The 57,671-nt window shown below is 61.0% G+C and carries 39 protein-coding genes (2 of these 39 only partly in view); 8 read left to right on the forward strand and 31 right to left on the reverse strand.

Translation table 11 applies throughout. The features are described 5' to 3' along the window. The 3 genes in view from nadC to NQ519_RS02505 are tightly spaced (at most 10 nt apart) and all read left to right on the forward strand, a layout consistent with a single transcriptional unit that may run on beyond the window. Positions 1 to 248, forward strand: partial view of a carboxylating nicotinate-nucleotide diphosphorylase gene (gene nadC / locus NQ519_RS02495; RefSeq protein WP_019149640.1) — the final stretch only. 607 nt of this gene lie to the left of the window's left edge; 248 of the gene's 855 nt are visible here — the last part of the coding sequence; the start codon falls outside the window, past its left edge; it ends in the stop codon at positions 246 to 248. Between the two features lie 10 nt (positions 249 to 258). After that, positions 259 to 2,169: an LTA synthase family protein gene (locus NQ519_RS02500; RefSeq protein ID WP_019149639.1), complete on the forward strand. Its 1,911-nt coding sequence runs from the start codon at positions 259 to 261 to the stop codon at positions 2,167 to 2,169. Continuing rightward, positions 2,162 to 3,547 (forward strand): GNAT family N-acetyltransferase, encoded by a 1,386-nt coding sequence (locus NQ519_RS02505; protein ID WP_019149638.1) that lies wholly within the window; start codon positions 2,162 to 2,164, stop codon positions 3,545 to 3,547. Before NQ519_RS02500 ends, NQ519_RS02505 begins: the two co-directional genes overlap by 8 nt. 14 nt (positions 3,548 to 3,561) lie before the next feature. Here the strand turns inward: NQ519_RS02505 and folD are convergent, their stop codons facing one another. The 23 genes from folD to NQ519_RS02620 all read right to left on the reverse strand — a co-directional run bounded on the left by folD (position 3,562) and on the right by NQ519_RS02620 (position 32,315). Continuing rightward, positions 3,562 to 4,422 (reverse strand): bifunctional methylenetetrahydrofolate dehydrogenase/methenyltetrahydrofolate cyclohydrolase FolD, encoded by an 861-nt coding sequence (folD, locus tag NQ519_RS02510; protein WP_019149637.1) that lies wholly within the window; start codon positions 4,420 to 4,422, stop codon positions 3,562 to 3,564. Further along, complete coding sequence (locus NQ519_RS02515; RefSeq protein WP_019149636.1) at positions 4,406 to 4,876, reverse strand: hypothetical protein; 471 nt, start codon at positions 4,874 to 4,876, stop codon at positions 4,406 to 4,408. Before NQ519_RS02515 ends, folD begins: the two co-directional genes overlap by 17 nt. After that, positions 4,876 to 6,123, reverse strand: coding sequence for a phosphoribosylamine--glycine ligase (purD, locus tag NQ519_RS02520; RefSeq protein WP_019149635.1), 1,248 nt, complete (start codon positions 6,121 to 6,123; stop codon positions 4,876 to 4,878). Before purD ends, NQ519_RS02515 begins: the two co-directional genes overlap by 1 nt. 105 nt (positions 6,124 to 6,228) lie before the next feature. Further along, positions 6,229 to 7,758 (reverse strand): bifunctional phosphoribosylaminoimidazolecarboxamide formyltransferase/IMP cyclohydrolase, encoded by a 1,530-nt coding sequence (gene purH / locus NQ519_RS02525; protein ID WP_019149634.1) that lies wholly within the window; start codon positions 7,756 to 7,758, stop codon positions 6,229 to 6,231. Next, complete coding sequence (purN, locus tag NQ519_RS02530) at positions 7,758 to 8,318, reverse strand: phosphoribosylglycinamide formyltransferase (RefSeq protein ID WP_019149633.1); 561 nt, start codon at positions 8,316 to 8,318, stop codon at positions 7,758 to 7,760. Before purN ends, purH begins: the two co-directional genes overlap by 1 nt. 4 nt (positions 8,319 to 8,322) lie before the next feature. Further along, on the reverse strand, positions 8,323 to 9,348 hold the full coding sequence (purM, locus tag NQ519_RS02535; protein WP_019149632.1) for a phosphoribosylformylglycinamidine cyclo-ligase: 1,026 nt from the start codon (positions 9,346 to 9,348) through the stop codon (positions 8,323 to 8,325). Between the two features lie 179 nt (positions 9,349 to 9,527). Next, complete coding sequence (gene purF, locus NQ519_RS02540; RefSeq protein ID WP_019149631.1) at positions 9,528 to 10,946, reverse strand: amidophosphoribosyltransferase; 1,419 nt, start codon at positions 10,944 to 10,946, stop codon at positions 9,528 to 9,530. A gap of 1 nt (position 10,947) precedes the next feature. Next, positions 10,948 to 11,664 (reverse strand): phosphoribosylaminoimidazolesuccinocarboxamide synthase, encoded by a 717-nt coding sequence (gene purC / locus NQ519_RS02545; protein ID WP_019149630.1) that lies wholly within the window; start codon positions 11,662 to 11,664, stop codon positions 10,948 to 10,950. Positions 11,665 to 11,695: 31 nt separating this feature from the next. Next, positions 11,696 to 15,403 (reverse strand): phosphoribosylformylglycinamidine synthase, encoded by a 3,708-nt coding sequence (locus NQ519_RS02550; RefSeq protein ID WP_026076313.1) that lies wholly within the window; start codon positions 15,401 to 15,403, stop codon positions 11,696 to 11,698. Between the two features lie 18 nt (positions 15,404 to 15,421). Then, a complete protein-coding gene (gene purK, locus NQ519_RS02555; protein WP_019149628.1) occupies positions 15,422 to 16,510 on the reverse strand; it encodes a 5-(carboxyamino)imidazole ribonucleotide synthase in 1,089 nt (362 codons plus the stop codon). Continuing rightward, positions 16,510 to 16,977 (reverse strand): 5-(carboxyamino)imidazole ribonucleotide mutase, encoded by a 468-nt coding sequence (gene purE, locus NQ519_RS02560; RefSeq protein WP_010263014.1) that lies wholly within the window; start codon positions 16,975 to 16,977, stop codon positions 16,510 to 16,512. Before purE ends, purK begins: the two co-directional genes overlap by 1 nt. 450 nt (positions 16,978 to 17,427) lie before the next feature. Next, positions 17,428 to 18,519, reverse strand: a complete 1,092-nt coding sequence (gene pyrB / locus NQ519_RS02565; protein ID WP_026076312.1) for an aspartate carbamoyltransferase — start codon at positions 18,517 to 18,519, stop codon at positions 17,428 to 17,430. Positions 18,520 to 18,527: 8 nt separating this feature from the next. Further along, the gene (pyrE, locus tag NQ519_RS02570; RefSeq protein WP_026076311.1) at positions 18,528 to 19,160 is read right to left on the reverse strand and encodes an orotate phosphoribosyltransferase; all 633 of its coding nucleotides are present in this window, start codon (positions 19,158 to 19,160) and stop codon (positions 18,528 to 18,530) included. A 26-nt stretch (positions 19,161 to 19,186) separates the two neighbouring features. Beyond that, positions 19,187 to 19,447, reverse strand: coding sequence for a thioredoxin family protein (locus tag NQ519_RS02575; protein ID WP_019149625.1), 261 nt, complete (start codon positions 19,445 to 19,447; stop codon positions 19,187 to 19,189). A gap of 29 nt (positions 19,448 to 19,476) precedes the next feature. After that, positions 19,477 to 20,181, reverse strand: coding sequence for an orotidine-5'-phosphate decarboxylase (pyrF, locus tag NQ519_RS02580; protein WP_019149624.1), 705 nt, complete (start codon positions 20,179 to 20,181; stop codon positions 19,477 to 19,479). A gap of 129 nt (positions 20,182 to 20,310) precedes the next feature. Continuing rightward, positions 20,311 to 21,219 (reverse strand): dihydroorotate dehydrogenase, encoded by a 909-nt coding sequence (locus NQ519_RS02585; protein WP_019149623.1) that lies wholly within the window; start codon positions 21,217 to 21,219, stop codon positions 20,311 to 20,313. Continuing rightward, positions 21,213 to 21,953 carry a dihydroorotate dehydrogenase electron transfer subunit gene (locus NQ519_RS02590; RefSeq protein ID WP_019149622.1) on the reverse strand — a complete coding sequence of 247 codons (741 nt, stop codon included), beginning with the start codon at positions 21,951 to 21,953 and terminating at the stop codon, positions 21,213 to 21,215. Before NQ519_RS02590 ends, NQ519_RS02585 begins: the two co-directional genes overlap by 7 nt. A gap of 367 nt (positions 21,954 to 22,320) precedes the next feature. Continuing rightward, a complete protein-coding gene (gene carB / locus NQ519_RS02595) occupies positions 22,321 to 25,503 on the reverse strand; it encodes a carbamoyl-phosphate synthase large subunit (RefSeq protein WP_026076310.1) in 3,183 nt (1,060 codons plus the stop codon). After that, positions 25,496 to 26,587 carry a glutamine-hydrolyzing carbamoyl-phosphate synthase small subunit gene (carA, locus tag NQ519_RS02600; RefSeq protein ID WP_026076309.1) on the reverse strand — a complete coding sequence of 364 codons (1,092 nt, stop codon included), beginning with the start codon at positions 26,585 to 26,587 and terminating at the stop codon, positions 25,496 to 25,498. Before carA ends, carB begins: the two co-directional genes overlap by 8 nt. Before the next feature lie 196 nt (positions 26,588 to 26,783). Next, entirely contained in the window at positions 26,784 to 28,055 is a 1,272-nt protein-coding gene (locus NQ519_RS02605; RefSeq protein WP_019149619.1) for a dihydroorotase, read from the reverse strand. A 403-nt stretch (positions 28,056 to 28,458) separates the two neighbouring features. Then, on the reverse strand, positions 28,459 to 29,232 hold the full coding sequence (locus tag NQ519_RS02610) for a DeoR/GlpR family DNA-binding transcription regulator (protein WP_019149618.1): 774 nt from the start codon (positions 29,230 to 29,232) through the stop codon (positions 28,459 to 28,461). Between the two features lie 138 nt (positions 29,233 to 29,370). Next, on the reverse strand, positions 29,371 to 30,819 hold the full coding sequence (locus NQ519_RS02615) for an MFS transporter (protein WP_019149617.1): 1,449 nt from the start codon (positions 30,817 to 30,819) through the stop codon (positions 29,371 to 29,373). Between the two features lie 149 nt (positions 30,820 to 30,968). Next, positions 30,969 to 32,315, reverse strand: coding sequence for a sn-glycerol-1-phosphate dehydrogenase (locus NQ519_RS02620; protein WP_019149616.1), 1,347 nt, complete (start codon positions 32,313 to 32,315; stop codon positions 30,969 to 30,971). Positions 32,316 to 32,531: 216 nt separating this feature from the next. On the opposite strand from NQ519_RS02620, the gene NQ519_RS02625 reads away from it, so the two are divergent. Both NQ519_RS02625 and NQ519_RS02630 read left to right on the forward strand, forming a co-directional pair. After that, a complete protein-coding gene (locus NQ519_RS02625) occupies positions 32,532 to 33,710 on the forward strand; it encodes a purple acid phosphatase family protein (protein ID WP_019149615.1) in 1,179 nt (392 codons plus the stop codon). Positions 33,711 to 33,715: 5 nt separating this feature from the next. Then, the gene (locus NQ519_RS02630) at positions 33,716 to 34,579 is read left to right on the forward strand and encodes an HAD-IIA family hydrolase (RefSeq protein ID WP_019149614.1); all 864 of its coding nucleotides are present in this window, start codon (positions 33,716 to 33,718) and stop codon (positions 34,577 to 34,579) included. A gap of 458 nt (positions 34,580 to 35,037) precedes the next feature. Here NQ519_RS02630 and NQ519_RS02635 read toward each other — a convergent pair whose 3' ends face one another. The 8 genes from NQ519_RS02635 to NQ519_RS02670 form a co-directional block, all read right to left on the reverse strand. Beyond that, entirely contained in the window at positions 35,038 to 35,247 is a 210-nt protein-coding gene (locus NQ519_RS02635) for an OmpA family protein (protein ID WP_026076308.1), read from the reverse strand. Between the two features lie 5 nt (positions 35,248 to 35,252). Continuing rightward, entirely contained in the window at positions 35,253 to 35,609 is a 357-nt protein-coding gene (locus NQ519_RS02640; RefSeq protein ID WP_222704970.1) for a hypothetical protein, read from the reverse strand. 157 nt (positions 35,610 to 35,766) lie between these two features. Next, positions 35,767 to 38,835 (reverse strand): TonB-dependent receptor, encoded by a 3,069-nt coding sequence (locus NQ519_RS02645; protein WP_019149613.1) that lies wholly within the window; start codon positions 38,833 to 38,835, stop codon positions 35,767 to 35,769. A gap of 31 nt (positions 38,836 to 38,866) precedes the next feature. Continuing rightward, positions 38,867 to 42,703: a glycosyl hydrolase family 28 protein gene (locus NQ519_RS02650; RefSeq protein ID WP_019149612.1), complete on the reverse strand. Its 3,837-nt coding sequence runs from the start codon at positions 42,701 to 42,703 to the stop codon at positions 38,867 to 38,869. Positions 42,704 to 42,710: 7 nt separating this feature from the next. Then, on the reverse strand, positions 42,711 to 44,342 hold the full coding sequence (locus tag NQ519_RS02655; protein ID WP_052308421.1) for a sulfatase-like hydrolase/transferase: 1,632 nt from the start codon (positions 44,340 to 44,342) through the stop codon (positions 42,711 to 42,713). Continuing rightward, entirely contained in the window at positions 44,339 to 45,937 is a 1,599-nt protein-coding gene (locus NQ519_RS02660; protein ID WP_026076305.1) for an arylsulfatase, read from the reverse strand. Before NQ519_RS02660 ends, NQ519_RS02655 begins: the two co-directional genes overlap by 4 nt. Positions 45,938 to 45,961: 24 nt before the next feature. Next, positions 45,962 to 47,500, reverse strand: coding sequence for a sulfatase family protein (locus tag NQ519_RS02665; RefSeq protein WP_019149609.1), 1,539 nt, complete (start codon positions 47,498 to 47,500; stop codon positions 45,962 to 45,964). After that, positions 47,497 to 50,619 (reverse strand): glycoside hydrolase family 2 protein, encoded by a 3,123-nt coding sequence (locus NQ519_RS02670; protein WP_026076304.1) that lies wholly within the window; start codon positions 50,617 to 50,619, stop codon positions 47,497 to 47,499. The genes NQ519_RS02665 and NQ519_RS02670 overlap by 4 nt, the downstream gene beginning before the upstream one ends. 287 nt (positions 50,620 to 50,906) lie before the next feature. Between NQ519_RS02670 and NQ519_RS02675 the strand changes: the two genes are divergently transcribed. The 3 genes from NQ519_RS02675 to NQ519_RS02685 all read left to right on the forward strand — a co-directional run. Further along, a complete protein-coding gene (locus NQ519_RS02675; protein WP_019149607.1) occupies positions 50,907 to 54,959 on the forward strand; it encodes a hybrid sensor histidine kinase/response regulator transcription factor in 4,053 nt (1,350 codons plus the stop codon). 149 nt (positions 54,960 to 55,108) lie between these two features. After that, on the forward strand, positions 55,109 to 57,034 hold the full coding sequence (locus NQ519_RS02680) for a heparinase II/III domain-containing protein (RefSeq protein ID WP_019149606.1): 1,926 nt from the start codon (positions 55,109 to 55,111) through the stop codon (positions 57,032 to 57,034). Positions 57,035 to 57,056: 22 nt separating this feature from the next. Continuing rightward, on the forward strand, positions 57,057 to 57,671 hold the 5' portion of the coding sequence (locus tag NQ519_RS02685) for a glycoside hydrolase family 88/105 protein (protein ID WP_026076303.1). 471 nt of this gene lie beyond the right edge of the window; 615 of the gene's 1,086 nt are visible here — the first part of the coding sequence; the start codon lies at positions 57,057 to 57,059; its stop codon lies beyond the right edge, outside the window.

The following is a 57,671-nucleotide window of genomic DNA, read 5'->3' on the forward strand; positions in this document are numbered from 1 at the left end:
CGCTGGAGGACATCGACGAGGTGTTCGCCGCGGGAGGCGTCGATCGCATCATGTTCGACAACTTCACCCCCGAGATGACCCGCAAGGCGGTCGAGAAGGTCGCCGGACGCTGCGAAACCGAGTCGAGCGGCGGCATCACCCTCGAAACGATGCGCGACTATGCCGAGTGCGGCGTCGATTTCATCTCGGTGGGCGCGCTGACGCACCAGATCAAGTCGCTCGACATGTCGCTCAAAGCCTGCGAATAACCCGTTCCGGATGAAACGTCTGCTCCATACCCCGTTGGCGCTGCTCGTGTGGCGCATCGTGCTGCTCTACGCGGTGCTGATGCTCTGCCGCACGGCGTTCTACCTCTACAACGCCGCCGTGCTCGGCCCCCTGACGTGGGCCGAGGCGTGGCCGCTGCTGGCCGGAGCGCTGAAATTCGACACCGCCTCGGTCGTCTACGCCGACGGGGTGTTCATCCTGCTGTCGCTGCTGCCCCTGCCCCTGCGCGAACGGCGCTGGTACCGGGCCGTGCTGTTCTGGTACTACGTCGCGGTCAACGCCGTGCTGGTCGTGGCGACGAACCTCGCCGACACGGTCTATTTCCGCTACACGCAGAAGCGTTTCACGGCCGACGAAATCTTCTTCGCCGACAACGACAACTCGTTGCAGCTGGTCGGGAAATTCATGGCCGAGAACTGGTATCTGGTGCTTCTGTGGATCGCCCTGACCGCCCTGCTGGCGTGGGGCTACCGCCGCAGGGTGCGGGAAGAGAGCATTTTCAGCCGCGGATGGGCCTATTACATCGGCAACACGGTGATCTTCGCGGCGGCCGCGGGGCTGAGCGTCGCCGGGATGCGCGGCGGCATGACCCGCATGACGCGCCCGATCACCCTGTCGAACGCCACGCTCTACACCGCCGACAGCGGCAAGGCCAACCTCATCCTGAGCAATCCGTTCTGCATCCTGCGCACCATCGGCAGCGCGGGGAGCGTCAAATACAAGAAACACTTCGCCCCGGAGGAGCTGGCGCGGCGCTTCACGCCCGTGCACCAGCCTGCGGACAGCGCGGCCGTGAACCTCGCGGGCCGCAACGTCGTGGTCTTCATCATGGAGAGCATGTCGGCCGAACACTCGGCCTACCTCTGTCCGGAGGTCTACGCCGACCGGGAGGTGAAAGGATTCACGCCCTTCCTCGACTCGCTGATGCAGAACGGACTGGTGTTCAAACGGATGTATGCCAACGGCACGCGGTCGATCCAGGCCATGCCCTCGGTGTTGGGCAGTATTCCGTCGTTCCGCACGCCTTTCGTGCTGATGGCCCAGTCGCTGGGCGAGAGCCGCCAACTGCCCGCCATGCTGGCGGACAAGGGGTATGCGACGCTCTTCTTCTGCGGTTCGGAACACGGCTCGATGGGATTCGGCGCCTACGCCCGTTCGGCGGGCGTCGAGCGGCTGGTGAGCCGCGAGGACTACGAAGCCCGCCACGGCACGGGGGATTTCGACGGGTACTGGGGAATCTGGGACGAACCGTTCCTGCAATTCATGGGCGAGGAGCTCGCGGCTACGCCTGAACCCTTCTTCGCCACGCTGTTCACCCTCTCGTCGCACCATCCGTTCGTCGTACCCGAGCAGTACGCCGCCACGCTGCCCGACGGATACACCCGGATTCACAAGGGCGTAGCCTACGACGATCAGGCGTTCCGCCGCTTCTTCCACCGCTTCGGCGGCGAGGAGTGGTTCCGCCGCACGATCTTCGTATTCGTCGCCGACCACGTTTCGTCGGAGAAATTCGCCGAAAAAACGCGCTCCTACCCGGGGAACATGCACATCGTGGGATTCATCCACACCCCCGACGGCGCCCTGCAAGGCGAGGTGCGGGAGGTCACGCAGCAGCTGGACATCATGCCCACGGTGCTGGGCCTCACGGGCAACACGGAACCCTACTTCGCCTTCGGACGCGACGTGCTGAACGAGCCGCAGCGGCCCCGCTGGTCGGTGTCGTACGACGGGAAATTCCGCGCGCTGACGGACGACGGAGCCGTCGTGCTCGACGATTCGGGCTCCGAGGTGCAGGAGTGCCCGACGACGCCCGCCGCCGACAGCCTGACGCAGTCGTTCCGGGCGCTGATCCAGCAATATTACAGCCATATCGAACGCAAGAGTTACACCCCCAATGATTGAATTCAAACCCGTGCGCCTCGAGGACCGGGCGGTCATCGAGCGCTATACCATGCCGTCGGGCATCTGCAACTGCGACCTCGCCTTCGCCAACATGTACTGCTGGCAGGAGGTGTTCCACAGCGCGTGGGCCGAGATCGACGGATTCCTCGTCATCCGCTTCCAGATCGACGGCGGCGAGCGCATCGGCTACATGCAGCCCGTCGGAACGGGCGACCTGGGAGCCATCATCCCCAGCCTGCGCGAGGACGCCCACGCCCACGGACAGCGGCTGCGGATCATCGGACTGACGGACGAGGGCCGCGAAACGATCGCCCGGGTGCACCCCTGCCGCTTCGCCTTCGAATCGGACCGCGCGCTGGAAGATTACGTCTACAACGCCGACGACCTGCGCAACCTCGCCGGACGCCGCTACCAGCCCAAGCGCAACCACATCAACCGTTTCGAGGCCGAATACCCCGACTATCGCTACGAGGAGCTGACACCCGACCGTTTCGAAGCCTGCATGGCCCTCGAACGCACCTGGCGGCGGGAACACGAGGGGCACACCTCGGAGCTGTGCGCCGAACAGCGGGCCATGCAGCGGGCCTTCAGGCATTTCGGGGAACTGGGACTGATCGGCGGCTGCATCTACGTCGGCGACCGGCTGGCGGCCTTCACCTACGGCTCGGCGGTCAACGACCACACCTTCGACACCCATGTCGAAAAAGCCGACACGGAGTTCGACGGCGCCTTCACGATCATCAACAAGCTCTTCGCCCAGCACCTCCCCGAGCGTTTCACGCTCATCAACCGCGAGGAAGACCTCGGACTGGAGGGCCTGCGGCACGCCAAACTCTCCTACCACCCGGCATTCCTCCAGCACAAGTTCACGGCGATCTGCCTGCACCCCGACGAGCTGGCCTGCAAGGATCTGTGGTTGAAATCTTTCGGCGACGAAGAGCAGTTCGCCGACTCGTTCATCATGCGTTACTATTCGCGGGAACGGATGCTGACGGCAGAGGTCGAAGGCCGCACGGCGGCGATGCTCCACCTCGTGCCGTTCGACACGGAGCTGGGGCGCACGACCTATATCTACGCCGTGGCGACGGACCCCGCATTCCGGGGCCGCGGGCTGGCGTCGCAACTGATGCGCGAAGCGATGCAGGCGATCGCGGAGCGCGGCAACGACGCGGCGTTCCTCATCCCGACGCCTGGCCAGGAGTGGCTGCACGGATTTTACGGCCGTTTCGGATTCGACGGGGCCGTGCCGACGGAGTTCGTCACCCCGGACGGGTTCGACTTCGGGACGGGCGACACGGCGACCGACCTGGCGATGGTCTGGCGGCGCGACCCGTCGGCCCCGCTGCCCGGGAAACTGACGGCGACCTACCGCAAATAAAAAAGAACCGGAGCTTAACTCCGGTTCTTTTTATTTAAGAAGCACTCGATCGTGTTCTCCATCAGGCAGCAGATCGTCATCGGCCCGACACCGCCCGGAACGGGGGTGATGACCGAAGCCTTGGGCTCGACGGCCGCGAAATCGACATCGCCGCACAACTTGCCCGTCTCCGGGTCGCGGTTGACACCCACGTCAATCACCACGGTGCCCTCGGAGACCATGTCGGCGGTGACGAATTTCGGACGCCCGATGGCCACCACCAGAATCTCCGCCCCGCGCGTCACTTCAGCCAGGTCGCGCGTGCGGCTGTGGGCCATCGTCACCGTGGCATTCGCGTCGAGCAGCAGCTTCGAGACGGGAAGCCCCACGATATTGCTGCGGCCGATCACCACGGTGCGCTTGCCGGCGATCTCCACCCCGGCGGTCCGCAGCATCTTGAGGATGCCTTTCGGGGTGCAGGGAAGCGTGCAGGGCTGTTTCTGCCACAGCGCCGCGACGTTCAGGGGGTGGAAGCCGTCAACGTCCTTCGACTTGTCGATGGCGGCGATCACCTTGTCCTCGTCGATGTGCTTGGGCAGGGGCAGCTGGACCAGAATGCCGTCCACCTCGTCGTCGAGGTTCAGCGCCGCGATGATGTCCAGCAATTCGGCCTCGGTGACCGACTCCGGCTTGCGGATCGTGGTGTTGCGGATGCCCACCTCGGCCGAAGCCTTGGCCTTGCCCGTCACATAGCTCACGCTGCCGGGGTCCTCGCCCACGAGGATCACCACCAGATGGGGCACACGTCCGTATTTCGCGGGGAAGGTCTTCACCTCGTCCGCCATTTCGAGTTTCAGTTTCGCTGAGAGTTCTTTTCCGCTAATGATTTTTGCCATATATCGCTCGTATTATCTTTTCGAAAGGTATATAAAAATGCAGGGTGCAGAATCCGACAAGCCACAATCCGCCCATACTCAAGGCTTGATTGGGAACTGCGAGCGTCGGTCCCTCTTCGATGCAGAGATCCTCCGCACCGATATGGAACGACGAAGCGCACATTGCCAATCCGGCCAGAATCCCGCAGGGAGCCAGCCACCACTTCCGGCGCCACCGGTCATTCAACCGGTAGACGAACCGCAAAGGCAACCCCACGATCCCCAGCACGCCGACCGTCACGACGGTCAGCAACAGCATCCACGCCGTATTGAGCGCGAAAGCAAACGCTCCCTCCACGCCGCTCCAATCCCACCAGACCGTCACAGCGAGATTCAGCGCGGTAATCAGCCCCACGACCAGCGGAAACTGATAAACGACGTGCCACTCGCGGCGGACAAGGCTCGGAAGAGGCATCAATCGTCGAGAGCCCAGTGACCGATGTCGGTGCGGTGGAACAGATTGTCACAGTCGATGCGGGCTACGTCGGCCAGCGCATTCTTCCGCGCCTCGGCCAGATCGCGGCCCGTGCCCACGACAAACAGCACACGGCCCCCGTTGGTGAGAATCCGTCCGCCGTCGGCCTTGGTGCCCATGTGGTAAACGGTCCCCCCGACGCGGTCGAGGCCCTCGATCTCGTGTCCCTTTTCGTAGTCGCCCGGATAGCCTTTCGAGGCCAGCACGATGCCCAGCGCCGCGAAGTCGTGCCACTCCAACTGCGTGTCGCGGCCCTCGGCCACGGCGCAGAAGATGTCAACGATGTCGCTCTTCAGACGCGGCAGCACCACTTCGGTCTCGGGATCGCCGAAACGGGCGTTGAACTCGATGACCTCGATGCCCCGTGCGGTCTTCATCAGCCCGCCGTAAAGCACCCCTTCGAAAGGACACCCCTCGGCGACCATCGCGTCGGCAACGGGCTGCATGATCCGCTCCAGGGCGTACCGTTCGTCCTCGGCCGTGATGAACGGCAGGGGCGAATAGGCGCCCATACCGCCCGTATTGGGACCTTCGTCGCCGTCGTAGGCCCGCTTGTGGTCCTGCGCCAGCACCATCGGCCACACCTGGTGTCCCGAAACGAAGCACATGAACGAAAACTCGGGGCCTTCGAGGTAATCCTCGACGACCACCTTGCCCTCGCCGAACTTGTCGTCGAGCAGCATGTCCCGCAGCGCCGCTTCGGCCTCGGCCATCGTCCGGGCGATCACCACGCCCTTGCCGGCGGCCAGTCCGTCGTATTTCAGCACCGCGGGCAGGGGACGCCCCTGCACGTAGGCCAACGCCCCGGCGTAGTCGGTGAACGCGCGGAACCCCGCCGTCGGAACGCCGTATTTGGCCATCAGCTCCTTGGCGAACTCCTTCGAGGACTCGATGCGCGCCGCGGCCTTCGTGGGGCCGAAGATGCGCAGTCCGGCCGCCTTGAAGCAATCGACGACTCCCGCCGCCAACGCCACCTCGGGTCCCACGACCGTAAGTCCGACGCCCTGCTCCGCGGCGAAATCGCGCAGGCGCTCCACCTCGGTCTCGCGGATCGACACGCACTCGGCCTGCCGGGCGATGCCCGCGTTGCCGGGAGCGCAGTAGATCTTTTCGACCTGCGGCGAGCGCGTCAGCGCATCGACAATGGCGTGTTCGCGGCCGCCGGAACCTATTACCAAAACTTTCATACGGTGAAAATTGAAAGGTTAAAAGTGAAAAGTTAAACATAGAAAATGGGAAAACAAAAGGCAAAAAGCGAAAAGCCCCAAAACTTTTCACTTTTCAATTTTCACCTAATGCTTAAAATGCCTCTCGCCGGTGAACACCATCGCAATGCCTTTCTCGTCGGCCTTGCGGATCGAATCTTCGTCGCGGACCGATCCGCCGGGCTGCACGATCGCCGTCACGCCGTATTCGGCGGCCAGCGTCACGCAGTCGTCGAAGGGGAAGAAACCGTCCGATGCCAGCACCAGACCCTCGGTGACGCCTGCGGCATGCGCCTGTTTCAGGGCGATCTCCGCCGAGCCGATGCGGTTCATCTGCCCGGCGCCGACGCCCAGCGTCCGGCCGTCCTTCACCGCCACGATGGCGTTCGACTTCACGTGCTTGACGATGTGCCAGCCGAAGTTCAGGTCCGCCATCTGCTCCGGGGCGGGCTTCGCCTTCGTCACGCACATATCCGCCGTCACGGCCTTCGTCGCCACGTCGAGGTCCTGCACCAGCAGACCGCCGTTGACGCTCACATACTGTTTGGGATCGACGGCGCCCTTCTCCATGTTGACTTCGAGCAGACGCAGGTTCTTTTTCGTCGTGAGCACTTCGAGAGCGCCTTCGTCGAATTTCGGGGCCATGATGATTTCGAGGAAGATCGGCTTCATCAGCTCGGCGGCCTCCTTCGTCACCGTGCGGTTCGTGGCCACGATACCGCCGAAGATCGACACCTTGTCGGCCTCGTAAGCCTTGGTCCACGCCTCCACGACATCCTTGCCCGTAGCCGCGCCGCAGGGATTCATGTGTTTCAGACCCACGCAGAACGGCTCGTCGAACTCGCGCACGATGCACAGCGCGGCGTTGGCGTCCTGAATATTATTGTACGACAACTCCTTGCCATTGAGCTGCTTGGCGAACGCCAGCGAGTAGGGAACCTTCTTTTCCTCACGGTAGAATTTCGCCGATTGGTGGGGGTTCTCGCCGTAGCGCAGCGACTGCACGAGGTCGAACTCGAGGAACAGCTTTTCATTCAGACCCGCCTGAGCGCGCATGTAGGTGGCGATCATCGCATCGTATTCGGCGGTGTGCGTGTAGGCTTTCGCCGAGAGTTTCAGGCGCGTGGCCTTTTCGGTATTGCCGCCGGCCCCGATCTCGGCGAGGATCTGCGCATAGTCCGCGGGGTCGCACACGACCGTCACGTCGGCCCAGTTCTTGGCCGCCGAACGCAGCATCGAAGGACCGCCGATGTCGATGTTCTCGATGGCGTCCTCCATCTTCACGCCGGGCTTCTCGATCGTCTGACGGAACGGATAGAGGTTCACGCAGACCATGTCGATGAACTCGATATGATTGTCTTTCAAGGCTTTCAGGTGCTCCGGGTCGTCGCGGCGGGCCAGCAGGCCGCCGTGCACGTTCGGGTGCAGGGTCTTCACACGGCCGTCGCAGATCTCGGGAAATCCCGTAACGTCGCTGATGTTGATCACCTCCACGCCGCTGTCGGCCAGCAGCTTCATCGTGCCGCCCGTGGCGATCACCTCCCAGCCAAGGGCCTGCAGCCCCTTGGCGAACTCCACGACACCGGTTTTGTCGCTTACGCTTATTAATGCTCGCATTATTCGATCAGTTTTTTAATAGTTTCAATGTATAACGGATATTCCACGGCGTGAATCATCGGTTCCAGCTCCTCGATGTCGCTGCCCTCGTAGGGGAAGGCCCGCTGGGCGATGATACGACCGCCGTCGAGTTCGGAATCGACATAATGGATCGTCACGCCGAAGACCTTGACGCCGTATTCCAGCGCCTGTTCGATGGCATGCGCCCCCCGGAAGGCCGGCAGCAGCGACGGATGGATATTGATGATCCGTCCCCCGTAGGCCCCCAGCAGTTCGTCGCCGATGATGCGCATGTAGCCCGCCAGGCAGACCAGTTCCACACCCGCGGCATCCAGCCGTGCGACGATCTCCCGTTCGTATGCGGCCTTCGAAGCATACTCTTTCGGGGCGAATACGAATGCCTCGACCCCGTGCTCCGCGGCCCTCTCGACCACCTTCGCACCGGGCTTGTCGCAGACCATCAGCACCACTTCGGCATCCAGTACGCCCTGCTCGCAGGCCCGGACGATGGCTTCGAAATTGGTGCCGCTGCCGCTGGCGAAAACCGCAAGGCGCCGCATCGCGCTATCGGATGACGACACCCTCGGTGTCGGTTACGCGTCCGATGACCGAAGCCCGCTCGCCCTGCTTCGTGAGGATGTCGATGGCCTTCTGCGCCTCGCCCGCGTCGAGGGCGATGACCATGCCGATACCCATGTTGAAGATGTTGAACATCTCACGGTGAGCCACCCGGCCGTACTTTTCGAGGAAGCGGAACACGGGCAGAATCTCCCACGTCCCCTCCTCGATCTCGATGCCCTGCCCCTCGTGCAGGATACGGGGGATGTTCTCGTCGAAACCGCCGCCCGTGATGTGGCTGATGCCGTGCACGTCGCAGTTGCGGATCACCTCCAACACCTGCTTCACGTAGATTTTCGTCGGCGTGAGCAGCACCTCGCCGAGCAGCTTGTTCGACAGCTCGGGATAGGATTCGCGCAGGTTCAGGCAGTTGTCCGCGACGATCTTGCGCACGAGGCTGAAGCCGTTGGAGTGCACGCCGCTCGAAGCGATGCCCACGAGCACGTCGCCCGCCTTGACCTTCGAGCCGTCGATCAACTGCGACTTCTCCACGACGCCCACCGTGAATCCGGCGATGTCGTACTCGCCCTCGGCGTACATGCCCGGCATCTCGGCGGTCTCGCCGCCCACCAGCGCACAACCGGCCTGCCGGCAGCCGTCGGCGACACCGGCGACGATGGCCTCGACCTTCTGGGGTTCGTTGCGGCCCACGGCCACGTAGTCGAGGAACTCCAGCGGCTCGGCGCCCTGCGCCAGCACGTCGTTGACGCACATGGCCACGGCGTCGATGCCGATCGTATCGTGCTTGTCCATCTCGAAGGCCAGCTTGAGCTTGGTGCCCACGCCGTCGGTGCCGCTTACGAGCACCGGCTCCTTCACATTCAGGGCCGAGAGGTCGAACATCCCGCCGAAAGCGCCGATGTTGCCCATCACACCCGGACGCGAGGTCGAAGCCACATGCTTCTTGATGCGCCGCACCACTTCATACCCGGCTTCGAGATTCACGCCGGCCTTTTCATAACTTTGAGCCATAGTAATATATGGTTTAAAATAATTTAAATTCCCTGTTTTTATCCCCATTCTCCGGGCCCGTCATTGCGAGGCATCGCCAGATGCCGTGGCAATCCGGGAAAAATGCCGTAACGTCACAACACCGGTTCAGATTGCCGCGTCGGACCTGCGTCCTCCTCGCAATGACCGCTTCGCGTCCCCTAACATTTTACATCTTTGTTGGCCTCCTCGGGCGACTGGTACAGCGCCGTGGGATAGCGTCCCGTGAAGCAGGCCATGCAAAGCTCCTTGCAGCCGCCGGCCTCCAGCAACGACGCGGGCGAGAGGAATACCAGCGAATCGGCGCCGATCTCCCTGCACACGCCCTCGGGATTCTTGCGGGCCGAGATCAGTTCGTCATAGGTCGAGGTGTCCACGCCGTAGAAACAGGGGCTGATCATCGGAGGGCTGGCGATGCGCACGTGCACCTCGGTGGCTCCCGCCTCCTTGAGCATCGTGACGATGCGCCGCGAAGTCGTGCCGCGCACGATCGAGTCATCGACCAGCACCACGCGCTTGCCCCTGACGATCGAACGCACGGCCGAGAGTTTCATCCGCACACCCTTCTCGCGCAACTCCTGAGTCGGCTGGATGAAGGTGCGGCCGATATACTTGTTCTTAATAAGTCCCATTTCATAGGGCAGGCCGCTCGCCTCGGCATAACCCATCGCGGCGCTGAGGCTCGAATCGGGCACGCCGACCACGATGTCCGCCTCGGCGGGCGCCTCCTTGTAGAGCAGGCGTCCCGACTCCTTGCGGTAGGCGTGGACGTTGCGGCCGTCGATGTCGCTGTCCGGACGGGCGAAGTAGATGTACTCCATCGCACACATCTCATGACGCTTGTACATCGAGTAGTCGCGGCTGCGGATGCCCTGCCTGTCGATCGTCACGATCTCGCCCGGCTCCACGTCGCGCACGAACTCCGCACCCAGCACGTCGAAAGCGCAGGTCTCGCTCGACACCACCCAGCCGTCGCCCAGCCGTCCGATCGCCAGCGGACGCAATCCGTACTTGTCGCGGCAGGCGTAGATGCGGTTGGCCGTCATGATGAGGAACGCGAAGGCCCCTTCGAGCATGTTCAGCGCGTCGATGATCGAGAAGATGCGCGGCCGGTCGTGGTAGCGCGTCTCCTTCTTGATCAGGTGGGCCAGGATCTCGCTGTCGGAGGTCGATTGGAACAGGCTGCCTTTGTTTTCGAGGTGGCGGCGCAGCAGCTCCGAATTGACGATGTTGCCGTTGTGCGCCAGCGCGAAATCGCCCGTGTTGTGACGGAAAAGGAACGGCTGGACGTTCTCAACGCCGCCGCCGCCGGCCGTGGTGTAACGCACGTGGCCGATGGCCATCGAACCTTTCAGGGTCGCCAGCTTCTCTTCGTTGAAAACCTCGGTCACCAGTCCCTCGCCCTTGATGCGGCGGAAAGCGCCGTTCTCATCCACCGAGACGATGCCGGCACCCTCCTGCCCGCGGTGTTGCAGGGCGTGGAGGCCGTAGTAAGTCAGCGACGCGGCGTCCGGCACCCCGTAGATGCCGAACACCCCGCACTCCTCGTGCAATTCGCGGTCGCGGATCACTTCCATCATCTTAGGCGGTAATTTTTTTCAGACGTGCCAGAATCTCTTCGTAAGCCTCGCGGACCTTGCCCAGATCGCGGCGGAAACGGTCCTTGTCGAGTTTCTCGTTGGTCGTGGCGTCCCACAGGCGGCAGGTGTCGGGCGACACCTCGTCAGCCAGCACGATCTCGCCGTCGAGCGTCTTGCCGAACTCGATCTTGAAGTCCACCAACTTGATGTTCATCTTCAGGAACAGCCCTTTCAGCACCTCGTTGATCTTGGCCGTCATGGCGTACATCTCGTTCAGCTCCTCGTAGGTGGCGGCGCCGAGCGCCACGGCGTGATGGTCGTTGATCAGCGGGTCGCCCAGCTCGTCCTTCTTGTAGCAGATGTCGAAAATGACGTTCGAAGGCTGCGTGCCCTCCTCGATGCCGAGGCGCTGGGCCATCGAACCGGCGATGACGTTGCGCACGATCACCTCCAGCGGAATGATCGTCACCTTGCGGCAGATCTGGTCGCGGTCGTTGATCGTCTCGACGTAGTGGGTTTTGACGCCCGCCTTCTGGAGCTCCTTGAAAATAATCGTCGAAATGGCATTGTTCAGCACGCCCTTTCCCTCGATCGTGGCCTTCTTGATGTTGTTGAAAGCCGTAGCCGCATCCTTGTAGTGGATGATGATCTTATCGGGATCGTCGGTGCGGAAAACCTGTTTTGCCTTGCCCTCGTAGAGCATTTCGAGCTGTTTCATGGTGTGTTTGGTGTTTTGAGTTTATATTGTATTACTTTTTCCGGAAATAAGCAACGGCGTTGCCGAACAGCGACTGTTCCTTCTCGCCGGCGATGTTCTTGAACAGATTCGGTTCGTAACGCTCCGTGTGGCCCATCTTGCCCAGAATCTGTCCGTTGCGCGAGACGAGGCCCTCGATGGCGTACTGCGAACCGTTGGGATTGAACGGCGCCTCGGCCGTCGGGTTGCCCGCAGCGTCGGCGTACTGGAAGGCCACCTGCCCGTTGGCGAAGAGCTCTTCGGCCAGTTCCTCGCTCACCACGAACTTGCCCTCGCCGTGGCTGACGGCGATCGAATGCAGGTCGCCCAGCTGGAATCCCGCGAGCCACGGCGACGCCGTCGTGGCGACGCGCGTCGTGACGATCTGCGAGATGTGGCGGTTGATGTCGTTGCGGAAGAGCGTCGGCGAATCCTTGGTCACCATGCCCAAACGTCCGTAGGGCAGCAGTCCCGATTTCACCAGCGCCTGGAAACCGTTGCAGATGCCGAGAATCAGTCCGCCGCGGTCGATCAGCGCGTGGATCTCCTCACGAATATCCTTGTTGTTCAACACGTTCACAATGAACTTCGCGCTTCCGTCGGGTTCGTCGCCCGACGAGAAGCCGCCGCTCAGCACGAAGATATGCGCCCGGCGGATATGCTCCTTCATCTCGGCGATCGAACGCAGGATGTCGTCGCCGCCGATGTTGCACAGCACGCTCATCTCGACCTCGGCGCCCGCCTTGCGAAACGCCTTGGCGGTGTCGTAGTCGCAGTTCGTGCCGGGGAACACCGGAATGTAGACCAACGGATGCTCCACCGCCTCGCCCGGATAAACGAACGTCTTCGGAGCGGGTGCGGAGGTCATCACCGTCGCGGTGTTCCGGCCCTTGTCCGGGTAGACCGCCGCAAATTTCTCCGTATTGGCCTTATAAAGTTCGTCGAGCGGCATTCTGACTCCGTTGACCGTCAGCGCCTCGTCGGCGACGGTGAAGCCCAGCAGCTCGGCGTGCGGATATTCCAACGTGCCCTCGCACTCGACGAGAATCGAACCGTAGGCGTATTCGTAGAGCTTCGCCTCGTCCATCGTCACTTCGGCGCCGATGCCGTTGCCGAAAGCCATCTTGGCCAGACCCTCTCCGACGCCGCCGAAACCGACGGACCACGCCGAGAGAATCTTTCCGGCCTCGATCTGCGAGCTGACGAACGTGAAATTCTCCTTCAGCTGCGCCGTGTCGGGCATCCGGCTCTCCAGCGGCGTATGGCGAACGAGGTAGATGCGGTGTCCGGCGCCTTTGAGGTCGGTCGAGATGACCGTCCGCGCATCGACCGTGGTGATGCCGAAAGCCATCAGCATCGGCGGCACGTCGATCTCCTGGAAAGTTCCCGACATCGAGTCCTTGCCTCCGATCGAGGGAAGCCCCAGCTCGACCTGCATCTTCAGGGCGCCCAGCAGCGCGCTCAGCGGTTTGCCCCACGACTCGGGATTCTTGGTCATGCGCTCGAAATACTCCTGGTAGGAGTAGCGCATCCGGTCATACCGCGCACCGGCGGCCACGACCTTCGCGGCAGCCTCCACGACGGCATAAGCCGCCCCGTGGTAGGGGCTCCACGAAGCCAGATAGGGGTTGTAACCGAAGGCCATGACGCTGGCCGTGTCGGTATATCCGTCGGTCGGGAGCTTCTGCACCGAGACCTGCGTCTCGCTGCGCTGCGTGCGGCCGCCGAAGGGCATCAGCACCGTGGAACGGCCGATCGTCGAGTCGAACATCTCGATCAGCCCCCGCTGCGAGAGGACGTTATTGTCTTTCAGATTATTGGCGAAACGCTCGGCGAGCGTCTCCCCCGCCACCTCGCGGAGGAAAGGATCGCGGTTCTCGACCTTGCCGATCTTCGCCTCGGCGTAGTGCTTCGCGCCGGCGCTGTCGATGAATTCGCGGCTGAGGTCCACGACCTTCCGGTCGCCGTTGAACATCCGCATCCGCGCCGTGTCCGTCACGTCGGCCACGTGCACCGCCTCGATGTTCTCCTCGCGGCAGTAGCCCATGAACTCCTCCATGTCCTTGGCCTCGATGACCACCGACATGCGCTCCTGCGACTCGCTGATAGCCAGCTCCGTAGAGTTCAGACCGCTGTACTTGGTCTTCACGCGGTCGAGGTAGATATCCAGTCCGTCGGCCAGCTCGCCGATGGCGACGCTGACGCCGCCGGCGCCGAAGTCGTTCGATTTCTTGATGAGCCGCGTCACCTCGGGACGGCGGAACAGCCGTTCGAGCTTGCGTTCCTCGGGGGCGTTGCCCTTCTGCACCTCGCTGCCGCACGTTTCGAGCGACTTGGCGTTGTGCTCCTTCGACGAACCCGTGGCCCCGCCGATGCCGTCGCGGCCCGTGCGGCCGCCGAACATGATGATCCTGTCGCCCGGGGCGGGACGCTCGCGGCGCACGTTCGCGGCCTTCACGGCACCCACCACGGCCCCCACCTCGAGGCGCTTGGCCACGTAGTCGTCGTGGTAAATCTCCCGCACGTGGGTCGTGGCCAGACCGATCTGGTTGCCGTAGCTCGAATAACCGGCCGCGGCCTTCTTCGAAATGACGCTCTGGGGCAGTTTGCCCGGAAGAGTCTCGGAAACAGGCAGGTAGATATTTCCGGCACCCGTCACGCGCATCGCCTGGTAGACGTAGCTGCGGCCCGACAGCGGGTCGCGGATGGCGCCGCCCAGACAGGTCGAAGCCCCGCCGAAAGGTTCGATCTCCGTGGGGTGGTTGTGGGTTTCGTTCTTGAATTGCAGGAGCCATTTCTCGGTCTGCCCATCGACATCCACGTCAATATAGACCGAGCAGGCGTTGTTCTCCTCCGAAACTTCCATGTCGTCCAACAGCCCCTTCTGCTTCAGGTAGCGGGCGCCGATCGTCGCCATGTCCATCAGGCAGAGGCTCTTGTGCTCGCGGCCCAGTTCGCGGCGGATGCGCAGGTAAAGCGCCAGCGAATCTTCGATCTCCTCCTTGACGAACGATTCCTCGACGGTGATGCCCTCCAGCTCGGTCGTGAAGGTCGTGTGGCGGCAATGGTCGCTCCAATAGGTGTCGAGGATGCGCAGTTCGGTTTCATAGGGATCGCGGCCCTCGGCGCGGAAGTATTTCACCACCTCGCGCAGGTCGTCGTCGTTCATCGCCAGCCCCATCTTCTTGCAGTAGGGCTCCAATTCGGAATCCGTCATTTCCCGGAAACCGTCGAGCACCTCCACGGGCTTCACCTCGGCCTGCTCCATGTCGTTCAGCACCGCGAGGTTCTTCTCGCGCGACTCCACGGCATTGATGTAGTAATGGCGGATTTTGGCCAGCTCGGCGTCGGTCGCCTTGTCGTCGAACAGCAGCAGTTTCGACGAACGGATGTTGACCTGCGCCTGCGGGTCGATCAGCCGCACGCAATCGACGGCCGACGCGGCGCGCTGGTCGAACTGTCCGGGCAGATACTCCACGGCGATATATTTGCGTCCCGCGAGGTCGCAGGCATCGGTCACGGAGTCGGTCACCACCTCGCCGAAAACCGAATAACGGCTCTTTTCCAGCAGCTCCGGCGTGAAGCCGAACAGGTCGTAGACGTTCAGCAGGCGCACTTCGCCCAATGCGAGATTCAGGTTTGCGTTCAGCTCGCGGCGCAGGCTCTCGGCCTCGACCTGGAAGCGGGGTAATTTCTCGACAAAAATACGGTAATTCTTCATTATCTTTTTCATTCCTTTTTACACAAATCTTGCGGCCCAGTCGCGTTCATACTCCCCGGCGGTCATCCCGACGAACGTGATGTGGCCCATCTTGCGTTTGGGCCGGCACTCCGTCTTGCCGTAAAGATGCACGTAAACGCCCGGCAGGTTCTCCGCAGCGACCTTTTCGGCCGCCCCGAGGTCCTGTCCGAGGATGTTCTTCATCACCGTGGGCGCCACCGGCCGCGGTTCCTGCAAGGGCTCCCCGACGAGATAGCGCACCAGCTCGCGGAACTGGTTCGTGGTCGAACCCTCGATGGTGTAGTGTCCCGAATTGTGGGGCCGCGGAGCCATCTCGTTGAAATAGATCTCACCGCCCCGGATGAAATACTCGATGGCCAGAATCCCCCGGTAGCCGCAGTCGCGCATGAAGCGTTCGCTCTCGGCTTTCATCCGTTCCAACACCTGCGGATCGGTCTCGGCAGGCACGATGCAGAGGTCGAGGATTCCGTCGCGGTGGATGTTGCGCCCCACCGGAAAGCTCACCACCCGTTCGGCGTCGGCGACCATCACGATGCTGGCCTCGAAGTCGAAACGCACGAACTCCTCCAGGATGCAGGGCACCGCCAGCAGCGGCAGGGCCCGTTCGATGTCGGCCTCGGTCTTCAGCACCAGCTGTCCGTGTCCGTCGTACCCCAACGTGCGGGTTTTCAGCACGGCGGGCAGTCCCAGTTCCTTCACGGCGGCCCGCAGCGACGCTTCGTCGTCCACGGCGGCGAAACCGGGCGTGCGAAGCCCGTGGTCGCGGGCGTTGGTCTTCTCGCGCAGGCGGTCCTGCGAATCGTACAGGGGTTTGTAACCCTGCGGGATGTTGTATTTCTCGCACAGCGGGATCAGAATCTCTCCCGGCACGTTCTCGAATTCGTAGGTCACCGCGTCGCTGCGGCGGCACAGCTCCTCGAGCGCCGCGGCATCGTCGTAGGCCGCCACGATATGATCGTCGCAGACCCTGAACGCCGGAGCGTCCGGCGCCGGGTCGAGGCTTATGGTGCGCACGCCCAACTCCCGCGCCTGCTCCGCGATCATCAGCCCCAGCTGGCCGCCCCCGATAATGCCCACCGTCTTCATTACAACTCGGCTTTGAGTACGTCGGCGGTCTGTTTGGCGCGGAAAGCGTCGAGTTTCGCGGCCAGCCCGGCATCCTGCAACGCGAGGATCGACACGGCGATCAGCGCGGCGTTCTTCGCCCCGTTGATGGCCGTCGTGGCCACGGGAACGCCCGCGGGCATCTGCACGATCGACAGCAGCGAGTCCAGTCCGTTCAGGGCCCGCGACTTCACGGGAACGCCCACCACGGGCAGCGGGGTCATCGAGGCCACCATGCCCGGCAGGTGCGCGGCGCCTCCGGCCCCGGCGATGATCACGCCGATGCCGCGTTCGCGGGCCGTCTTGGCGTATTCGCACAGCAGATCGGGCGTACGGTGGGCGCTGACCACCCGTTTCTCGAAATCCACGCCGAACGCCTCGAGCGTCGAAACCGCCTCGGACATCACCTCGTAATCGCTCACAGAGCCCATAATCACGCCTACTTTCATATAAATTCGTTTTAATTCAATCGTTCAAAACCCGCCTCTCAGACGGAGGAAGCGCAAAACCCGCCCCAGAAACCCGACAACCGGCCATCGCCCCTAAAACCCGCCTCTTAGGCGGGCGCCCCTGAAACCCGTCTCTTAGGCGGGCGGCTCTTAGACGGGAAACCGCCACGACATTCCTGCCGTGGCGGTCTTGTATCTATCCGAGCAGTCCACGAGCAGGCATCTGCTGCTTCGGGGAGTGTGCGGGCTGCATTTGCCGACACGCCGACGAATGGAAGACAGCGGCCTGCCCCTGTCGTTTCTTTCGTTCGCGCTGGTCGATATTGCAAATGGGAATCATCGGAATTAACCTAAACTGTCGTTAAAACAACGTTACAAAAGTAACGCTTTCCGGCGGACTTTCAAAATTCCCGGACAGATTCTATCGACAATTTATCCACATTCGCGGCATCACTCCTGCCGGGCCTTCGCCTCGCAGTAGGCGCAGCGGCAGGTCCCGTCGGACTGGCGGCGGAAAAGCCGGTCCACATCCTCCGTGGCGGAGATGCAGCGGCGGTTCGTGCACTCGTACTCGTTCACGATGTACTCCTCGCCGAAAACCGGGGTCCGCTCGAAGGGCTTGTTCTCGTCGGCCCAGCGCAGCAGCGTGTAGATCAGCGCCATGCGCACGAACTTGCCGTTCTCGACCTGCCGGAAATAGGCCGCGCGAGGATCGTTGTCCACGGCCCGCGTGATCTCGTTGACGCGCGGCAGCGGGTGAAGGATGATCATATCCTTCTTGGCCGTCGTCAGCTTGCCGGGATCGAGCACGAAGCTGTTCTTCACGCGGTCGAACTCCTCCTCGTCGAGGAAGCGCTCCTTCTGCACGCGCGTCATGTAGAGGATGTCCAGCTCGGGCATCACCTCCTCCATCGTGCGCACCTCGCGGAATTCGAGTTTCGAATTGGCGCTCATCTCGTGCAGCATGTAGTCCGGAAGGCGCAGCTCCTCGGGCGAAATGAGGATCACCTTGATCCCCGAATAACGCGACAGGGCCTTGATGAGCGAATGCACCGTGCGGCCGAATTTCAGGTCGCCGCAGAAACCGATGGTCATGTTGTCGAAACGCCCCTTCTCGCGCTTGATCGTCAGCAGGTCCGTGAGGGTCTGCGTCGGGTGCGAATGGCTGCCGTCGCCGGCGTTGATGACCGGAACGCCCGCATACTGCGAAGCCACGAGCGGCGCCCCCTCCTTGAAGTGGCGCATGGCGATGATGTCCGCGAAACAGCGGATCACGCGCACGGTGTCGGCCACGGTCTCGCCCTTGGAGACCGACGAGGAGTTGGCGTCGGAGAAGCCGATGACCTGCCCGCCCAGTTCGAGCATCGCCGCCGTGAAACTCAGCCGCGTGCGGGTCGAAGGTTCGTAGAACAGCGTGGCCAGCTTCTTGCCCTTGCACGACTCGCTGTACTTGGCGCGGTTGGCGATGATGTCCTCCGCCAGGGCTACGATCTGCTCGGTCTCCCGGACCGTGAGGTCGGTAGGATCAATCAAATGTCTCATAATCCGGATTATTTATTCATCCAGCTCTCGTCCGACGGATTATCGCGGAATTTCAGCAGCCGCGCCTTGTCCCCGGGTTCGATATACCCCTCCTCGGCGGCCACCTCCACGAGTGCGTCGAGGTTCGAAAGGCTGTAATTCACGACGTTCGCCTCCTTCATGCGGTCGAGGCCCTTCTTCATCCCGTAGGTGAAGATCGAAGCCACGCCCAGCACCTCGGCGCCCGCCTCGCGCAGGGCGTTCACCACCTCGATGCACGAACCGCCCGTCGAGATGAGGTCCTCGATCACCACGACCTTCTGACCCTTTTCCAATTTGCCCTCGATCTGGTTGCCGCGTCCGTGGTCTTTCGACCCCGAGCGCACGTAGCCCATCGGCAGGTCGAGGATCGTGGCCGTGATGGCCGCATGGGCGATGCCGGCCGTCGAGGTCCCCATCAGCACCTCGGCTTCGGGGAATTTCGTGCGGACGATCTCGGCCAGCCCCGCCTCGACGTGTCCGCGGACGACGGGGGCCGTGAGCGTCAGCCGGTTGTCGCAGTAGATCGGGCTTTTGATACCGCTCGCCCAGGTAAAAGGCTGTTCGGGGCGCAGGAACACCGCGCCGATCGACAGCAAGTCTTTTGCGATTGATTTCTCCATTTTTATCGTGTTTTCCGTTTTTCGGGTTATTCGAGGGCCCGCCGCAAAATCTTCTCCACCTCCTCGGGATAGATGCCGCCCTCGTGGACCTTCACGCCGTCCACATAGAACGTCGGCACATAGTAGTAGTCGAACGCGTCGGCCACGTCGGGCCGCTCCGACTCTTCGATCATCTCGATCTCCACGGCGGCCAGCTCCGGGTGGGCGGCCTTCGCCTCTTCGATATAGCGCAGCGCCTTCTTGCAGAAGGGGCACGTGCGCAGGTAGAAAAGTTTTACAGGTTTCATATTCTCCTCGTTCCTATAAGTTTTGTCCGTTATCCGACGAACTCGGCCACGCACCGGCGGTAAGCCGCCACGGGGTTCTCCGCAGCCGTGATCGGGCGTCCCACGACGATGAAGTCGGAGCCGATCTCCCGGGCACGGGCAGGGGTCGTGACGCGCACCTGGTCCGCTACGTCCCCGTCTGCAAATCGCACGCCGGGCGTGATCGTGAGGAACCCTGCGCCGCACGCCTCGTGCACCATGCCGGCCTCCAGCGGCGAGCAGACCACGCCGTCCAGCCCGGCTTCGCGGGTGTTCTGCGCATATTTCACGATCGTGTCGTTGATCGAAGCGTCGATCAGCAACTCGCGGCGCATGCGCTCCTCGCTCGTCGAGGTCAGCTGCGTCACAGCGATCAGCAGCGGCCGCGTGCCGTCGGCACGGGTGAGCCCTTCGAGGGCGGCCTTCATCATCTCGATCGTACCCGCCGCATGGACGTTGCACATGTCCACGTCCAGCCGCGACAGCACGGCCATCGCCTTCTTGACGGTGTTGGGAATGTCGTGGAGCTTCAGATCGAGGAAGATCTTGTGCCCCCGGCGCTTGATCTCGCGCACGATCGAGGGTCCCTCGGCGTAGAAGAGCTCCATGCCGATTTTCAGAAACGGTTTGCGTTCCTCGTCTTTGAAAAGGTCGAGGAAGCGGAAAGTGTCCTCTGCCGACTTGAAGTCGCAGGCTATGATTACATCGCGTTGCATATTTTTCTTAATTCTGCATCGTATCAGCGTATGGCAGGTTCGGGGCTTCGTAAAGCCGGCAAAGCAGGAGCATACTCGACGTATGCGACTGCCGAAGCCGGCGAGGAAAGTGCCGAAGATGCCATGCGATCATACGATGCCGATTATGTCTGACAATTTTTCAATTCCCAGCCGCTCCATCTCGCCGGGCAGGGCCTCGACGATCTCTTTCGAAGCGTAGGGATTCACCAGGTTGGCGGCCCCGACCTGCACGGCCGTGGCCCCGGCCATCATCATCTCGATCACGTCGCGGGCCGTCGTGACGCCGCCGCATCCCATGACGGGAATCCGGCACGCTTTGGCGACCTGATAAACCATCCGCACGGCCACGGGGAAGACCGCGGCGCCCGAGAATCCGCCCATCGTGTTGGCGATGACCGGACGGCGGCGGGCAATGTCGATGCGCATGCCCAGCAGGGTGTTTATCAGGCAGATGCCGTCGGCCCCCGCCTCCTCGCACGCCCGGGCGATCGAAACGATGTCCGTGACGTTGGGCGAGAGCTTGATGAACACGGGCTTCGTCGTCACCGCCTTCACGGCGCGCGTCACCTCGGCGGCGGCATCCGGGCAGGTGCCGAACGACATACCGCCGTGCCGCACGTTGGGGCACGAGACGTTGACCTCGATCAGTCCGACCTGCTCCTGCTTGTCGATCCGCTCGCAGCAGTAGGCGTACTCCTCGACCGAGAATCCCGAGATATTGGCGATGACGGGTTTCCGGAAAAAGGTTTTCAGCCGCGGCAGTTCCTCGCGGATCACGGCGTCGATACCGGGGTTCTGCAACCCCACGGCGTTGATCATCCCGGCTTCGCACTCGGCGATGCGGGGCGTGGGGTTGCCGAAGCGCGGCTCCCGCGTGGTGCCTTTGAACGAGAACGATCCGAGGACGTTGATGTCGTAGAACTCCCGGAATTCGTTGCCGTAGCCGAAAGTTCCGCTGGCCGGAACGACCGGATTGTCCAGCCTCAGGCCGCACAGTTCAACCGATGTGTCTACCATATGATCTCTCCTTTCTCCAATACCGGCCCCTCCTTGCAGATGCGCTTGTTGCCGTATTTGGTTTTGCACGAACAGCCCATGCAGGCGCCGAATCCGCACCCCATGCGCTCCTCGAACGACAGCTGCCCGTCGCACTCCGTGGCGCTGTACAGCGCATGGAGCATCGGCAGCGGGCCGCAGGCGTAAAAGTAATCGAAATCCAGTCCCCGTTCGGCGATGGCCGTGGTGACGAACCCTTCGACACCCCGCGAACCATCGACCGTCGAGACGGTGACCTCGCATCCCAGCGCGCGGAACTCCTCCTCGTAGAAGACCTCCGCGGCGGTGTTGAAACCCAGCACCACCTGTACCGGTTTGCCTTCGGCCAGGAGCCGCTTCGCCAGGTTGTAGAGCGGCGGCACGCCCACGCCGCCCCCGACCAACAGAGGCCGCCGGGCGTCGTTCTTCGTCGAGAACCCGTTGCCCAGACCCGTCAGCAAGTCGAGCTCCCCGCCCGCCCGCATCCGGCTCATCTGTTCGGTGCCTCCGCCCACGACCTTGTAGATCAGCGTGATCGAACGTTCGTCGAAATCGCAGACCGAGATGGGACGGCGCAGATACCGGCCCTCCAGCGCGATGTTGACGAACTGCCCGGGCGCCGTGATCCACTGCGTGTCGCCGGCGAGCGTCATCCGCCACACCGCGTCGGTCAGCGGCTCGTTCGTGAGAATCCTATATATACCTTTCTTATACATAAATTTTCCTTTCCGTACTTTTGAGGGCAAAAGTACCAAAACCCTCCGCATGTCGTTCTCCGCGGGATCGCCGCCGGCATTTCGCTGAACGGGCAGAGTAAGATCGGGCCTTTACTCTTTCCCGTTCCGGGCGCTCGATGCCACCGCCGCTCCTTTTCCGCTCCGAACGATAATGCGGAACTCAGATGCCACAATCTGTGGATAACTTCGGCGTTTTGTCGGAATTATAAGAGCACTTCACCCGGAATTTTGATTTCAGGCGAGCAGATTTCGGCCTGACCGAAGGTTGACGCGGATGGGCTGTACACGAGGTACTGCCCATTCGCGGCAAGCAAGGAAGGACGAAAGGTGCCGCATGAAATCGAAATTATTTTGAATCTATGGTCGAAACGCGCAGCGTGATCTCCTCCAGCACGTCGAGCAGCACCTTCACCGTTTCCAGCGCCGTGAAGACCGTCACGTTGTTCTCGACGGCCGTGCGGCGGATTTCGTAACCGTCGAGGCGCGTGTTGTGCTGGTTGATGTCGATCGTGTTGATGACGTAGCTGACATGTCCCTGACGCAATGCGTCGATGATCTCGTTGCTGCCCTCGTTGAGCTTGCGGCGCGTACGGGTGCGGATACCGTGCGCACGCAGGAACTCCGCCGTACCGGTGGTCGCCTCGATGTTGAAGCCCAGGTCGTAGAACCGCTTCACCAGCGGCAGCGCCTGCGGCTTGTCGTCGTCGGCGATGGTGACGAAGATCGTTCCGTAGTTCGAGACGTGCATGCCCGTAGCTTGCAGGGCCTTGTAGAGCGCCCGCGTGATCTTGTCGTCGTAGCCGATCGCCTCGCCCGTCGATTTCATCTCCGGCGAGAGGTAGGAATCCATGCCGCGGATCTTAGCGAACGAGAAGGCCGGGGCCTTGACGTACCAGCGCTCCTTCTCCTTGCCGCAAACCTCGGTAATGCCCTGCTCGCGCAGCGACTTGCCCAGGATGACCTGCGTGGCGATGTGGGCCATCGGCACGCCCGTCGATTTCGAGAGGAAGGGCACCGTACGCGACGAACGCGGGTTGACCTCGATGACATAAACGTCGTCGTCGCCGGCGACGATGAACTGGATGTTGTACAGACCGACGATGCCGATGCGCAGACCCAGTTTCACCGTATAGTCGATGATCTTGTCCTTGGCTTTCTGGCTCACGCTGAAGGTCGGATAGACGCTGATCGAGTCGCCCGAGTGAATACCCGTATGCTCGACATGCTCCATGATGCCGGGGATGAAGACATCCTTGCCGTCGCAGATGGCGTCCACCTCCAGCTCCTTGCCCATGATGTAGCGATCGACCAGCACCGGCTGGTCCACGTCGATCTCCACGGCGGTTTGCAGGTAGTGGCGCAGGCGCTCTTCGTTCGAGACGATCTGCATGGCGCGGCCGCCCAGCACGTAGCTCGGACGCACCAACACCGGATAACCGATGCGGGCCGCGGCCTTCACGCCCGCCTCGATGTTCGTCACAGCCTCGGCTTCGGGCTGCGGAATCTGCAACTCCTCCATGATCTTCTCGAAGCAGCCGCGGTCCTCGGCGTTCCTGATCGCCTCGGTGTCGGTGCCGATGATGGGCACGCCCAGCTTCGAAAGGGGCTCGGCGAGGTTGATGGCGGTCTGTCCGCCGAGCGACACGACGATGGCCTTCGGCTTTTCGAGGTGCACGACGTTCATCACGTCCTCCACCGTCAGCGGCTCGAAGTAGAGTTTGTCGCTGGTGGTGTAGTCCGTCGAAACGGTTTCGGGGTTGTTGTTGATGATGATCGCCTCGTAGCCCGCGGCGCGGATCGACCAGATGGCGTGCACCGTCGAGTAGTCGAACTCGACGCCCTGTCCGATGCGGATCGGGCCCGAACCCAGCACGATGATCTTCTCCTTCGGGCTCACCACCGATTCGTTCTCCTCCTCGTAGGTCGAGTAGAAATAGGGCACGTAGGAGGCGAACTCGCTGGCGCAGGTGTCGATCATCTTGTAGACCGGGAAGATGCCGTTCTTCTCGCGCAGAAGATACATGTCGTGCTGCGAGACGCCCCACAGCTGGCCGATGAACTTGTCGCTGAATCCCATGCGCTTGGCGGCGCGGAGCGTCTCGACATCCATCGGGTTGGCGCGGACGACCGCCTCGAATTCGATGATGTTCTTGAACTTCTCGAGGAAGAACATGTCGATCTTCGTGTTGTTATAGATCAGCGCCAGATCGACGCCGTTGCGGATCAGCTGCGCGATGGCGTAAAGCCGGTCGTCGGTGCCCTCCTTGATATAGGCCAGCAGGTCGTCGTTCGACCAGTTGTCGAATTTCTTGTGGTAGATATGGCAGACGCCCGTCTCGAGCGAACGCACGGCTTTCAGCAGCGACTCCTCCATCGTACGGCCGATCGACATCACCTCGCCCGTGGCCTTCATCTGCGTGCCGAGCTTGTTCGAAGCGTCGGAGAACTTGTCGAAGGGGAAGCGGGCGACCTTCGTCACCACGTAGTCCAGCGTCGGTTCGAACGATGCCGGCGTGTTGGCGATGCGGATCTCGTCGAGCGTCAGACCCACGGCGATCTTCGCGCTGACGCGGGCGATCGGATAGCCCGAAGCCTTCGACGCCAGAGCCGAGGAGCGCGACACGCGGGGGTTGACCTCGATCAGGTAGTATTTGAACGAGAGGGGGTCCAGTGCGAACTGCACGTTGCAGCCGCCCTCGATCTTCAGCGCGCGGATGAGCTTCAGCGCCGAGTCGCGCAACATCTGGAACTCCTTGTTGGTGAGCGTCTGGCTCGGAGCCACGACGATCGAGTCGCCGGTATGGACGCCCACGGGGTCGATGTTCTCCATGCAGCAGATGCAGATGGCCGTGTCGTTGTGGTCGCGCATCACCTCGAACTCAATCTCCTTGTAGCCCTTGATGCTTTTTTCGATGAGCACCTGATGCACGGGCGAAACGGCGAGTGCGTTGCGCATCAGCTCGCGCAGCTCGGCTTCGTCGTCGGCGAAGCCGCCGCCCGTGCCGCCCAGCGTGAAAGCCGGACGCAGCACCACCGGATAACCGATCCGGTGAGCCACCTCGGCCGCCTCTTCGACCGACATGGCGATCTGCGACTCGATGACCGGCTCGCCCAGCGATTCGCACAACTCCTTGAACAGCTCGCGGTCCTCGGCACGCTCGATCGACTCGAACGAGGTGCCCAGAATCTCGACCTGGCACTCCTGGAGAATCCCCTTCTTGGCCAGCTGCACGGCGAGGTTCAGGCCCGTCTGTCCACCCAGTCCCGGAACGATGGCGTCGGGGCGCTCGTAGCGGATGATCTTGGCGACGTACTCCAGCGTCAGGGGCTCCATGTAGACCTTGTCGGCGATATGCGTATCGGTCATGATCGTGGCGGGGTTCGAGTTGACGAGAATCACCTCGTATCCCTCCTCTTTGAGCGCCAGACACGCCTGCGTGCCCGCGTAGTCGAACTCTGCGGCCTGTCCGATGACGATCGGGCCCGACCCGATGACCATTACCTTCTTGATATCCTTTCTCTTAGGCATTTTTGTGATCCTCCATTATTTTAGTGAACTTCTTGAACAAATAGGCGCTGTCCTGCGGTCCCGAAGCGCTCTCGGGGTGGTACTGCATCGAGAAGACCCGGTCGGCGACGCACTCCACGCCCTCGGCCGTGCCGTCGAGCAGATTGACGTGCGTCAGCGTAAGCCCCGTGCCCTCCAGCGAATCAATATCCACGGCATAGCTGTGGTTCTGGCTCGTGATTTCGAGCTTGCCCGTCAGGAGGTTCTTCACCGGATGGTTGGCGCCGCGGTGGCCGAACTTCATCTTGAAGGTCTTGGCGCCGTAGGCCAGCGAAATCAACTGATGTCCCATGCAGATACCGAAGATCGGCAGCTTGCCCCGGAGCTGTTTCACCAGCTCGATCACCGGAGCCACGTCCTCCGGGTTGCCGGGGCCGTTCGACAGCACGAGGCCGTCGGGATGGAAGGCCATGATCTCCTCCACGGTGGAGTTGTAGGGCATGACCGTCACGTTGCAGCCCACGCGGTTCAGCAGACGGATGATATTGTACTTGATGCCGCAGTCAACGGCCACCACGTCGTATTTGTGGTTGGGAACGCGCGACATCCAGCGCTTCTTGCAGCTCACGCGCGCAACCATGTCGTGCGGCATGACGTACTCCTGCAATTTGCGCAGGGCCTCTTCGCGGGGCGTCGCGGCGTCGGTGACGATCACCTTTTGGGTCCCCTCGTCGCGGATGATGCGCGTCAGGGCGCGGGTATCGACGCCCCAGATGGCCGGAATGTCGTGCTCCTCGAAGACCTCGTTCAGCGTCTTCGTGTAGCGGAAGTTCGACGGCGAGTCGTTGTACTCGCGGACGATCATGCCGCCGATGGTCGGCGTTTTGGTCTCGTAATCCTCGTCGGCCATACCGTAGTTGCCGATCAGCGGGTAGGTCATCACCACCATCTGATCGGTGTACGACGGGTCGGACATGATCTCCTGATACCCCACCATCGAGGTGTTGAAGACGATCTCGTTGATGGCCTCGCGGTCGGCTCCGAAACCGTATCCGTAGAATTCACGGCCGTTCTCCAAGACAATTTTTTTCGTAAATGCTTTCATCCTTATCTGTTTGATTTCGTAGTTGCATGTTTATCGGGCAGGAAATCCATCCACCATTCCATTTCATCCTTCAACCCTCCCCCGTCATTGCGAGGAGCGTAGCGACGTGGCAATCTGCCCGGAAGTTGTAACCTTACAGCGTCTCCATCAGATTCCCGCGCTCACTTTCGTTCGCTCGGAATGACGGGAAAAACTTTTAGTCTTCAACTTTCATCTCATCGTAAACCTCTTTGCCGCCCACCACCGTCAGCACGGCGCGGCCCTGCACCTCCCATCCGGCGAAGGGCGTGGCGCGGCCCTTCGAAAGGAACGTTTCGGGATCGACCCGGTACTGCGCCCCGAGGTCCAGCACCGTGAAATCGGCCGGATCGCCCGCCTCCACGCCTCCTTCGAGCCCGAAGATGCGCCGGGGATTCTTCGACATCAGGTCGAAGAGCCGTTCGAGGGAGATCGTTCCCGGAAGCACCAGATACTTGTACAGCAGCGGGAAGGCGGTTTCCAGCCCCACGATGCCCATAGCGCTGCCGGCCAGCCCGCGCGACTTCTCCTCGGCGGTGTGGGGCGCATGATCCGTAGCCACGACCTCGATCGTGCCGTCCGCGATGCCTGCGACAAGCGCCTCGCGGTCGGCGCGGCTCCGGAGCGGCGGATTCATCTTGAAGCGCCCCTCCTCCTGCAAATCCTCGTCGCACAGCAGCAGGTAGTGCGGCGCCGTCTCGCAGCTCACCCGCAGTCCCCGCGCCTTCGCCCGCCGCACCAGCTCAACGCTCTCCTTCGTGGAGACGTGGCAAACGTGGTACTGGCAGCCGGTCTTTTCGGCCAGCGCGATGTCGCGCTCCACCTGCCGCCACTCGCTCTCGGAGCAGATGCCCCGGTGTCCGTGCTCGCGGCAGTAGTCCCCGTCGTGGATATACCCTCCGCGCAGCAGTTCATCGACCTCGCAGTGGGCCACGATGGGTTTGCCGACGGCCGCCGCACGGCGCATCGCCTCCTCCATCAGCTCGTCCGACTGCACGCCGCGGCCGTCGTCGGAAAATCCGACCACCTCCGGGGCCAGGGCCGCGAAATCGACCAGCTCGCCGCAGCCGCGCTGCCCCATCGTGATCGTGCCGTAAGGCTTCACGCGCACCGCGGCGTCGCGGCGGATGATCGCCAGCTGCTCGCCGAGCGTCGCCGGCGTATCGGGTGCGGGGCAGAGGTTGGGCATCGAACAGACCGTGGTGTAACCCCCGCGGGCCGCCGCGGCCGTACCGGTGGCTATGGTCTCCTTCTGCGGGAAACCCGGCTCGCGCAGGTGGACGTGGACATCGACCAGCCCCGGCACGAGGCACAGCCCCCCGAGGTCCACGACCCGGTCGCCCGGCCGAGGCTCCCCGGCCGTCACCACACGACCGTCCTCGACGGCGAGACAGCCCGTTTCGAACCGTCCCCCGCGGTAGATCGTCGCGTTGGTATAATACGTTTTCATCTTGTCAGGGACACAAAAAAATAGGGCAACCGAAACAGTTACCCTAATAAAACAATAATGCCCGAATCCGTCGGAGACTGGAAACCCGACCAGTAATCCTGCTGCCAAAATGCTTGCGCCGATGCTATGTTGGGTTTACAATTCATAGGACTCAGGTGTCGCTGTAATTGTGTACAAAGATAGAGGTTTTTCGCCGCCCCTGCAAAACTTTTCCGGAAAAATTTTTCAACAATCCGTCCACAGCCATTCGTCCCGCCCCGACAGGGAACAACGCGAAAGAGAGTTCCAAAAGCGAACAGGGGTTTGAGGTGGGGTCCGATTCGCAAACGCGGCGGAATGCCGCGACTGCGGCCATCGAAAACGCCGAAAGAAGCGACAGGCGAGTCCGGCGGACAGCCCTCCCCTACTTCGCAATGATCAGATCGACGCCCGCCTCCTCGATGATCGAAACCATCTGCTCGGGAATGCGCTCGTCGGTGACGATCACGTCGATGTCCTCCAGCGCGCAGATGCGGCCGAAGCCCCGCTGCCCGAACTTCGACGAGTCGGCCAGCACGACCACCTGCGACGCCGCGCGCATCATCCGCCGCGTGAGCTTCGCCTCGTCGATCGTCGAGGTCGTGATGCCGTGTTCGAGGTCGATGCCGTCCACCCCGAAGAAGACCTTCGAGCAGATGCAGTCGTCCAGCTCGCGCGCGGCCTCCTCGCCCAGCACCGAAAGCGACTTCTTGTGGACCGTGCCGCCCAGCTGCACGACAGCGACGTTCTCTGCCTCGTTGAGCAGCACGCCCAGCCGCAGGAACGGCGTGACGATGTTCAGGTGGTGCCACGCGCGCATCTTGATCTCCTCGGCGAAGGCGTAGACCGTGGAGCCCGAGGCCACGATGATCGAATCGGCGTCGCCGAGCATCTCCACCGCCCGCTGCGCGATGAGCCGCTTGGCGTCGCGGTTGATGTTGTCCTTCACGTGCACGTCGAGGTCCGCGACATGGGGATTGGCCGGGCGGGCGCTGCCGTGCACCTTATATAATAAGCCCTTGCTTTCGAGAATCTTGATGTCCTTGCGGATCGTCACCTTCGTAACGCCCAGTTCATTGGCCACGTCCGTGATCCGGACGAACCCGTATTTGTTCAGGTTGTCGAGAATGTATTTGTGCCGTTCGGCGATGCTCAGCATATCGGTCGAAGATTTAATGTATCACAAAAGCAAAGATAAGAAAACTTTTCATATATCGCAAAAAAGGGTCCGCAACCCGCCGCGGGCCGGACCCTTCCGGACCGCAGTCCGTATCATCTAAAAACAAAACATTTTCCGTCATTCGGTCTCGGCCTCGTAGCCGTCGGCCCGGGCGCCCCACATCAGCAGGAAGACCAGCATGCCCACGACGGCCATGCCGATGATGCCGACATAAGCCCAGTTCCAGCCGTAGTGCTGGGCGACAAAGCCCAAGCCCACGCCCGAAACGAGCGTCGAGGCGTAGCCGAACAACCCCGTGAGGCCGTTGGCCGTGGCGGCGGCCCGCTTCGTGGCCTGGTTCGCCGCGGCGATGCCGATGAGCGCCTGCGGACCATAGATGCAGAACCCTGCGGCGCAGAGCGTGGCGAAGAGCAGCCAGATAGGCGCATCGGCGGGAAGCTGCCAGAAGAGGAAGACGAAGAGCGCGGAGCCGGCCATGCAGAAGACGCAGGTGCGGTGGGCGCGGCCTTTGAGCCACTTGTCGGTCGCCCATCCGGCGAAGAGCATGCCGAGGATTCCGGCGATCTCGAACATCGCCACGAGCCATCCGGCGTGCGACATCGAGACGCCTTTCGACTGGCTCAGCAGCGACGGCCCCCAGTCGAGCACCGAGAAGCGGACGATGTAGACGAAGAAATTGGCGAAGCCCAGAATCCAGATCAGCGGGTTCTTGAAGACGTATTTCATCAGGAACGCCTTGTGTTCGGCGCCCTTCTTCCCGGTCTTCACCTTGGCGGTCTCGGTGCCCTCCAGCTCGGGAAGCCCCACCGAGGTCGGCGTGTCGCGCAGGAAGACGACCAGCCCGATGGCTCCGGCGAAAGCGATGGCCGAAGGAATCCAGAAGCACCATTTCCACGCGCCGACGTGCGCGGCGGAGACCATCACCCGCTCCATCCCCGCGGCATCGTCGGGCGCCACGCCCAGGTTGGCGGCGATGGACGCCACGGCGTCGGGATCGGCCGTCATATCGGTTCCCAGCGTCCCCATGACATAGCCGCAGAGGATCACCACGAGGCCCGCACCGATCGAGTGCGAGGTATTCCACACCGACATCTTGGTCGCCAGCTCCGTGGGCGGAATCCAGTGGGTCAGCAGACGCGCGCAGGGCGGGAATCCCGTTCCCTGCAACAGACCGTTGACGACCCACATGACGCCCATGAAGAGAATCAGCGTGTTGGTGAACTGGCTGCCGTCGTGCTGTCCCGTGATCCAGTAGGAGATGTCCTCGCCGAAGCCGAACGCGAAGTTGGCCAGGGCGCACAGCGCAAGACCCACGGCCATGTACCAGCGGGCGTTCATCCGGTCGGCCAGAATGCCGTTGGCAAAGCGCGAGAAGCCGTAGATCAGGCCGTTCAGAGTGAGGAAGACGCCGAGGCTCGTCTTCGAAATGCCGAGGTCGGCTTCGAGGCCGGGCATGGCCAGCGAGAAGTTTTTGCGCACGAAATAGAAGAGCGCATAGCCGATCATCGTGGCGATGATCGTGCGCATCTGCCAATACTTGAAGCGCTTGGATTGTTCAGAGGTCATTTCGAAATGAAAGTTAGCAGTTTCAGATTCCAAAGATACGACTTTCGGAGAGATAACCTACATTATTCCGGTGAAATTTTCGTTTCACCCCCGGAAATCGCACCGTCACATGCCCGAAGCGGCCGGAACGGCATGCCCCGGCCGTTCCGCTACCGGTCTTCGACCTGCCAGACGCCGCCTTTGCCGAACAGCCGGTCGAGCCACTCCTCCATCCAGCCGCAGCGGAAAGCCACATCGACGACCGTATAACGGCTGCGCATGTAAGGAATCTTCTCGAACGAAGCCCGGAAATGCGCGCGCGACACGCCGATCTGCTCCGGTTCGCAGGGAGCCCCGACCAGTTCCAGCCGGCGGTGAACCTCGCCGAAGGGGATGATCTGGTCGCGGATTCGGCCGCGCAGCCCGGGCCACGCCTGCTTCAGCCGCACGAGCTGTTCGCGCAGCCCCTCCTTATCGACGTATTTGCCGCGGGTCTCCGTCAAGCCGCGGGCCACGAACTCGGGATCATTGTCGAAAACGGCGCGGATGTCCCGCTCGGTCTCCTCCCACGATTTCCACGCGGCGACGCACTTTTCGACATCCAGCTGCTCCACGGGAGCGTCGAGCAACATCTCCAGGAAGGCCGTCGAGGCGAGCGTGCCGATGCCGACCTTGAAGCCGTGCGACACCGAAGCGCCCTGGAACCGCAGGTGTTCCATATCCCACAGATGGCTGAACTGATGCTCGGCGCCCGAAGCCGGGCGGCTCGACTGCGTGGCCTGCATGGCGAAGCCGCTCAGCAGCAGCCCCTCGGCCAGTTGTTCGACCTTCGCCACATTGCCGGCATGCACCCCTGCGGGATCGCAAAGAGCCTCTTTCAGCCCCTCCTGCACCAGCCCGAAGGCGAAGTCGTCCATCTTGTCGGCCCCCACGGCGTCGGCCAACATCCAGTCGGCGCCGGCGGGGATCTTGGCGATCAGATCGGCGTATCCCGAAGCGGACATGCAGGCGGGCGCCGCGGCGGAGATCGACGGGTCGAGCACCATGCCCAGCGGCGCAGGGCAGTCGAAGGTCTGCTTGTTGCCGTCCTTGGTGATCGAGGCGCCGTAGGCCGTATAGCCATCCATCGAAGCGGCCGTGCCGACCACCATGTAGCGGCGGCCGTTGTGGTAGGAACAAAGTTTCGTCAGGTCGTTGATAACGCCCGAACCCACGGCGACGGGCACGGCGTCGGTCGCGGCCAGCACGCCGTCCAACTCCTCGACGAACGTCCACTCGGCATAAAGTTTCGGATCGGTGAAAATGTGCGGTTCGTCCTGCGCGATGCCCGCTTCGGCGAGGATGCGGTGCACCTCCTCCCCGGCCACCCGCCACGTATTGAGGTCCGCGACCACGAGGGCGCGGCGGGCGGGGAACAGGCTTTTGAACATCTCCGCGGTCTGCGGAAGGGTATCGACGCCGATCACCAGCGCTTTGGTGTCGGTCGTGCGCCGAAGGGCGCTCTCTACTTTATTCATAATAGCATATTACATAAACGGAACATCGCCGGAACAACCGGAGTGTTTACAAAGCAAAGGCAAATATAGGAATTATTTTCCTTTTAACAATAAAAAGCAATAAAATTTATTTCTTTTCGACATCTATTTCGTTTCTATTTCGGGTTTTTCGAGTTCATAATTGGAAAAAAGAAAATAAAAACATACCTTTGAACCCCGAACGAAACCTCTTTCGCTATGAAACGAACGATCCTGCTGCTGGGCCTCCTCCTGACGACGGCCGCAGCTGCCGCACAGCCCCGCATCCGCGTGGAGCACGGCCCCTATCTGCTGAACGTGACCGACGAAGGCTTCACCGTCGTATGGAGTTCGACGGCGGATGCCGCCGGATGGGTGGAGCTGGCCCCGGACGACGGTTCGCACTTCTATGCCGCCGAACGTCCGAAATTCCGCGATTCGCACCTCGGACGCCAGCGCATCGGACGCATGCACAGCGTGCGCGTCAGCGGACTGAAACCCGGCACGACCTACCGTTACCGCATCATGCAGCGGGGCGTCGTCCTCAACGAAGGCAACAAGCGCGTCATCCTCGACGAGGGATTCGGCAGCGACATCCTCAAACACAAGCCCTACACCGTCACAACGCTCGATCCGGCGCAGGAGAAGGTCGATTTCTGGGTCGTCAACGACATCCATTCGCGCGACTCGGTCTTCCGCCTGCTGATCCGCAGCGCTCCGAAGGAGAAGCCCGATTTCGTCTGCCTGAACGGCGACCTGGCCACTCAGATCGAGACCCCGGAGACGCTCTGGGATGCCTGCCTCGCGTCGGCGTCGGAGATTCTCACTCCCGCGGGCATTCCGCTGGCCGCCGTGCGCGGCAACCACGAGAACCGCGGCGTCTGCTCGGGATGCTGGTCCGACTTCTTCCCCTCGCCAACCGGAGAGACCTACTACACGTTCCGCCGGGGCCCGGTTTTCTTCCTCGTGCTCGACGGCTGCGAGGACAAGCCCGACAGCGACATCCGCTACTACGGGCTGGGCGACTGGGACGCCTACCGCCAGCGGGAGGCCGCATGGCTGAAAGAGGTCGTCCGGAGCGAGGAGTTCCGCACGGCGCCCGTGCGCATCGTCCTGATCCACATGATTCCCGGAGGCGAAGCGAGCTGGTACGGCGAACAGCAGATCCGCCGGCTGTTCGTCCCGGAGCTGGTCGGGAAAGGCATCGACCTGATGCTCTGCGGCCACTACCACCGCTACCAATGGATCGACGACGGCAGCCGCGGGGTCGATTTCCCGATCCTCGTCAACTCGAACAACGACTGTCTCCGCGTGTCGGCCGACCCGAAAGGCATCGACCTGAAAGTGATCGACACCTCGGGCGCCGTCATCGAACGACACCGCATCGACAAAAAATAACGACAATGGAAAACTTTCACGAATACCGCTCCGTCTGGGAGCACGGCGAACTGATGGAGCGCCTGCGCCGCATCCGCCACGTGGCGCTCGACATGGACGGCACGATCTACATGGGCATGTCGCTCTTCCCCTACACGCAGGCTTTCCTGCGCGGACTCCGCGAACAGGGCATCGGCTACTCGTTCCTGACGAACAACCCCTCGAAGTGCATCGACGACTACCTGCACAAACTCGCCAAGCTGGGCATCGAGGCCACGCGCGACGAGATGTACACCACGGCGCTGGCCACGATCGACTACATCAAGGCCCGCTACCCCGCCGCCCGCAGGCTCTTTCTGCTGGGAACGCCCTCGATGATCTCGGAGTTCGAGGCCGCGGGCTTCGAGTCCTGCGCCAACTCGGCGGACGACGTGCCCGACGTTGTCGTGGCGGCGTTCGACATGACGCTGCAATACGACCGGCTGTGCCGCGCGGCGTGGTGGGTCAAGCAGGGCGTGCCCTACATCGCCACCAACCCCGACCGGGTGTGCCCCACCGACCTGCCGACGGTGCTCGTAGACTGCGGTTCGATCTGCGCCTGCATCGAGCACGCCACCGGACGCCGTCCGGACATCACGCTCGGGAAACCCGACCCCAACATGCTCTCGGGCATCCTCGCGCGCCACGGACTGCAACCGTCGGAGATCGCTATGGTCGGCGACCGCATCTACACCGACGTGCAGATGGCCCACAACGCCGGAGCGATGGGCGTGCTGGTCCTTTCGGGCGAGACGACGCTCGACGTGGCGGACAAAGCCGACCCGCAGCCCCACATCACGGCCGACAGCATCGAGATCCTGGGGCGTCTGCTCCGCGAAGCGCACGCATGACTACGCGCAAAAGTCCGATAAGTCATACCGATAGTCCTATCGAAAAATCCCGAATCTTGCGGGTTCGGGATTAAAGCGATGTAACGACTTGATTTATCAAGTCGTTACATTTTTGTGCGGGAGAATAGGTAACGAAAAGGCAACGGTTTATTTTCAGCGTCTTGCGCTCAAATGCTGCATTTCAAATAACCTACTACAAGATACGAAAAATTTTCGGGATAGGCAAATTTATCATTTAAGCGGAATTCGATAGTCGCCATAAAAGCAACTCATGCCCGCAAGAATTTTCGCGGGCATGAGCATTATGTATTTATTAATCTTCGATCCAAGGGTTTACATTTCCCGACAAGCGTATGGAATGGTTGTCAATATCTCCCAAGATACCTTGTGCCGAAATTTCTGTCCGCATCTTTAAGTCGTCGATTTCTTGTTTAAGAAACGGTCTCTGCTTCCCCGACTTATCGAGTGATGCACACCCGGTTTTGTTCGACTTCAGAGAACGGCTGTACGGTATCGTCCTTGCCTTCGACAGCGATTCTGCCGGCATCAACGCCCGCTTTCTCCAACATAGCCGCAACGCTTGCCACCCGCAGTTTCGAAAGCTTCAGGTTGAAGGCCTTCGATCCCGTAGCGGCATCGGCATAACCGATGGATTTCGACCTTCGCATCGAAATTAGCTTTTAGGAACTCGAGTCAATGCAGTGATCTTCTCCTGCTCAGAGGTACGTATCTGCGCCGAGCCGATGCTGAACAAGATATTTTTGCGCAGAGCTGCCGGCTTCTCTGTGCTCTTTATCTTCGGAGTCTGCACAGGAGCGGGTCGGGTTCCCTGCACGGCAGGTTCTTCCTTTTCTGCGGGCTCAGTTGTCCGAGCCGGCGTTACGGGTGCGGCGGCGACTGCCGGATGCGATTTCTTGTAGTTCTTGCCGAAGCGGAAAGTGAAGCCCGCCAGCGCATTGAATTGCCAGTCGAGGTTCCCGGCCTTCTTCGAATTATACTTGTCGGAAAGCATGTTGGCGTTCAGCTCCACACCGAACAATACGCAGTCCGAGAAAAGGGAATTGATGAAAAAACTGAGACCAAGAAAAGAGTTAATTTAATAAACTATTTTATGGCGGAACCAACCGCCGAAAATAGCGAAGCCACGGACGTATGACCGTGACTTCGCATTAAATTATAACCTTCTTCTAAAAACGGTAGGAGATACCGGCGCGAACCACCTGTGAGGTAAATTCGAGCTCGTATACCCGGCTCTTGTCGCCCATATAGGTAAATGCAGGCGTGTTGAGCAGATTGGTGGCTTCGGCATAAATCGTGATGCCCTTGCCGATCCGGTATGATGCGTTTGCGTCGAGCTGCCAGCGGGCATCCACCCACAAATCCTCGGCGGCATTCGAGCCCAGAGCGTAAATGAACTCGCCGTTGTAGTTAGCCGAAAGCTGTACGGTCAGGCGCTTCGACGAATAGGCCAATGCTAGGTTGGCCGTATGTGCAGCCTGCCCCGGGAAGCGCAGTTCGCCCCGGTCGTCGTTGACTTTAGCCTTTGAATGGGTGTAGGTGTAGTTGCTCGTGAAGACCAGGTTGCGCAGGAAGCCCGGCAGGAACGTCAGGTTCGAGTTCAGCGTGATCTCGGCGCCAAAGAGTTTCGCGGCGTCGCCGTTCATCTGCTGTACCATATTGAACGGCGTACCGTCGGCATTCAGCGTCGAATAGTAAGGGTTGTTCGGGTCGGTGATCGATCCCTCGCGCTGGTACTGGAAACGGTTGATATGTTTGTAGAAGACGCCGCCCGAGATCAGGCCCACGTTTTTGAGATATTGTTCGAAGAGGAAGTCGAAGTTGTGCGAATAGGCAGCTTTGAGATTGGGGTTACCCATCGTCACACGGCCCAGATCGGTGTTCATGTCGACCGAGGGCACCAGGTTGATGACATCGGGACGAGAATAGCCGGTCGTGTAGGCCAGACGCAGAATCGTGTTCTTCGCCACATCCCATTTGAACTGAATATTGGGCAGTACGACCGTGTAATTCACCGTCGAGTCGGCACGCGTGCTCTCATAGGCTTTGTATTGGACGGAAGTCTGCTCCAATGCCTCCCATTCGTCCAGGGGAATCTGACCGCCGTTCCAGTGAATGTCGTTGTTGGGATTGTCCGGACGGCCTAAGATCGCAGGGTCGTAGCGATATACCGAATTGGCTTTGTAATCCACTTTGGTATGTTCGACGCGCACGCCGATAATGGCCATTACTTTCTTGAACTGGATCTTGTTCATCACGTAACCCGAGAAAACATGCTCGTCGGCGTCGTAGAAGAAGGAATCGCGCGCCGATCCCGTTCGATATGCGTTCGTCGAAAAACGTTCGGGATTCTTTGCTTTCCAATCGTGTACCTTGTCCGGATCGGGAGCCGCGCCGTAGGAGATATGTCCGTTGAGGAAGTCGGCCGAAAGCTGCTCCTTGTAGAGGAAATATTTCAGGCTGAGATCATCATTCTTCGAAATTGCCGTAACGTCGAAAATCTCCGAATCGGGCGCCTTGTAACGCTCGCTGTGCATGAACTTGCCCTTGACGCCGAACGACAGCGTCGAGGCGTTGGTGCCGATGAAATAGTTTTTCGATGCATTCAAGCGGCCGGTGATGTTGCGGCCCTTGTTGCGGACGTTGTTGTTGTCGAGCGTATAGAATTCATAGTAGGAAAGGTCGTCGAGCGGCTTGTCTTCGTACATCAGCGTCTCGTCCAGTTCCAGATAGCGGCTTTGATAGGATTTCACCCAAGCGAGCGGCTCTTTCTTGACGAACGCTTCTTTCGAGGGGAACTTGTCGCCCGCCAGGTTGGTGGGGGCTTTGCCGTTGCGCCATTGCGGAGTCTGGAAACCGTACTGGGCACTGTTGGCTTCGCGCCGCGAGGTCGAGAAGAAGACGCCTCCGTCGATCTTCCAACTGCCGATCACGCTCTCGCCGTCGAGGTTGAGGTTGAAATTGTCGGTTTTGATGTCCTGATCGGTCACTTGCAGGATCTTTTGCAGCCGGTCGACGCCCAGGCGTCCGTCCTCGTAGAGGTAGTAGTTGTCCGACTTGTCCAGACGGGTGCGGTTCCGGTAACGGGTGTCCAGGTCGCCGCGGTGGTTGAACATACCGCTCAGTACGAATTTCGTGTTCACCGTAGGAGCATAGTCGAAGGTGAGCGATGCGCCGACGCGCTGGCGGGTGCCTTCCTGATAACGGTAACGGAAATCCAGCGGCAGGTAGGTTTTACCTTCGTTTTCGCCGTATTTGCCCTCTTTCTGATGGTCGTCGCCGTTGAGGGTCTTCACCTCTTTCCAGGTCTGTGCCTCCAAACGGTCGTAACCGTTCGACGACCGGTAATAGCTGGCGCTGGCCGCAATGCCGAAACGGCCGTCGGGGTTGCGGTGGTTGGCTCCGAAACGCTGCGAATAGCTTCCCTTGATATTGTAGGGCACCTTGCCCCGCAGTACGTTGTAACCTGACGAAAGGTCTATCATACCTCTTGCTTTGAGGGAGCGGGCTGTCGAAGTGCGCATGTTCACGACGCCGGCAATGGCGTCGCCGTCGTTCGAAGGAAGCAGGGTCTTCTGCACCTCCATCGACGCGAGGATGTCCGAAGGGATCAAGTCGAGCGACTCGGCACGGCCGCCCTCCTCGCTCGTACCGATGATCTGCTCGCCGTTGACGTTGATGTTCGTGAAATTGGCCGGCGTACCGCGCAGCTGCACGGTCTTGCCTTCGCCGCGTTCGCGCGAGATCGTCACGCCGCTCAGGCGTTGCAGGGCCTCAGCGACATTCAGGTCGGGGAAGCGCCCCATCTGGTCCGACGAAAGCACCGACATCATGTTGTCCGAGTTGCGCTGCTGGTTCAGGGCGCGCTGCTGACCGTCGACGACGGCCGAAATAACCACGCCGTCGATGCTGTTGGCCGCTTCGATAAGCTGAAAATTGAGCGTCGCCGTCTCTCCGGCTATGATGCGGACCGGCCTCGTGACAGGCTCGTATCCGAGGTATACGACTGTGATCTTCACCGAATCGCCGGGGGTGATGCCCTGCAACAGGTAGATGCCGTCGATGTCGGTGGCGGCGCCGAGTGTCGTTCCGTCCACCAATACGTTGGCTCCGGGCAGAACGCTGCCCGTTTGGTCGGTCACCTTACCGCGCAGGTTGCCCCTGCGCTGGGCCGAAGCCGGAGATGCCATACACAGCAGGGCTGTGACGAGCATCAGTGTCGAGAAAAAGTGTTTCATGATAAAATCAGGTTAGTAAAACGTTGGTTTGTTATTTTTTCGCTTTTTTACGGGTTACTTTCTTGTCGTGGAGGACTCCGTCGTCGGTGATTCGCAGTTTGTAACGCAAATCGGAGCCGATCATCGTGATTTCGTAGGTCGTCTCGTCGCCTTCGCCGCGGCGGATGACCCGCGATTCGTCCACGGGGACGCTGCCCACGACCTCCACGATCGTCCGGCGCACCGGAGCCGGCAGGTTCACGTAGGGCATGGCCTCGGCCCGGCGGATGTCGCGCACCCGGCCTTCGGCATCGAACGTGGTGGTGGTGAGGTGCAGCCGGTCGTGCGACTCATAACGGGTGGACTGCACGATATAGGTCGGAGCTTCGGGCGTGCCCGATACGTCGATTCTGTCGATCAATCCGTCGCCCGCGGCCGCGATGATGCCTTGCCGGACCGGATCGGGAATGTCGCTTCCGGTGAAATGTTCGAGAATCGACCATCCGCCTGCGACCGGTGTGCGGCGTCCTCCGAAGGCCATCCGTTCCGCGACCTTCGAAGCATTCCGGGCTACCATCAGGCGGCGCCGGACGCCGGCGACCTCTCGTCCGCCGGGCAGCGTCAGGCGCGGCTCGACCAGACAGATGCCCTGCGTGCGGGGCATGGTCAGCCTGACCTCCCGTTTTACGGCCGATGATGCGGCGACCGTCACGTTTTCATCGGCACAGATATGTTCCGTTCCGTCAGGAGCGACGAGCATCACACGTAACCGAACGTCGCACGCCCGCGGCAGATCGTTCCACACCCACACTGTTTTCCGGTATTCGGCACCCGGCCGGTAGAGTGTCTTGTCCTTGTACCATTCGCGGGCCTGGTTCATCTCGACCGAGGCCCCGACGGGCTCATTGAGGTGTTTGAGCACCAGCAGGTTGGGCTGCGGATACAGCGAGTCGGCGATGTCGCCGCGGTAGAAGTTGTGGCCGTTGACGGCACCGCTCAGCAGTGCGAAGGGGGCCCATGCCTGCAAACGGCGCGAACGGTAGAAAGTGCCGATGTCGGCGTGCAGGTCGGACAGCAGACGGGCGATGTCGTCGCGGTCGTAATAGTATAGTCCCCAGCCGCTTGCCGTGCGGCTGGTCTTGAAGTTCTCGCGCGGTTCGAGCAGCCCGAATTCATTGGTCCACAGGCGGCACGACTCCAATACGGTCGAGGGTTTCGTATCGGAGATCGTATAGCCGCTGAAATCTTTCACGACGTTCTCCGAATATTCGTAAATATGTTTGGCGACGTAGTCGTCCTCGCCCCACAGTCGGGTCGGATCATAACGGCGCAGCTCGGCTTTCAGCGCCTCGAGACGCACGTTGCCTTCGTTCTCCTGGTCCCAGGCTACGATCGAGGGATGGTTGACATTCTCGCTGATCCAGCGGCGGAACTCCGTTTCGGTATCTTCGAGGTCTTTGCCGGTCGGTTCGTCGTCGTGCATGAAGCGCCATTCGTCCTGAATCATGATGCCCTCCTCGTCGGCGATGTCATACCATTTGCCGTAGGCATGCCCCAGATGGATGCGCAGGTAGTTGAAATTGTACTCCTGCACGGCGGCACGCAGGAAGCGGCGTATCCACGCTTTGTCGAACATCACGTCCGCCCAGCGGTTGAGCGCCCGGACGAAAGCGATGTTTTCGGCCCGGAAGAGGACTTTTTCGCCGTTGACCAGTACGTCGCGGCCGCGGGTTTCAATGCTACGGTAACCGAAACGTTCGGATTTGCGCGAGCAAAGCACGCCTGCCGTATTCGTGGCTGTTACTTCCATCCGGTAGAGCCGGGGCGTCCCTTCTTTGCCGGCGCTCCATGTCCGGAGCATATCGGCCGGAAGCATCAATTCACACTTGGTGCTGCCGCCCGCCGGTACGGAGACCTCCGTCGCGGCGCGGCTTACGGCCAGCATGTCGTCGCAGACAGCGGCTTCTATCGCCAGCCGTTCGTCCCGCGTGGAAGTGTTCACGAGTGTCGCCATGCAGCGGACGCGCCCTTCGGACACTTCGGGCAGAATTTTCAGATGGTCGATCGAAACCGATTGCCCCAGGCAGAGCGTCACGTCGTCCCAGATGCCCGGCGCCCGCGAATTGCGCCACCACTCGGCCGAATTCTCCTTGGAGGGAGTCGTCGCCGTATTCCAGCTTCCGACGCGCACGACGAGTTCATTGGGGCCGTCGTAGTCGATGGCTTCCGAAAGGTCGAACGTGCCGTGCGAATAGGTCGTATGGGGATCGTAGCCGATTTCGCGGCCGTTCAGGAAGACCTGTGCGTTGTATTTGGCCCGCAGGCGGAGCCGCGCCCGGGGATAGGCGGTGCCGTCGAGCGTAAACGTGCGGCGGTACCAGACGTAGTCGTATCCGATTTCCCGGTTGTCGACGGCATCGAGGTCTTCGCCCAGGGAGGGCGTCGCCATAGTGATAACACCCGGCACGGGAACCTTCGCCGCATAGGTCTGCGGCATCGTGTCGGCGATGGCGACCTCCCACTTTCCGTTGAGCGAAATGCAGGCGTCGGGATCGCGCCGATCCTGCCGTTCGCCGTTGATCGTGACCTCCGACAGGATGATGCCGGCAGCGTTCCGGACGATCACCGGTTCGGGGGTCGACGCCAGGGTCAACCGGCTGATGGTCACGTAGCGTACCGGCATGTCGGCGAATCCCCGAATGTCGATGCCTGCCTTCCCGGCCCACCGGGCCCGTACATCCTCGATTACGAACCCGCGGAACGCCGTGGGATGGTTCTCCCGGCTCTCCGATTTGTAGTCCGGTTCGAAAAGCACGAGGGTCTTGCGCACGCTGTCGGCCTCCACGCCGCAGACGAAGACATCTTCGATATAACCTCCGCGGTCGAGGTTCGATTTGAAATAGATGCCGTTGCCGACGTCGGACATGCGCACGTTCTCGACGACCACGTTACGCACGCCGCCCGAAATCTCGCTGCCGATACAGACGCCGTTGGCTTTCGACCGGAACGAACAGTTGCGGATCAGGACGTTTTCCGTGGGACGGCCGATACGCCATGCGTCGTTATCTCGTCCCGATTTGATGGCGATGCCGTCGTCGCCCGTGCGGAAGGTGCAGTCTTCGATCAGTACGTTCGTGCAGGACTCCGGGTCGCAGCCGTCGTTGTTGAGGTTGTAACTGTCCACCGTCACGCCGCGCACCGTGACGTTTTCGCACGCCAGCGGATGAATGACCCAGAAAGGGGAATCCACGAAGGTCACGCCCTCGATCAGCACGTCCGTACAGTTGACCGGTTCCAGCATGGCGGGGCGCAGGTAATGGCCCTCACCGAACAGACGGTCGCTGACCGGGGTCAGGTTCGTGCCCATACGGCGCAGAGCCTTCTGGTCGGCTTTCTGCCGGGGTTTCCATTGCGCGAAATTGTGCGAGCCGCGGCCATCGATCACACCCTGTCCCGTAACGGCGATATTCGTCGCCTGCCAGGCGTAGATCAGCGGCGAGTAGTTATAGACTTCGGTTCCTTCCCAGCGCGTGAGCACGGCGGGCAGGTAGTCGGCTTCGTCGCTGCTGAAAAACAGTACGGCGCCCGCTTCGAGGTGAAGGTTGACATGGCTTTTGAGCACGACGGGACCTTTAGAGAACCAGCGTCCGGCGGGGATCACGACCCGTCCGCCGCCCTCGCGGCTGCAACGGTCGATGGCCGCGGTGACGGCGGGCCGGCAGTCGGCTTCTCCGCCGGCCTCGGCCCCAAAATCCGTGATGCGGAAATCACGGTCTGGAAAGGTTACGGGACGGATCTGCCGCTCGATCTCCCCGGCCCGGTTCCGGGCGCCGGCGCTCCATGCCGCCGTCAGCAGGAGACCCAGTATTAAGATTCGCTTCAATGTCATGGTCGGTTCAATGCTTATAAGTTGTCACGTCGCTTGTCTTGTAGCCGATGCGCGTGGCGACGGCCGTCAGGGTTTGCCCCGGCTTCAAGCGCACGGGGGCGGTATAGAGCAGCCAGTGCTTTTCGTTATAACCGCGTCCGTCGATCTGGTAGGCGATCGAGGCGCCTTTTGTCGCGCAGACGATCTTCACGCTGCCGTCCCGGTTGTTGCGGACCTCCGGCGCTGCGACTCCGGGCTGCACGCCGCCCGGCCAGAGACGTTCGCGCAATTCCGCTTCGGTCAGCCCCAGATAGGGATTGTAGCGTTTGTCCCAACGGGTCAGTTCCCGGCGCATCCGTGCGATGTCGCAGGCGTACCGCGGATCGTCGATCAGATTGTGCATCTCGTGCGGATCGTTGTCCACGTCGTAGAACTCCTCCGTGCGGCGGGGCTTTTCGAACCAGCGGCGCGACTGTTCGTCGAGCTCACCGCGCTCGTAGAGCTCCACCATGTTGCGCATCATCGGCATGTTGAGTCGTGAAAGGACCTGCATGTAACCGGATTTTTCGGGCAGGTGGTTGCACACGTAGCGGTAACGGGCGTCCCGGACGCAGGTCTGGCGTTCGACGATCTCGTCGAGGCGGTCGCGGGCGCCGTAAATATAGGAGCGTTCGCTGCCTTCGTACCGGCCCAGAAACGGAATGCCGTGCATGTACGACGGCGGGCGGATTCCCGCCAGCGAGAGAATCGTCGCAGGGATGTCGGCGAACATCAGCAGCCGGTCTTCGACGGTCCCGGCATAGGTCCCGTCGGGGAAACGCACCATGAAGGGCACCAGCGCCCCGCTCTCGTAGAGCTCGCGTTTCTGACGCGGCAGCGGGCCGCCGTTGTCCGAGTACCAGATGACGATGGTATTGTCGAGCAATCCTGCGTCGCGCACCTCGTCGATGTAGGTCTGCATCTGACGGTCCATTTCGTGAACGTTGCTGTACATGACCGCCCAGTCCCGGCGCGTCACTGCATTATCGGGATGGTAGGGCGGCAGAACGACCTCATCGGGCGACAGGACGAGCGGTTCGTCCGCCCGTTTCCATACCTGCGATTCATGGGTCACCGTCATGTTGAAGATGGCGAAGAAAGGCATCCCTTCGGGACGGTTCTTCCAATGTGCCGTCTTGCTGCTCTCGTCCCAGGCCGTCACGGGCGGTTTGAACTGGTAGTCGGTCTTTACGTTGTTGGTGCAGTAGTAGCCCGCGGCACGCAGAAATTCGGTGTAGCATTTCACCCCGTCGGCCGGTACGGCTTCGTAGGGCGGCACGAGCCCTTCGGTCAGGGGTTTGGTGTTCGACGTCCGCATGTAATTGGCCCCGAACGAGGTCGGGAACAACCCGGTGATGAGCGATGCCCGGCTGGGTGCGCTGACGCCGATGGTGGTGAACATGCGCGTATAACGGATTCCCTCCCGTGCGAAACGGTCGAGATTGGGCGTGTCGGCCAGTTTGTCGCCGTAACAGCCCAGATAGGGACTGATGTCTTCACACACCAGACAAAGAATGTTGGGCCGCCGGTCGGGAGTTTTCCGCTCCCGGCCGATGGCTGCCGAACCGGACACCGTCGCTGCCGCTAGTACGGTAATTCCTAGCAAACCCGTCGTTTTCATAGATTCTTTTTGAGATGAGGATGCGCCTTGGTGATCGATACCCGCTTTTTCCACGCCTCGAACATCGCGTTCATACGCGTTACGGTTTCCGGATGCGAAGCGGCCAGATCCTGTGTTTCCGACGGATCAGCCTCCATGTCGAACAACGACCAGGGGGTGTCCGATCCGTGTTTCACGAGTTTCCATTTGCCGTCGCGGACTGCCCGCCCGTGCTGCCACTCCCAGAAGAGAGGCTTTTCGCGCACGGGTTTCTCGTCGCGGATGACCGGAAGCAGCGAAACGCCTTCGTAGGGTACGATCCTGCGTCCCTTGTACTCCTCGGGATAAGGTGCACCGGCCAAATCGACGAACGTGGCCATGATGTCGATGAAATGGCCCGTGAAATCGGACAGACGGCCCGGGTTGCGCAGACCGTTGGGCCACGTGGCGATCATCGGGGCCGAAATGCCGCCCTGATAGCTGTAATTCTTGAAATAACGCAGCGGCGTATTGGCCACATTGGCCCAGTCGGGCCCGAGCGACGTCCAGCAGGTCATCGAGCCGATCTCACCGTAGCTGTCTTTCAGTTCCACGACCTCGGCCGAAGCGCCGTTGTCCGAAACGAAGATGATGAGCGTATCGTCGAACTTGCCCTGCTCTTTCAGTTTGCGGATCACACGGCCGATGTTTTGGTCCATGCGGTCGATCATCGCCGCATAGACGGCCATCTTGCGCTCCTCGACGGCCCGTTCTTCGTCGCTGAGCGACTCCCATTTCCGAAACGTGGCTTCGGAAAGGCGGTAGCGGTCGTCTATCAGCCCCAGGGAGCGCTGTTTTTCGTAACGCGCACGACGGATGTCTTCGTAGCCGTCACGGTATTTGCCTTCGTATTTGGCGATATCCTCGGGCCACGCCATCAGCGGATCGTGCGGAGCATTGTAAGCCAGGTAAAGGAAGAACGGTTTTTCGCTCCCGGCATATTCGTCGAGCCATTCGAGGGCGTAGTTGGTGAAATAATCGGTCGTGTAGAAATCCTTTTCTTTGGGTGTGAACGGAGCGTAGGTCTGTTTTTCCACGCACCAGAACCGGTTCTTTACTTTCTGCGCCGGCACGCCTTCGCCGTCGCGCTGGCAACCGGGGTTGAAATAGTTGCAGGCTCCGTCGCGCAGTCCGTAGAAGTGGTCGAAACCGCGTGTGCGGGGATTCTCGGCACCGTGATGCTTGCCGGACCACAGGGTCGTGTAACCCGCCGTTTTGAGGTACTCGCCCAGGGTCACGCTGTTTTCCAGCGGTCCGCGGGCATCTTTGAAATAGCCGTTCTGCTGGGCGTAAAGTCCCGTCAGCAGGCACGACCGCGACGGATAGCTTTTCGACGTGTTGTGGAACTGGGTGAAACGAATGCCCTGACGGGCCAGTTCGTCGAGGTTCGGAGTCTGCACTTCGCTGCCGTAACAACCGATGTCGGACCAGCCCAGGTCGTCGGCCGAAATAAGCAGAATGTTCGGGAGCGGCTGCTCGGTTCGGGGACGTTCGGCGGCTTTCTGGGCCGGAGCGGCGTTCCACCATACGGAGGCGGCGAAGAACAACGTCAGACGGGTAAAACGAGTTTTATTCATCGTTGGTTCGGTTTTGGGTTGTATCTATTCTTTCGGGGCGGGAAATGTCCGCATCTTGCCTTCGAGACGCGGATAGCTCTCCCATATTTCGGGGTCGGCGCCCACGCGCGGATCGCCGGTTTCGGTGAGCCGCATTTGCAGCCGTGAACGCAGGCGTTCGAAGATGTCCGAATAATGGGGATCGTCGGCTACGTTGTGCAGGCAGCGGGCATCGCTTTTCAGGTTGTAGAGTTCGAATTCGGGGCGCCGGGCCACGGCGGCATCGAAATAGGATTTCACCTGCGGATTCTCGCGGTTGTCGATCAGATAATCCTTCGACGGGGCTGCGTCGATGTCGTAGTAGGCGCCGTGCATCGCCGCCGGTCGACCTTTTTTATCAAGCGCCTGCGGATCGCCTGCCGGCCAGCGCTCGGGATGGAAATTGCGCACCAGCAGGTAGTTGCCCGACCGGATGCTGCGCACCGGATAGCCCAGATTGTCGTAGCGTGAACAGGAATGGCGTTCGCGTCCGGCGTAAACCGCTTCGGAACTGTATTCCGCGTCTCGGCCTTCGAGCAGCGGCAGCAGGCTTTCGCCGACCAGTACGCTGTCGGCACCGTAGGTTACGCCCGAGGCTTCGAGCAGCGTCGGGAATACGTCCACCAGGCTCACCAGCGATTCGACGACCTGCCGCGGCCGGATGCGTTCGCCCCAGCAGACGGCCAGCGGCACGTGCAGTCCGGCGTCGTAGCAGTTGGCCTTGGCGTGCGGAAACGACATGCCGTTGTCTGCCGTGACGATGACGATGGTGCGGTCCAGTTCGCCGCGGCGTTCCAGCTCTTCGAGGCAGGAGCCGAGGTGTCGATCGAACCACTCGATCTCGACGGCGTAGTCGAGGATGTCGCCGCGGACCGGATCGGCATCGGGCAGGAATCCCGGGACCTCGGCTTCGTCGAGCACGTGTCCGGCTTTCACCCACGAGGCGTTTTCGTAAGGACGGTGGGGTTCGTGGGTCCCGAGCCAGAAGCAGAACGGTGCTCCTTCGGGGCGTTCGGCGAGGAACTTGCGGAAATTGGCCGCGTAGTCGATCTTCGAAATGCCGCTGTAAGGCGGGTCGAGACGGCACTCGTTATATTCGGGACCTGCCGGATTGTGTTTCCGTCCGGAAACCGCCCAGTCGCCGGGCCCCCAGCCTTTGCCCGTATAGCCGACGTGGTACCCGGCTTCGCGGAAAACGTCGGGATAACACGTGTAACGCGCCGGGAACGAACTGGCATGCGTTCCGGCCTCCTCGATCTGCCAGGGATAGAGTCCCGTCAGAATGCTGGCCCGCGAAGGGCTGCTGCCGGGTGAGGTAACATAGGCGTTGTTGAACAGCGCCCCGTGGCCGGCGACATAGTCGAAACCGGGAGTCGAGACCGTTTTGCATCCGTAGGCCGAGGCGTAGGGCCACGATTGGTCGTCGGCGATGACGAAAAGGATGTTGGGACGCGTGTCGGACGTGTCGGTGCAGCCGCCCGACAAGGCAGCCAGCGGGGTCAGTCCCGCGACGCAGAGAAAGCGTTTATGCAGGTCGGTTTTCATAGTTCGTTCAGATTGCGGGGTATGGCCAGCGGGCGGTCGAAACGGAACGCGTAACCGTCGCCGTTGCGAACAACCGAAGGGTTGATACGGGTGAGGTAATCCATTACACGGCGCCGTTCGGCGGGGGCGAAGTCCGTGAATTCGGGATGCAGCAGTTCCACGGCCCGTTCCACCGATGCGGCGACAGCCGAATACCGGTAGGTCGTGTTGCCGTATTGCAGGGGTGCGGGCTGTGTCGAACGTTCGGGATTGCGCACGTAGACGATGTCGAGACCGTCGGGGATTGCGTCGATCAGGCGGATCGTCTTGCCGATGTCGGTCGTGCGGCCGCGGACCAGCATCCGGTCGGCGTAATAGCTTTTAAGCTCTTCGGTGTAGGCCGGGTGGAAATGACGGTTTTCGATCGAGCGCGAAAGCATCCGCAAATCGTTGTAAGTCCGGGCGATGAAATTGTAGTCGTCTTCGGTCAGTTCGCCACGGGTGTTTTCGATGTAAACGGTCAGTTTTTTCACGAGGCATTTGAATTCGACGCTCTTTTTGTCGATCTGCGGATTCCGTGCGAGGACGAACTCTTTCATCTGCCGGGCATACTCTTCCTTCGACGCTGCTTCGATCTGCTCGGGTGCGAAGATCGGTCGCATCTCTTCGATATACTCCACGACCTCGCGGAAAGCCGTGTCACGCCGTATCTTCGTGCGTCCTTCGTCCGAAAGGCGCGGTTCGAAGATGCCGTCCGCAGTCTTCTCCTTCACGGCGTGCGTGCGGATCGTGACTCTGCCAGATGCAAGTCCGGGCGACGAGACCGTCACCGTGATCCGTCCCGGGCGAGCCGTGGAGCGCACGACGTTCGGCACGGGGGCTGTCACATATCCGGTTCCTTCGTCCGAAAGCGTCTTGTCGATGTCGCTCGTGTAGAGCGGGCAGCCGACCAGCGTACCCTCTCCTTCGACGTTCCATGCGAGCGGTCCGGAAAAACCCTGCACGGGGTTGCCGTCGGCATCGACCACCTCGGCCGTGACAATGTCCAGTCCGCTGCGGTCGGCGGGAATTCTGCCCCGGAGGGCCGTCAGCACGATGGCTGCGGGTTCGCCGGCCATCACGACCCGGCATTCCCGGCTCTCCTTGCCGTGTGTGGCTACCGCCCGGAGCGTTCCGGGAACGATCTCCACGTCGGGAAACTCCACCGTGAAGAAATTCTCTTTGGACGGATGCCGTACTCCGAGACTGCGGTTGCCGGAAAACAACTCTACGCGTTCGCAGTTGCTGTCCACGCGGATCGTGCGGCGTTGTCCGAGGTATTTGCGCTGCCAATAGTGGGGATGGACGAAGACCATCGGCTCCGGGAGGTAATTGGCCTGCCAGAGATAATACATATATTTGGGAATACGGTAGAGGTCCACCCATCCCTTATAATTGATGTTTTTCAGCGGGGCATCCTTGTAGATGCGGTCGCAACCGTGGTCGGCGTAGAGCCATCCTACCACCTGGCCGTCGATGCGGCCGCGGATGCTGCCGTCGGCGACGCGCGCCATCGTGTGCTGCCATTCCTCGGTACCGGCCAGCTGGCCGCTCTTGGCGACGGCGGCGTTGTTTTTCGGTTCGAGGTTTTTCACGTCCGTATCGGTCCAGCCGCGAATGGTCACGCGCAGGAGGTTTTCCATGTCGAGGTTCGAGGCGTGGTGCGTCACGTAGTCGCCGTAATTCTCGGCCTTGCGTTCATGGATCAGGCGTGTGGAGTCCTCCTCGCGGGTCCAGCGGGAGTCCGCGGCGTTCGAGGTTTCGTTGCCGACGCTCCAAAGGAAAATAGAGGGGTGGTTCCGGTCGCGGCGTACCATTTCGCGCATGTTGTGTTCCTGCACCTCGCGGTCGAAATCGATGGCCTTGTTGTTGGGAACCTCCTCGACGGTGATGATGCCGTGACGGTCGTTGAAGTCGTAGACCGCCGGCATGTGCGGATAGTGGGCCGTACGCATGAAATTGGTGTTCATGCCGTAGCGGATGTCCAGCATATCGCGTTCGGTAAGCCACTGCGGCATGGCGTCGCCCAGCCACGGGAACTCCTGATGACGGTTGGTGCCGTGGATATGGATTTTCTTTCCGTTGACCGAGAGCGTATTGTCATCGTAATTCCACGAAAACCAGCGGAAGCCCAGCGGCGTATGGTAGGTATCCAGCAGCCGGCCTGCGGTGTCGCGTATTTCGCTGTAAATATGGTAGAGGTAGGGAGATTCGGGGCTCCATAGCCGCGGAGTGCGGAGCGTATCGCTCCATTGGCAGAATCCGGCCAGCTCCCCGGCGGCGAGGGCACGGTGTTGTTCCAGTACGGCGATCACCTTGCTGTCGGCATCGGTCACGACGCTGCGCAGGTTCACCTCCGCTGGTTGCGGCGTATCGTTCTTGACATAGGTACGCAGGCAGAAACGCGCTTCGCGCTCGTTTACGAGTGGTGTGGTGACGAACGTGCCGCCCTCGTGCTTGTAACTGCCCTGAAACGGGATGTAGACGGGATTTTTGACGACGATCCGCACGTCACGGTAAATGCCGCCGTAGACATTGAAATTTCCTGCCGTAGCGGGCGGAATGGTGCCGAATTTGTCGTCGCGGCGGTTCGACACCTGCACGGCCAGCAGGTTCTCCGCGCCGTAACGGATATGGGGTGTCAGGTCGAAATAGAAACCGTTGTAACCGCCCTTGTGATCGCCGAGCAGCGTTCCGTTCAGGTAGACCCGGGCGTACTTTTGCACGCCGTCCAGCTCGACGAAGATTCGTTTGCCGCGCAGTTCCTCGCCGATCACGATCCGTTTGCGGTACCAGCCCCAGCCGTTCCACCAATAGGAGTCTTCGCGTTCGGAGGCGAATTTGATATAGGGATGGATGTCGCCCGTCGTTTCGTAGGTCATCCAGGTATGGGGCAGCGCCACGGCCTGCCATGCCGCGTCGTCGTAGTCCGGTGAGGCCGGTGCGGCGTCCTCCTTTCCGGAGGGGAAATAGCGGAAAGTCCAGTCGCGGTCGATCGTCTGTTCGGTGCGCACCTGCCCGGGCCGGTAGCGTCCGGCATGGCAGGGGGATGCGGCGGCAAGCAGCAGAATGAGCGGCAGGATGCGTTGCAGGAGGTTCATCGTCGTTTCGGTTTTTCGGTATTGCAAAGTTAAGTGCCGGAATTCGAAAACAAGGCCTGCAAATCCTGCATAAAAGGGGGCGCAAGCGTGAAATTCCGGCGGTCAGGATGTTTGAAAAACGATTATTATTGTTTGAAAATCGTGCATTCGCCACCCTTAAAACATTGTTTTATAGCGGATAAAAGGTCGCTTCGGAGGTCTGCCGCCCCAATGCGATTTTTAGGCGCGGATCGTGCGATAATCCGAAAAATAAAGATAAATTTGCAGTAAACGACGGCGGTCCGCCTATGAAACGAATTCTCCCGATCATATTTTTCGCGCTCTCCTGTACGGAGGTGCTCTTTGCTGCAACCGTTACGGATTACCGCCGTCCCCGTTACGGCCAACCGCTTTCGAACAACAATATCACGGCGCTGGCGCGTGATCCGCTCGGATTCCTCTGGGTCGCATCCCGCGGCGAACTGGCCCGTTTCGACGGCCTCTCGTATCATCCGCTGGACGGGATGCCCGGTACGGAGCTTTTCGAAGGCGGCAACATCGTTCAGTCCATGGAATTTCTCTCGGGAGACAGTCTGCTGCTCTGTACCGACAAGGGGCTTTACCTGCTGGATGTCCGCCGCCGCAGGCTCGCGCAGTCCGCGACGATGGCCGGCATCCGAGTTTATACCGTCCTGCGTACCGCCGGGGAGTGGCTGATGCTGAGTACCAACCGCGGTATTTACCTCTATACGCCTGCCACCGACTGTTCCGAACCGCTCTACGCCTATGCCCCCGATCCTCAGACAGGACCGAATGCGGGGTTGTGCTCCGTTGTGCGTGACCGCGAGGGCCATCTGCTGGCAGCGGTCAACGGCGTGCTGGTCCGCCTGAGGCTGAACCCCGAAACGCTCCGCAAGAGCGGAACCCCTGCACCCGGAGAGCTGTTAGCGGGGACCGATACGCTGGTGGTGCTCGGCTCGAATTACCGCATGGCCGCCGATCGGTTCGACAATGTCTTTCTTTACGACCGGCAGCGGTTGCTCTCGGCGCGTGTCGGGGAGCTCGGGAACGCCGAACCCTTCCGTGTACGTCACATCGAGGTTTCGACCCTTGCCGCAAGGGGCAATGATCTGCTGCTGGGCATACGCGGGCAGGGGAATACGATCATCCGCCGCGACGACGAGGGGCGCGAAACAGAGTCGGAACGGCTGCTCACCAGTCCGCATTTCGACGATATGAGCAGTACGACGAATACCTTTTACGACGACGGGCGGGGCAATCTTTGGCTCGGAACCCGCGACGGGCTGTTCCGCTTCGAAGAAAAGAGCCAGGGTCCGTTCGTCAACCTGAAAAACGACGTCGAATCATCCAATACGCCCAGTCATAACACCGTGTCGGACATCTGGATCGAGGAGCGCAATACGGTATGGCTCGCCACGGCCTACGGACTCAACCGCATGACTTTCGACGGGTCGGCAGCCGGCACCTACCGCATCGAGCGGTTCTTCGCTCCGTCGGGCGACCGCGACCATGTTTCGTCTAACAAGATCGAACGGATCGAACTCGATGCCGACGGGATGATGTGGCTCGGAACGAAGACCGGCATCCGCTTCTTCAACCCCCGGAACGACCGGTTCGGCCGGAATCCCTCGATCGAACGGGCCGTCGGGAAGAGCAATTTCGTGCGGGCGCTCTACCGCGATGCGGAAGACAACATGTGGATCGGGTTTGAAAACGGCGGTCTCTACCTCCACGAAACGGTCAGGGACACGACCTACCGGGTGGAAGTGCCCTCCGGAAAGGGCGTTCTGGATAACTGCACGGCCGTCGAGGGGGACCGGAACGGATATGTCTGGGTCGGTTCGAAACGCGACGGACTGTTCCGCCTGCCGGCAGACCGGGAAGCGGAGGCTCCGCGCGGTTATGCGCTCGCCGACAGAGCCGGAAATCCCGTGACGTGGGTATCCTGCCTGTTCGTCGATCCGTATAACAATATCTGGTGCGGTACGGCCTGCGGCTTGTTCCGCTACGATTACAACGGAGACAGGTTCACGTTCGTCGATCTGCCGCTGACGGATAATTCGCCTTATATCAGCGGTATCATCAACGATGACCGCGGTAATTTGTGGATCGCCACGACGGCCGGCGTCTGCAAATACGGCCCGTCTGACGGCACGGGGCAGTTCATCGCGCTCGACAACGGCCGTTTCAGCCGCCCCGGATTCGTTTTCGGCTGCGCCAAGGACAGTGACGGCTATATCTTCATGAGCGGCATCAACGGCCTGACCTATTTCCATCCGAACCGGGTTGCCGCCGACACCACGCGCTACCACACGTTCATCACCGATTTCAAGGTCCACAACCGCTCGCTTGTCGTGGGCTCGCCCGAACTGCCGCAGGATATCAACTACACCGACCGGATTACGCTGCGCCATCAGGACAATCAGATATCCTTCTCTTTTTCAGCACTCTCGTTCGTCGCACAGGACAATCTTCAATACGGCTACATGCTCGAAGGCATCGACTCCGAATGGATTTATGCCGGGTCCGAACCCCGTTACGTATCCTACGGCAATCTGCCTACGGGAACTTACCGGCTCCGCATGCGCAGCACCAATACCGCCGGCGTCTGGCAGGAAGAGGCGCATGCGCTCGAGATCCGCATCCGTCCGCCGGTAATGTGGACCTGGTATACCCAGCTGGCCTATGCACTGCTGCTGGGACTCATCGTCTGGATGGGCGTAAGGGCTTGGCGCGTGCAGGAGAAACTGCGCACGCAGAAGGTCGTGGATCGCTTGCGGCTGAAATTCTATACCGATATCTCTTACAGCATCAGAACTCCGCTCTCGTTGTTGCAGGCCCCGTTGCAGAAGCTTATCGACGATTTCGACCGCACGCCGGGAGACCGGGCCAAGTATATGCTTGAAACCGTGCGCCGCAGCAGCAACCGGCTGTCGCTGCTGATCGACCAACTGGTCGATTTCTGCGAAATAGACCAGGGTAGCGCCGCGCTGAAACTGACGCAGACCGATTTCATCCCTTATGCCGAGAATATCGCCGGGGCTTTCCGTCATCTGTTCGAGGGAAAAGGTATCGCGTTCGATTTCGTGTCGGAGGTTGGCGCAGCACCGTTGGCCTTCGACCGCGACAAGATCGAAAACGTCTTTTTCAGCCTGCTCTCCAACGCCTACAAGTTTACCGAACCGGGCGGACGGGTCGTGCTGACCTGCCGGGCGGACGGGGACGGGAATATCTGGGTCGAAGTGAGCGATAACGGTACGGGTATCCGTCCGGAGAATCTCGGCCGCATTTTCGAGCGGTTCTGGTCGGACGGCAGCGCCGAAAGCGGTTCGGGTATCGGCCTGGCTCTGGCCAAGGAACTGGTCGAACTCCACCGGGGACGCATCGAGGTCGAAAGCGAGCCGGGCAGAGGCTCGGTTTTCCGTTTCTGCCTTCCGGCCGACAACCGGCGTCTGCACCGGGACGGTAATGAGATTCCGCACGACGACTCGTCGCACTCGGCCACGCTCGACGAATACATCCGGACGATCGACACGGGCACGGGTCCGGGCGACTACTGCAAACCGGGGGCTCCGCTGATTTATGTCGTCGCCAAGGACAAGCAACTGCGCCGATTTCTCGAAAAGATGCTTCGTCCCGCCATGCGGGTCGAGACGTTCGCTTCGCCCGAAGGCGTCTACGAACAGGTCGTGCGCAACAAACCCAAACTGGTCATTTCCGGCGTCGTCTTTTCCGAGGGCAAAGAGGGACTGGAACTGTGCCGCAAGATGAAATCCGCCGCCGCGACCAACTGCATCCCGTTCCTTTTCCTGACCTCGTATTCGCAGGACGAGATCAAGAAAGAGGGTTACGAATACGGCGCCGACGCTTATGTCACCAAACCTTTCGAGGTCGATTACCTGCTGGTGCGCATCCGCAGTCTGATCCAGTCGCGGGAGATCATCCGCGAACGTATCAAACAGGAGTTCATCGCCAGTCCCAAAGAGATACAGCTCGTTTCGGCCGACGACAAGTTCCTGGCCCGGGCCATGCAGGTCATCGAGGAGAATATAGCCGACGAGGAGTTCTCGGTGGACATCTTCGCCGGGAAGATGCACCTGAGCACTTCGATGCTCTATCGGCGTATCAAGGGCCTCACGAACCAGTCCCCGAGCGAGTTCTGCCGCAGTATCCGTCTCAAACGCGCCGCGCAGCTGCTCACGACCAAGGCCTATACGATCTCGGAGGTCGCTGTGAAGGTCGGCTTCTCGGATATTCGCTATTTCAGTACCTGCTTCAAGAAGGAGTTCGGTATGACGCCTTCGGCCTATCAGCAGGCCAACGGGGGCATTTCCGACTGACGGCGTTGCACGATTTGCGGCACTCCGACACACGATATGCAAACCTCTGCCAGCACGGTGCGCGGGATTTCGGCATCAGATTTCACGATTTACAGCCCCTCGGTTCGGACAGGAATGGTTATTTTTGTGCTGTCTCAAAATTTATTATTATGATACGATTCCGCATCGCCGGCCTGCTTCTATTTCTCATAGTTTTGTTCCGTCCGCTGGACGGTGCGGCGCAAAATCCCTCCGACCTTGCCGTTTCGGGGCCGCATCCGCGGCTGTTGCTGCCACGCGGGGGCGAACGGCGGATCGAAGCCAAGATCGCTTCGGACGATTTCCTGCGCAGCATTCACGAAGCTATCCTTCACCAGAGCGGCAAATACCTGAAAGCCCCGCTGCTCGAACGCACGTTCGAAGGTTCGCGCATGCTCGCCGTGTCGCGCGAAGCACTCACGCGCATCTATTTCCTGAGCTATGCGTGGCGTATGACCGGAGATGACCGCTACGCCCGTCGTGCCGAGCGGGAGATGCTCAATGTCTGCGCCTTTCCCGATTGGAACTCCTCGCACTTCCTCGACGTGTCGGAGATGACGATGGCCCTGGCCATCGGGTACGACTGGCTGTATGACAGCCTTGCGGAGTCGACGCGGAGGACGGTCGCCGAAGCGATGTTCCGGCTGGGCATCGCCGAAGGGGTGCCTGAGACGACTTCGGCACCCGAGAATTGCAAGTGGCTGAAAAAGAAGAATAACTGGAATCCGGTCTGCAACGCTTCGATGGCTTTCGCGGCGATCGCGGCCTACGAGCAGGACCCTGAATTGGCGCGTCGGATCATCGCCCGCTCGATCCGGCTGGTGCGCGAGATCGGTATTCCGGAGTATGCACCCGACGGTAACTATCCCGAGGGCTATACCTATTGGAATTACGGCACAGCCTATGCCGTGATGCTGATCGATGCTTTGGAGGGCGTTTACGGCACTTCGTTCGGACTGGCCGACGTTCCGGGATTCCTCCGTACACCGGAGTATATCCTCCAAATGTCGACGCAGGGCCTCGGCTGCTGGGCTTATGCCGACTGTACCGCGCAGGACCCGCAGAGCATGAAGAATTCCTATCCGATGTTCTGGTTCGCCGCCCGCACCGGAAACCCTTCGCTGCTGTGGGCCGAGAAACAGAAGATCGATGACATGATACGGTCCGGGGCGAAATCGCGCATGTACCGGGTGCGTTATCTTCCTTCGGTGATGCTCTGGGCGGCGGAGAGACCTTTCGAAGGGATGAAGGCTCCGCAGCGGAGGCTTTACGTCGGACAGGGTACGACACCCGTGGCGATCATGCGCAGCCATTTCGGCGGTGACGATGAGATTTTTGCCGGACTGAAAGGCGGCAGCTGCGGACACAACCATTCGCACATGGACATCGGCAGTTTCGTGATGTACCGTGGAACGAAACAATGGGCCAAAGATCTCGGTATTCAGGATTACTATTCGCTGGAGAAATACGGCATCGAGTTGGGCGACCGCTCGCAGTACTCTTCGCGCTGGAAAGCCCTGCGGTTGAGTAGCCGGGTGCATAACATGATGACGTTCGCCGATTCGCTTCAACGGGTTGACGCGCGGGCGGAAATCGTCGCATCCGGCGACCGCGAGGGTTTCGTCTACGCCGTTACGGACCTTTCGAAAGTAGATGCGGCGGCTGTCGCAGCCCACCGCCGCGGCGTGGCTGTCGTCGGTGACAGCTATGTCGTCGTCCGCGATGAGGTCATGAACGGGAGCCGCGAAATGCCCCTGCGCTGGGCCATGCTGACTCCAGCCGAGGTCCGGATCGTCGATGACCGGACAGCGGAGCTGACACTTGGGGAGGAACGGTTGTCGATGCGGGTCGAGGGCGACGGCGTGCAGCTCGGCACCTGGTCGACGGAGCCCCGCCACGAATACGACGAGCCCAATCCCGGAACGGTGATGGTAGGTTTCACGGCTACGCTCGCGCCCGGTGCCCGGGCGGCCTATACCGTGCGGCTGATCCCGGCTGATGCGGCCGGAAAAGCCGGTGATCCGATTCCGGCCCTGGAAAAGTGGAATACCCGATAATACTGAACTGTAAAACCTCGATATGAAACGTATTTTTCTTCTCTTGCTGTTGGTGGTCGGACTTTGCGGACCGCTCGCAGCCAAAAGTCCTGCGGCACGCGACCGCGAACTGATCGACCAGGCTGTACAATGGCAGATCCGGAATTTCACCGATTCGTTGCTTCCAAAAGGCCACTGGGCCAACGGCGCCCTCTACCGCGGTATGGCCGAATGGGCTGCCGAGAGCGGTGACGAATCGGTTTGGACGTTCCTACGCGGGATCGGCGAAACCTGTGACTGGGACATGCTCGAGCGGGTTTACGACGCCGACGACCTCTGCATCGGACAGACCTATCTGCTGCTGGCCGGCAGATACGGGAACCCTGCCATGGCCACAAAGGTCCGTGAACGTGTCCGTTACGTCATGGCGCATCCCGATACGAATCCGCTGATCACCCCCAAGGGCAAGTACTACCGCGACCGCTGGGGCTGGTGCGATGCGTTGTTCATGGCGCCGCCGGTCTATGCGCAGTTGGCGCAGTGCGACGGTCGTGCGGACTACCTTGATTTCTGTTTTTCGGAGTTCAAAGTGACCACCGATGCGCTTTTCAGTTCCGATGACGGACTTTTCCACCGGGACCTGCGGTTGGTGAACGAC

Source organism: Alistipes senegalensis JC50, assembly GCF_025145645.1.
GTDB classification, from domain to species: Bacteria; Bacteroidota; Bacteroidia; order Bacteroidales; family Rikenellaceae; genus Alistipes; species Alistipes senegalensis.

Coding starts and splice junctions, on each gene's coding strand:
- purE (WP_010263014.1), bottom strand. CDS start 16,977: ATGAAAGTAGGCGTGATTATGGGCTCTGTGAGCGATTACGAGGTGATG.
- NQ519_RS02620 (WP_019149616.1), bottom strand. CDS start 32,315: ATGAATAAAGTAGAGAGCGCCCTTCGGCGCACGACCGACACCAAAGCG.
- purM (WP_019149632.1), bottom strand. CDS start 9,348: ATGGCTCAAAGTTATGAAAAGGCCGGCGTGAATCTCGAAGCCGGGTAT.
- purN (WP_019149633.1), bottom strand. CDS start 8,318: ATGCGGCGCCTTGCGGTTTTCGCCAGCGGCAGCGGCACCAATTTCGAA.
- NQ519_RS02605 (WP_019149619.1), bottom strand. CDS start 28,055: ATGAAAACGTATTATACCAACGCGACGATCTACCGCGGGGGACGGTTC.
- NQ519_RS02590 (WP_019149622.1), bottom strand. CDS start 21,953: ATGTATAAGAAAGGTATATATAGGATTCTCACGAACGAGCCGCTGACC.
- NQ519_RS02665 (WP_019149609.1), bottom strand. CDS start 47,500: ATGAAAACCGACCTGCATAAACGCTTTCTCTGCGTCGCGGGACTGACC.
- NQ519_RS02550 (WP_026076313.1), bottom strand. CDS start 15,403: ATGAAGAATTACCGTATTTTTGTCGAGAAATTACCCCGCTTCCAGGTC.
- NQ519_RS02585 (WP_019149623.1), bottom strand. CDS start 21,219: ATGGTAGACACATCGGTTGAACTGTGCGGCCTGAGGCTGGACAATCCG.
- pyrB (WP_026076312.1), bottom strand. CDS start 18,519: ATGAGACATTTGATTGATCCTACCGACCTCACGGTCCGGGAGACCGAG.
- NQ519_RS02500 (WP_019149639.1), top strand. CDS start 259: ATGAAACGTCTGCTCCATACCCCGTTGGCGCTGCTCGTGTGGCGCATC.
- NQ519_RS02660 (WP_026076305.1), bottom strand. CDS start 45,937: ATGAATAAAACTCGTTTTACCCGTCTGACGTTGTTCTTCGCCGCCTCC.
- NQ519_RS02625 (WP_019149615.1), top strand. CDS start 32,532: ATGAAACGAACGATCCTGCTGCTGGGCCTCCTCCTGACGACGGCCGCA.
- carB (WP_026076310.1), bottom strand. CDS start 25,503: ATGCCTAAGAGAAAGGATATCAAGAAGGTAATGGTCATCGGGTCGGGC.
- carA (WP_026076309.1), bottom strand. CDS start 26,587: ATGAAAGCATTTACGAAAAAAATTGTCTTGGAGAACGGCCGTGAATTC.
- NQ519_RS02635 (WP_026076308.1), bottom strand. CDS start 35,247: ATGCGAAGGTCGAAATCCATCGGTTATGCCGATGCCGCTACGGGATCG.
- NQ519_RS02645 (WP_019149613.1), bottom strand. CDS start 38,835: ATGAAACACTTTTTCTCGACACTGATGCTCGTCACAGCCCTGCTGTGT.
- purK (WP_019149628.1), bottom strand. CDS start 16,510: ATGAAGACGGTGGGCATTATCGGGGGCGGCCAGCTGGGGCTGATGATC.
- NQ519_RS02670 (WP_026076304.1), bottom strand. CDS start 50,619: ATGAACCTCCTGCAACGCATCCTGCCGCTCATTCTGCTGCTTGCCGCC.
- purD (WP_019149635.1), bottom strand. CDS start 6,123: ATGAAAGTTTTGGTAATAGGTTCCGGCGGCCGCGAACACGCCATTGTC.
- NQ519_RS02515 (WP_019149636.1), bottom strand. CDS start 4,876: ATGCCTCTTCCGAGCCTTGTCCGCCGCGAGTGGCACGTCGTTTATCAG.
- pyrF (WP_019149624.1), bottom strand. CDS start 20,181: ATGCAACGCGATGTAATCATAGCCTGCGACTTCAAGTCGGCAGAGGAC.
- NQ519_RS02680 (WP_019149606.1), top strand. CDS start 55,109: ATGATACGATTCCGCATCGCCGGCCTGCTTCTATTTCTCATAGTTTTG.
- NQ519_RS02610 (WP_019149618.1), bottom strand. CDS start 29,232: ATGCTGAGCATCGCCGAACGGCACAAATACATTCTCGACAACCTGAAC.
- NQ519_RS02675 (WP_019149607.1), top strand. CDS start 50,907: ATGAAACGAATTCTCCCGATCATATTTTTCGCGCTCTCCTGTACGGAG.
- NQ519_RS02650 (WP_019149612.1), bottom strand. CDS start 42,703: ATGACATTGAAGCGAATCTTAATACTGGGTCTCCTGCTGACGGCGGCA.
- purC (WP_019149630.1), bottom strand. CDS start 11,664: ATGAAACAGCTCGAAATGCTCTACGAGGGCAAGGCAAAACAGGTTTTC.
- NQ519_RS02615 (WP_019149617.1), bottom strand. CDS start 30,819: ATGACCTCTGAACAATCCAAGCGCTTCAAGTATTGGCAGATGCGCACG.
- pyrE (WP_026076311.1), bottom strand. CDS start 19,160: ATGGAGAAATCAATCGCAAAAGACTTGCTGTCGATCGGCGCGGTGTTC.
- purH (WP_019149634.1), bottom strand. CDS start 7,758: ATGCGAGCATTAATAAGCGTAAGCGACAAAACCGGTGTCGTGGAGTTC.
- NQ519_RS02630 (WP_019149614.1), top strand. CDS start 33,716: ATGGAAAACTTTCACGAATACCGCTCCGTCTGGGAGCACGGCGAACTG.
- purF (WP_019149631.1), bottom strand. CDS start 10,946: ATGATGGAAGTGATCCGCGACCGCGAATTGCACGAGGAGTGCGGGGTG.
- NQ519_RS02505 (WP_019149638.1), top strand. CDS start 2,162: ATGATTGAATTCAAACCCGTGCGCCTCGAGGACCGGGCGGTCATCGAG.
- NQ519_RS02575 (WP_019149625.1), bottom strand. CDS start 19,447: ATGAAACCTGTAAAACTTTTCTACCTGCGCACGTGCCCCTTCTGCAAG.
- NQ519_RS02655 (WP_052308421.1), bottom strand. CDS start 44,342: ATGAAAACGACGGGTTTGCTAGGAATTACCGTACTAGCGGCAGCGACG.
- folD (WP_019149637.1), bottom strand. CDS start 4,422: ATGGCAAAAATCATTAGCGGAAAAGAACTCTCAGCGAAACTGAAACTC.